This window comes from Roseomonas sp. OT10 (genome assembly GCF_020991085.1).
Lineage (GTDB): Bacteria > Pseudomonadota > Alphaproteobacteria > Acetobacterales > Acetobacteraceae > Roseomonas > Roseomonas cutis.
Genome location: NZ_CP087719.1, coordinates 1064889 through 1121187, shown reverse-complemented (window position 1 = coordinate 1121187; position 56299 = coordinate 1064889). Strand labels below are relative to the sequence as shown.

Here is a 56299-nt window from a genome sequence, read left to right as displayed (position 1 = left end):
AGGCCCTGCGGCTGGACAGCCTCTCCCACGGCAGCCCGCTGCGCGACGGACACAGCGACGATGCGCGCGAGCTGTCCGTGGCGGTCGGCGAGGTGACCTTCGTCTACGCGGCCTGACCCGGCACCGCCCGGACCGCCGCCTGCCGCTTCGCCTCGCGCGCGGCGACGTAGAGGGCGAGGCGCTTCGCCGCGACCGGCGGGATGCCGTGCTCCGTCACCGGGGGGACGGCAGGCAACTGCTCCGCGAGGTGGCAGGCGGCGAGATGGCTGCCCCCGCCCGGCATCGGGCGCAGCGGCGGGTCCTGTTCCCGGCAGATCGCCACGGCATTCGGGCAGCGGGTGTGGAAGCGGCAGCCGGGCGGCGGGTTCAGCGGGCTGGGCAGGTCGCCGCCCAGCGGGGTGACGGTGCCGCGCAGGGTCGGGTCCGGGCGCGGGATCGCGGCGAGCAGGGCGCGCGTATAGGGGTGGCGGGGCGCCGTGAAGAGGGTGCGCTTGTCCGCGACCTCCACGATGCGGCCGAGGTACATCACCGCGATCCGGTCGGCGACGTGCTTCACCACGGCCAGGTCGTGGGCGATGAACAGGTAGGACAGGCCGAAGCGCTGCTGAAGATCCTTCAGCAGGTTCACCACCTGCGCCTGGATCGAGACGTCCAGCGCGCTGACCGGCTCGTCGCAGACCAGCAGGTCGGGGCGGACGGAAAGGGCGCGCGCGATGCCGATGCGCTGCCGCTGCCCGCCGGAGAACTCGTGCGGGTAGCGCCCCGCATGGAAGGGCTGGAGGCCCACGAGGCGCAGCAGCTCCTGCACCCGGGCGCGCTGGGCGCGGCCGTCGCCCATGCCGTGCACCGCCATGGGCTCGGCGATCGCCTCGCCCACCGTCAGGCGCGGGTTGAGGCTGGCATAGGGGTCCTGGAAGACGATCTGCATGCGCCGCCGCAGCATGCGCAGGGTGGCGCCGCCGGAGCGGCTGACATCCTGCCCGTCGAAGCGCAGCGTGCCGGCGCTGGGCTCGATCAGCCGCATCACCAGGCGCGCGGTGGTGGACTTGCCGCAGCCGGATTCCCCGACCAGCGCCAGGGTCTCGCCCTTGTCCAGCGAGAAGCTGACGCCATCCACCGCCCGCACCGTGCCGCCGCGCGAGAACAGGCCGGCGCCGCGCGCGGGGTAGTGCTTGGCGAGGTCCTCCACCTCCAGCAGCGCGCTCATGCGGACAGCTCCCCCAGGGAGGCTTCGACGGGCGCCCGGAGACAGGCGGCGCGGTGGCCGGGCGCGATCTCCGTCAGCACGGGGTCGGTGCTGCGGCAGGCGCCGATCTCGAAGGGGCAGCGGGGGTGGAAGTGGCAGCCGGGCGGCAGGGCGAAGGGCGGCGGCACGGAGCCGTCGATGGAGAGCAGCCGGTCGCGCTCCTCGTCCAGCCGCGGGATGCTGCCGAGCAGCCCGATCGCGTAGGGGTGCTGCGGATCGGCGAAGAGCGCGGCGGCCGTCGTCTGCTCCACGACGCGGCCGGCATACATCACCGCGACGGTGTCGGCCATCTCCGCGATCACGCCGAGGTCGTGGGTGATGAGGATGACGGACATCCCCGTCTCCGCCTGCAACTCCCGCAGCAGGTCCAGGATCTGCGCCTGCACCGTCACGTCCAGCGCCGTGGTCGGCTCGTCCGCGATCAGCAGCCGCGGCTTGCAGGCCAGCGCCATGGCGATCATCACCCGCTGGCGCATGCCGCCGGAGAGCTGGTGCGGGAACTCGTCGAAGCGCCGCTCCGGCGCGGGGATGCGGACGCGCTTCAGCGCGGCGATGGCCTCGGCCCGCATCGCGCGCTCGGACGCCGTGCGGTCATGCGCCCGCATCGCCTCGACGATCTGGGCGCCCACCGTGTGGACGGGGTTCAGCGAGGTCATCGGCTCCTGGAAGATCATCGCGATCTCGCCGCCGCGTACCTTGCGCATCTCCGCGTCGGAGAGGGCCACGAGGTCGCGCCCGTCCAGCAGCACCCGCCCGGCGGCGATGCGCCCGGGATGCGGGACGAGGCGCATGATCGAGAGCGAGAGCATCGACTTGCCGCAGCCGCTCTCCCCCACGATGCCCAGGGTGCCGCCGCGCGGCACCGCCAGCTCCACCCCGTCCACCGCCGGCAGGTCGCCGGCGGAGGTGCGGAAGACCGTGCGCAGCCCCTCGATCCGGAGCAGCTCGGGCGAGGCGCTCACGACCAGCGGAAGGTCGGCGGCGAGATGCGCTCGGCCGGGCGGTGCGCCCAGTCGCGTTCGGGCACGCCGGGGACCATGCGCTTCTGCGCCTCGTCCAGCGCGGCCGCGGCGGCGCGGAAGTCCATGGTCAGCACCTCGCCATCCTGGACCACCTTCTGCCCATCCACGTAGACCGCCTTCACCGCACGATCCCCGGCGGAATAGATCAGGCTGCGCACGGGGTCGTAGGAGGGCTTCATGCGCGGATGGTCGGCATCGACCAGCACCAGGTCGGCGCGGCAGCCGGGAGCGAGGCGGCCGATATCGTCACGGCCCAGGGCACGGGCGCCGCCGATGGTCGCGGCCTCGAACAGCTCGTTCGTCGTGACGCTGCGCGGATCGGTCGCCTGGGTGCGGGCGAGGTAGGCGGCGAGGCGCATCTCGTCGAGCATGTTGTGCGGGTAGGTGTCCGTGCCCAGGCCCATGTTCACCCCGCGCCGCTTGTAGCGCCCGAAGGTCTTCATGGTGATGCCGCGCCGGGCGAAGACGGTGGGGCAGTGGGCGACGGTGGTGCCCGTCTCCGCCAGGCGTCCGAGGTCGGTGTCGGTGTGCCAGCGGGTGGAGGGGTGGTCGTCGAGGAAGATGCCGTGGCCGATGATGGCGCGGTCGTTCAGCAGGCCGAGGCTGTCCAGCCAGCCGATGGGCGTCAGCCCGTGGCGGCGGGTGATCTCGTGGAATTCGGTGACCGACTGCGCCGCGTGGATCTGCCAGGACAGGCCGCGCGCCTTCGCCTCCTGCGAGGATTCCTTCAGCAGGCCGGCGGAGCAGGTGTCGATCTGCGCCGGCACGACCATGCCGAACAGCCGGCCGCATTCGTGCTGCTGCGCCCGCTCGACCAGGCGCAGCGCCTCCTCCATCGCCTTCTCGCCGGCGCCCTCGTCCCACTCGTACTCCACCACATGGCCGTTCTTCGTGTACCAGCGGGCGGAGCGGAACATGGGCGCGAGGCAGACTCGCATGCCGCTCTCGGCCAGCAGGTCCAGCCAGCCGGGATGCGCCATGGAGAGGTCGGCAACGGTGGTGACGCCGGAAAGCAGCAGCTCGCTCAGCGCCACGCGCACGCAGTGCGACGCCGCCTCGCCCTCAGCGCGGAAGATCGGCAGGTATTCGTAGAGGGAGGAGTTGTAGAAGCCGGGGGAGCCGATCTCGTCGATCAGCCCCTTGTTCATCGGCTCGCTGGAGGGGTGGGAGTGGATGTTGACGAGGCCGGGCATGACCAGCAGCCCACGCCCGTCGATCTCCTCCTCCGCCGGGCCGGCGTAGTTGCGGCCGACGAAGGTGAGGGTGCCGCCGTCATAGGCCAAATCCCCGCCGGTCAGGTAGGTGTGCTGCTTCTCCGACGTGTCCCAGGCGACGACGACGTCGGCGTTGCGGATGACGGTGGCCATGCTCCCCTCCCCCTGCTGCTTCAGCGCGTCAGCCGGATGTCGAGCATCTTGTAGAGCCCGACCCCGTAGATGCCATGCGCCCGCGCGCCCTCCACCCGCTGCGCGGAGGCGATCCAGAGCTGCTCGCGCGAGAGGGGCGTCCAGACGTTCGCCTCGGTCAGCCGGCGTTGCAGCTCGCCGATGGCCTTGTTGCGGGTCGCCTCGTCCAGCGCCGACTTGGCCTCGCGCAGCAGCCGGTCCGTGTCGGGATCGACCCAGTTCATGCGGTTCGGCGTCGGGCGGTTGTTGCTGTCGAAGTAGAGGGCGAGCGCATCGGTGGCCGAGACATAGGGGTAGGACATGAAGAAGGCGTCGAACTCCTGCGTCGCCAGCTTGCCCCAGACCGCCGTGGCGTCCCAGAGCTGCACGCGCATCTCGATCCCGACGCGGCGGAGGTCCGCCTGGATCGCCTCCGCCTGCACGCGGTTGACCTGGCCCTGGGTGCCGTAGAGCAGGAAGGTCGCGCGCTGGCCGTCCTTCACCCGGATGCCGTCAGGCCCCGGCTTCCAGCCGGCCGCGTCCAGCACGCGGCGCGCCTCCTCCGGGTTGAAGCCCGGCATCTCCCGCGCCGCCTCGGCGCTGTAGCCGGAGGTATTGGGGTTGACGATGGCATTCGCCGGGTCCGCCACGCCGAAGAAGGCCGCCTTGGTCACCGCGTCGCGGTTGATCGCGAGGTTCATCGCCCGGCGCACCTCCGGGTCGTTCATCACGGGCTTGTCCACCTTGAAGCCCATGAAGTAGTCCCAGAAGTAGTTCTCCTGCTGGCTCATCTTCACCGTGGGCACGTTGCGCATCTGCTGCACGGCGAAGTACGGGAGGTACTGGGTGATGTCCGCCTGCCCGGTCTGGATCGCGGCCATGCGGGTGTTCTGCTCCGGCATGATGCGCCAGACGACGCGCTCCACCTGCGGCGCCGGGTTGCGGTAGATCGGCGGGCCCCAATTGTAGCCCTCGTGCCGCGTCACGGTGAATTCCTGGCGCGGCTTCCACTCGCCCCAGCAATAGGGGCCGGTGCCGTTGAAGCCCTGGACGCCGAAATTCGCGCCCAGCCGCTCCACCGTCGCCTGATCCACGATCGAGGCCATGAACAGGGTGAGCTGGTAGAGCAGCTCGCCATAGGGCTGCGTCAGCTCGTACTCGACCGTGAAGTCGTCGACCGCGCGGACCTCCTTCACCGGGCCGGCGCGCCAGCGCACGGGGGAGCGGGTGGCGGGGTCGAGCCAGCGGTTGATGCTGTAGACGACGTCCTTCGCCGTGAAGGGCTTGCCGTCGCAGAAGCTGACGCCGCGCTTCAGCTTGAAGGTGTAGAGCTTGCCGTCCTCGCTGACCGTCCAGCTCTCGGCGAGGCCCGGGCGCACCGTCTTGCCGTCCCAGTCCAGCGAGACCAGCGTGTCGGCCAGCATGTAGACCAGCTCACCCGCCGCGCGCGACGTCGTGCGGGGCGGGTCGTAATGGTCGGAATCGATCTCCCGCACCACGACCAGGGTGTTGCGCGGCGCGGGCTGGGCCAGCGCCCCGGCGGCCGGCAGCAGGGTGGCGAGGCCCAGCAGGCCGGTGGCGAGCGTCTTCTTCACGGATGCTTCTCCTGCTTCAACGGGTCAGCCGGATGTCGAGGCCCTTGTAGAAGGCCACGCCGTAGATGCCGTGCGGCCGGGCGCCCTCCACCCGCTGCGCGGCCACGCTCCAGAGCTGCTGGCGCACCAGCGGCAGCCAGACGTTGTTCTCCGCGATCCGGCGCTGGAGCTGGCCGATCATCGTGGCGCGCTGGGCCGGGTCCACCGCCGTGCGCGCGCCCACCAGCCACTGGTCCGTCTGCGGGTCGTTCCAGTTCATCCGGTTCGGCGTCGGCCGGTTGGCGGAATGGAAGTAGAGCGAGAAGGCGTCGGTGGCCGACATGTAGGGGTAGGACATGACGAAGGCGTCGAATTCCTGCGTCGCCAGCTTGCCCCAGGCCACGGTCGCGTCCCAGAGCTGCACCTTCATCTCGATGCCGATGCGGCGCAGGTCCGCCTGCACCGCCTGCATCATGCCGTTGTTGATCTGGGTCTGGATGCCGTAGACGGTGAAGGCGGCGCGCTGCCCGTCCTTCACCCGCACGCCGTCCGGCCCGGCGACCCAGCCCGCCGCGTCCAACTCCTTGCGCGCCTCGGCGGGGTCGAAGCCCGGCGTCTCCTTCGCCGCCTGGGCGTCGTAGTCCAGCACGTTGGGGTTGAGGTAGGCATTGGCCGGATCGCCGGCGCCGAAGAACACGGCCTTGGTGATGGCGGCGCGGTCCACGGCGAGGTTGACGGCGCGGCGGATGGCAGGATCGCTCACCACGGGCTTGTCCACCTTGAAGCCCATGAAGTGGTCGAAGAAATGCACCTCCTGCCGCGCCAGCTTCAGGGTCGGGGTGCGGCGCAGCCCGTCCAGCGCGTACCAGGGAATCCATTGCGTCAGGTCGCCCTGCCCCGCCTGCATCGCCGCGAGGCGCGTGTTCGCCTCGGGGATCACGCGCAGGACGATGCGCTCCACCTGCGGCGAGGGGTTCTGGTACAGCGGCGGGCCCCAGTTGTAGGTGGGATGCTTCGTCAGCACCATCTCCTGGCGCGGGTTCCAGCTCGCCCAGCAATAGGGGCCGGTGCCGTTGAAGCCCTGCGACCCGAAGTTGGTGCCCAGCCGCTCCACCGTCGCCTGGTCCACGACGCTGCCGAAATACATGGTGAGCTGCGCCAGCAGGTCGCCGAAGGGCTCCTTCAGCCGGTACTCCAGCGTGTGGTCGTCGAGGGCCTTGACCTCCTCGATCGGCCCGGCGCGCCAGCGCGACGGCGAGCGCGTCGCGGGATCGGCCCAGCGGTTGATGCTGTAGGCGACGTCCTTCGCGGTCAGCGGCTTGCCGTCGCAGAAGGTGACGCCCCGGCGGATCTTGAAGGTGTAGGTCCGGCCGTCCTCGCTGACGGTCCAGCTTTCGGCGAGGCCGGGGCGGATGGTGCGCTGGTCCCAGTCCATTGAGACCAGCGTGTCGCTCATCAGGTAGATCGCCTCGCCCGCGGCCAGCGCCGTGGTGCGCGCGGGGTCGTAGGTGTCGGCGTCGATCTCGCGCAGGATCGTCAGCGTGTTGCGCGGCGTCGCCTGGGCCAGCGCCTCCGCCGCCGGCATGGCGGCGCCCACGGCCAGCAACGCGGCCCCGAACAGCTTTCGCATCCCCATTCTCCCGGTCACACGCGCAGCCGGGGATCGAGCGCGTCGCGCAGCGCATCCCCGAGGATGTTGAAGGCCAGCACGATCACGAAGATCGCGATAGACGGAATGATGGCGATGTGCGGCGCGAAGAACAGGAAGTTGCGCCCCTCGCTCGCCATCGCGCCCAGTTCCGCCTCCGGCGGCTGCGCGCCCAGGCCGAGGAAGGAGAGCGCGGAGCCGAGCAGGATCACCTGCCCGAAGCGCAGCGTCGCGAAGACGAAGATGGAGGAGAGGCAGTTCGGCGCCAGGTGCCGCAGGATCAGCCGCGCGTCGGACATGCCCGTGGCGCGCGCGGCCTCGATGTAGTCCTGTCCCATCACCACCAGCGCGGCGCCGCGGGCGATGCGCGCCATCAGCGGCACGGTGGCGACCGACAGCGCCAGGATCACCGCCATGGTGCCGGGACCGAAGATGGCGGCCAGCGCGAGGCCGAACAGGATGGCGGGGAAGGACAGCATCACGTCCATCAGCCGCATCAGCAGCCCGTCCAGCCGTGGCCAGAAGGCGGCGGCGAAGCCGATCAGGACGCCCAGCCCCCCGCCCAGCAGCAGCGCGGCGCCGCCCATCAGCAGGCTGGTGCGCGTGCCGTAGAGCAGGCGGGTGATCATGTTGCGTCCCTGGCTGTCCGCCCCGAGCAGCAGCCCGGGCTCGCCCGGCGCCCGGAGCGCCATCGACAGGTCGTTGTCGTAGGGATCGGTCGGCGCCAGCCACGGCGCCAGCGCGGCGCCGCCGATCATCAGCACCACCGCCAGCAGGGCGAGCGCCGCCGCCGGGTCGCGCAACAGCCGCTTCAGCGTGCCGGGGCGCTGCGGCGGGGTGGGCGCGACCACCTCCTCCGGCGTCGGGATGGCGTCCGCCTGGGCGGCGCTCATCGGGCGCGCATCCGCGGGTCGAGGGCCGAGTACAGCACGTCCACCGCCAGGTTGATGAGGATGAAGCCCAGGCTCAGCACCAGGATGGTGCCCTGCGCCATGGGGAAGTCCGAGGACAGGATCGCCCCCACCGCGAGGCGCCCGACGCCGGGCCAGGAAAAGACCGTCTCCGTCACCACAGCGCCGCCGAGCAGGAAGCCGATCTGCAACCCGATCAGCGTCACCACGGGGATCAGCGCGTTGCGCAGCGCGTGGTGCAGCACGACGGAGAACTCGCCCAGACCCTTCGCCCGCGCGGTCCGCACATGGTCGGCGCCGAGGACGTCCAGCACGGCGGTGCGGGTCATGCGCGCCACCGGCCCGATGAAGGTGCCGCCCAGCGCGATGGCCGGCAGGGTGATGGCCATGATGCCGTCCCAGCTCCAGAGCGGCCCGCCGCGCCCGGTAAAGGGGAAGATCTGGTAGGTGAAGCCCAGCAGCCAGATCAGCATCAGCGCCAGGAAGAACACCGGCATGGTCGCGGCCGCCACCGCCACCGCCATCACCGCCCGGTCGAACAGCGAGCCGCGCCAGTAGGCCGCCGCGGTGCCGAGCAGGATGCCCAGCGGGATCGACCAGAACAGGCTGGCGACCATCAGCTCCAGCGTCGGGCCGATGGTCGCCGCCAGCTCCTGCGTCACGGGGACGTTGTTGATCAGCGACACGCCCAGGTCGCCTTGCAGCAACCGCAGCAGGTACAGGCCGAACTGCTTCCACAGCGGCTCGTCCAGCCCCATGTCGGCGCGGATCGCGGCGATCACGTCCGGCGTGGCGTTGGCCCCGGCGCGCACCGTCGCCGGGTCGGTCGGCACCACCTGCAACAGCAGGAAGCCCACCAGCAGCACGCCGAGCAGGACCGGGATCGTGAGAAGCAGTCGCTGCAAGGCATGCCGGGCCATGTCAGCCGCCGCCCCCCTCGCCGTTCCGGTCGAAGATCACGGCGCCGCCGCGCAGCGTCAGGTCGCAGCGCGTCTCCAGCAGCGCCTCGGGCGGGCCGTCGAAGATGTCGCGCGACAGCACGGCGACGTCGCCCAGCATCCCCGGCTCCAGCGTGCCGCGCCGGTTCTCCGCGAACTGGCTGAAGGCGCCGCACCAGGTGTAGCAGTGGACGGCCTGCTCGACGGTGATGGCCTCCTCCGGCCCGATCTCCGTCCCCTTCACCGTCTTCCGCGTGACCATGGTGTAGAGGTTCACGAAGGGATCGGGCGTGCAGACCGGCGCGTCGGAGCTGGCGGAGGGGTGGTGCCCCTCCGCCAGCCAGGTGCGCATGGGGTAGGAGGCGGCGCTGCGCTCGTAGCCCAGGTTGCGGATGTAGACGTCGCCGAACTCGTAGATGAAGGTCGGCTGCGGCACCGGCAGGATGCCGTGCGCCAGCATCCGCCGCCGCTGGTCGCGGTTGAGAAAGCCGCAGTGCTCGATGCGGTGCCGGCGGCCGTCGATCCCGTGCTCCGGCGAATCCGCGGCTTCCATCCCCGACAGCACCTGCTCGATCGCCGCGTCGCCGATGGCGTGGATGTCGAGCTGCCAGCCCTGCTTGTGGTACTGCAGCAGCAGCGCATGCATCGTCGCGTCGGGGAAGCAGAAGAGGCCCGTGCCGCCGCCCGCCTCCTCGCGGTAGGGCTCGAACATCGCCGCCGTCAGCCCGCCGGCCGAGCCGTCGCCGAAGACCTTCACCGCGCCCCAGGTCAGGATCTCCGGCTTCGTGCCGTCCTGCTCCGCCGCCTTGCGCGGGGCGCGGTCGCCCACCGCCATCCAGTCGCCGGGGCGCATGCCCTCGTCCCAGGCGGCGTTCGCGATGCCCTCGGGATTGCCGGCCAGCACCTGCCACATCCGCAGCGGCAGGCGCCCTTCGGCGACCGCGCGGTGATAGGCGGCGACCTCCTTCAGCCCCGCCGTCATGCCCACGTTCATGTCGCTCGCGGCCGCGAAGCCCAGCGAGGCGAGGTGGCGCGCCCCGGCCTCGATCGCCGCGACCATGGCATCCTCGCCCGGCTCCGGCACCACGTCGCGGATCAGCCGCTGCGCCTGCTCGGCCAGCAGGCCGGTCAGCTCGCCGTTGCGGCGCCCGATGGCCCCGCCCTCCGGGTCGGGCGTGTTGTGCCCGATCCCCGCCAGCGCCAGCGCCGCGCGGTTGCCCACGCCCAGATGGCCGCAGGTGCGGACGATGTAGACGGGGTGCTCCGGCGCCACCCGGCTCAGCTCGTCCGCCGTGGGATGGCGGCCGACATCGAGGATGCCGTGGTCGTAGCCGCGGCCGATCACCCATTCGCCCTTCGGCGTCTCCTTCGCCGCCGCGGCGATCCGGCCGAGCAACGCGTCGAGCGTCTTCACCCCGTCATCGGGGCGCAGGTTCACCTGCCGCAGGCCGAGGCCATAGGGCAGCAGGTGCATGTGCGCCTCGTTGAAGGCGGGGATGGCCACCCGGCCGGCGAGGTCGATGCGCCGCGCCTCCGGCCCGGCGGCGGCCTCCACCTCCGCCGCCGTGCCGACGGCGGCGACGCGGCCGTCACGGACCAGCAGGGCCTCGGCGAAGCCACCGGACAGGCCGCGGAAGACGCGCCCGCCGGCCAGGAGCCATTCCGTGCTCATGCGCGCCAATCGTCTCCCTTGCCCTCGATCTGGCGCAGCGCCGACTGCCAGGCCATCTCGAAGTGCACGAGCTTCTGCTCGGGGTTGCCGCCGTTGAACTGCGCCGCCGTCTTGAGGCGCACCTCCTCGGGCGGGAAGACCAGCTCGGCCCCGCCCGACATGGCCGCGACCTGCGCCTGGCAGGCGCGCTCCAGGTAGTAGAGCTGGTGGAAGGCCTCGGGGATGGTGCGGCCGCAGGTCAGCAGCCCATGGTTGCGCAGGATCATCGCCTTGTGGGTGCCGAGGTCGGCGACCAGCCGCTCGCGCTCGTCCAGGTCCAGCGCGATGCCCTCGTAGCCGTGATAGGCGAGGTGGCCGTAGAACTTCAGCGCGTGCTGGCTGATCGGCAGCAGCCCGTCCTTCTGGGCGGAGACGGCGATGCCCGCGGAGGTGTGCGTGTGGATCACGCACATCGCGTCGTCGCGGTTCATGTGCACGGCGGAATGGATGGTGAAGCCCGCCGCGTTCACCGGGTTGGACTGCGCGTCGCCATCCACCACGTTGCCGTCCAGGTCGATCTTGACCAGGTCGGACGCCTTCATCTCGTCGAACAGCACGCCGTAGCGGTTGATGAGGAAGTGGTGCTCCTTCCCCGGCAGGCGCGCGCTGATGTGGGTGTAGATCCAGTCGGTCCAGCGGTGATGCGCGACGAGGCGGTAGAGGGCGGCGAGGTCGCAGCGGATGCGCCACTCCTCCTCGGAGATGCCGCGCAGCGCGGCGGGCGAGGTTGCGAGGTTCATGGGGGCGGCTTCCCATCTGCTCCAGGTGGCGGTCGGTGGACGATCCGCCCCCCTTCCCGACCCGTCAACCCGATACCGGGCCGGCAGGGCCGCCGCCTCCAAGCAGGCGCCGTGCCACGGGCCCCGCCGCCGCCCGCTGGACGCTCCGCCCCCCCTCGCCACCCCGCCCGGGGGCTCGCGTTGCGCGGCCCGGAAGGGCGCGGCATAGTCGCCCGGCATGGATGACGGCGAAGCCTGGGATCTGCTGCTGCGCGCCAGGCGCGGCGGCACCGTGCCGGACCATCCGCTGGGCCGGTTGTTCGGCCCCATCCTCATGCCCCCGAACGGTCCCGACGGCTGCGTGGTGCTCGGCCGGCTGGCCCAGAGCCTCGACGGGCGCATCGCCACCGAGTGCGGGGCCAGCCAATGGATCGGCGGGCGCGGCGACATCCTGCACACCCACCGGCTGCGCGCGCTGTGCGACGTGGTGCTGGTCGGCGCCGGCACCGTGGCGGCCGACGATCCCCGCCTGACCACGCGGGAGGCACCGGGGCCCGATCCGGTGCGCGTGGTGCTGGACCCCCACCGCCGCCTGCCTGCCACCCACCGCGTCTTCGCCGGCGGGCCGCCCACCCTGCTCGCCTGCCGGGAGGGCGCGCCGGGCGAGCCGCGCCACGGGGAGGCGGAGGTGCTGCGCCTTCCCCCCGGGGAGGAAGGCGTCGCCCTGCCCGCCTTGCTGCAGGCCCTGGCGGCGCGCGGGCTGCGGCGGATCTTCGTGGAGGGGGGTGGCATCACCGTCTCCCGCTTCCTCGCCGCCGGGCTGCTGGACCGGCTGCACGTCACGGTGGCGCCGCTGATCCTGGGGTCCGGCCGCGCCGCCTTCAGCCTGCCCACCGCGACCCGGATCGCGGACGGGCTGCGCTTCGCCTGGACGGTGCATCCGCTGGGCCAGGACGTGCTCTTCGACATCCCGCTCGACCGCGCAAGGCCAGGGGCGTGCCGCTGACCGCACGGGCCCTCTGGACCGTCGCCCCCGGCCATGCCGAGCTGCGCGAGGAGATCCTGCCCGAGCCGGGGCCGGACCAGGCGCTGGTCCGCATGCTGGCCAGCGGCGTGTCGCGCGGGACGGAGCGGCTGGTGCTGCACGGCCGGGTGCCGCGCAGCCAGTGGGCGACGATGGGCGCCCCCCTGATGGAAGGCGCGCTCCCCTTCCCGGTGAAGTACGGCTACGCCGCCGTCGGGCTGGTCGAGGCCGGGCCGGAGCCGCTGATGGGCCGGCGGGTCTTCTGCCTGCATCCGCACCAGGACCGCTTCCTGGCCCCTGCCGCGATGTGCATCCCCGTCCCCGATGCCGTGCCCGACACCCGCGCCGTGCTGGCGGCGAACATGGAAACGGCGCTCAACATCGTCTGGGATGCGCGGCCGCTGCCGGGGGAGCGGGCGCTGGTGATCGGGGCGGGGGTGGTGGGCCTGCTCACGGCCTGGCTGCTCTCCCGCATCCCGGCGCTGGACCTCGCGCTGGTGGACGTCGATCCACGCCGGCGGGAGGTCGCCGCCCGGCTGGGCCTGCGCCTCGTCGCGCCGGGGGAGGCACCGGAGGAGCGGGAACTGATCGTCCATGCCAGCGCCAGCGCCGAGGGGCTGCAGCTCGCCCTGCGCTGCGCCGCGATGGAGGGGCGCATCCTGGAGGCGTCCTGGTTCGGCGACCGTGCCGTGCCGCTGCCGCTCGGCGAGGCCTTCCACGCGCGGCGGCTCTCCCTGCTCTCGACCCAGGTCGGGCAGGTGGCGCCCGCCATGCGGGGCCGGCGGAGCCATGTGGAGCGCCTCGCCCTGGCCCTGTCGCTGCTGCGCGAACCGGCGCTGGACGCGCTGTGCGGGCCCCTGGTCGCCTTCCCGAAGCTGGCGGACTCCCTCCCCGGGCTGCTCGACGCGCCGGCGGGAGGCGCCGCGCCGCTCTGCCCGGTGGTGCTGTACTAACGCCCGGCCGCGGCCCGTCGCGACGGATCATGCCTTGGCGTTCCGCGCATCGCCGCCATAAAGAGCGACATCCGCGTGCAGAGGGGTCGCCCCGCGTGTTCAGCCTGACCGTCGCAGACCACATCATGATCGCCCATTCCTTCCGCGGGGAGGAGTTCGGCCCCGCGCAGCGCGTGCACGGCGCGACCTTCGTGGTGGAGGCGGAGTTCCGCGCGCCGCGCCTGGATCCGGCGAACCTGCTGGTGGATATCGGCGCCGCCCGGGTGGAGCTGCGCCGGGTGCTGGACGCGCTGGACTACCGCAACCTGGATGACGTGCCGGGCTTCGCCGGGCAGAACACCACCACGGAGTTCCTCTGCTTCCATATCCATGGCGCGCTGTGCGACGCGCTGCGGGAGGGGCGGCTCGGCGAGGGCGGGAAGCAGGTGCGCGGGCTGAAGGTGCTGCTGCGCGAGAGCCCGCTCGCCTGGGCGGCCTACGAGGCGCTGGTCGAGGCCGCGCCGGGCCCGGCGGTGCGCTCGGCGTGAGGATCGCCTTCATCGTCCCCACGCCCTTCGACGCGGTCAGCGGCGGCTATGGCTACGACCGCCGCCTCGTCGCCGGGCTGCGCGCGCTGGGGCATGCGGTGCGGGTGGTGGAGCAGGCGGGGCGGCACCCGCTGCCGGACGACGCCGCGCTGGCGGATGCGCGCGCGGTGCTGGATGCCGCCGCGCCGGACGAGGTGCTGGTGATCGACGGGCTGGGCCTGCCGGCCTTCCACCCGCTGGTGGAGAGGCTGGAGCGTCGCCGCGCCGTGGCGCTGATCCATCACCCGACCGCCATCGAGCCCGGCGTGCCGGAGCAGGCCAAGGCGGCGCTGAAGGAGCACGAGCGGCTGCTCTTCCCGCGCATGGCGCGCCTCGTGACCACCTCCCGCCTCACCGCCGCGCGGCTGCCGGAGGAGTTCGGCACCGATCCCGCGCGCACCGGCGTGGTGGAACCCGGCACCGATCCCGCCCCGCGCGCGGCGGGTTCGGGCGCGGGCCCCTGTGCCATCCTGTCGGTCGGCGTGATCTCGCCGCGCAAGGGGCACGACGTGCTGCTGCGCGCGGTCGGGCGGCTGACCGACCTGGAATGGCACCTGACCATCGCCGGCGGCACGCGCGACGCGCTGCACCGGCGGAGCCTGGACGCGCTGGTGGAGGAGCTGGGCCTGGCCCAGCGCGTCACCTTCGCCGGCGAGGTGACGGGCGAGGCGCTGGAGGCGCTCTGGGGGCGCAGCGACATCTTCGCCCTCGCCTCCTGGTGGGAAGGCTATGGCATGGCCGCGGCCGAGGCGATGGCGCGCGGCCTGCCGCTTGCCCTGTGCAAGGGGGGCGCGCTGGCGGAGCTGATGCCGGCTGCCGCCGGCGTCGCCTCGCCGCCGGGCGATTCCGACAGCCTGTCCAAGGCGCTGCGCCGGGTGATCTACGACCTGCCGCTGCGCCGGAGCATGGCCGAGGCCTCCTGGCAGGCCGGGCAGCGCCTGCCCCGCTGGGAGGACCGGGCGACGGCCTTCGCCGCCGAGCTGGAGCGCGCCGCCGGTGGCTGAGGCCTTCGCGGCCGACTGGCTCGACCTGCGCGAGCCGGCCGATGCCGTCTCGCGCGATGCCGCGCTGGCCGAGGCGCTGGTGGCGGTGCTGCCGCAGCGTCCGACCCTGGTGGATCTCGGCGCCGGCACCGGCAGCCTGTTCCGCTGGCTCGCCCCGCGCATCGGCGGGCCGCAGGCCTGGCTGCTGGTGGATGCCGATGCCGCGCTGGTGGAGCGCGCCTTCGACACCATCGCCGGCCGCGCCGTGCAGGTCGGACTGAAGGTCACCGCGCCGAACAAGCGCGTGCTGCTGGTGCACACGCCGCTGGGCGCCTGGCGGGTGGAGGGGCGCATCGCCGACCTCGCCGACACGCCCGACCGCCTGCCGCTGGAGCGCGCGGATGCGGTGGTGTGCAGCGCGCTGCTCGATCTCGTCTCCCGCCCCTGGCTGGAGGACCTGGCCGACGTGCTGGAGGTGCCCTTCTACGCCGCGCTGAACGTGGACGGGCGCGACCGCTTCCTGCCGCCGCACCCGGCGGACGGGATCGTCGCCCGCGGCTTCCGGCGCGACCAGGCGCGCGACAAGGGCTTCGACGGCACCGCGCTGGGGGCGGAGGCGACGCGCTTCGCCGCCGCGGCCTTCCGCGACCGCGGCTTCGCCGTGGCCACCGCGCCCTCCCCCTGGCAGCTCGGCCCGGGGCAGGCGGCGCTGGTCGCGGCGCTTGCGGCGGGCCATGCGGCCGCGGCAGGCCAGCGGCTGCCCGGCCGCCGCGCGGCGATCCGTGCCTGGCACCGCGCGCGGGCCCTGCAGGCGGCGCAAGGGCGGCTGCGCGCGACGATCGGCCATCGCGACCTGCTGGCCTTGCCGCCGGGCTGAGCGCCGATCAGACTCCGCCGAACCGTGAGGGAGGAGGATCACCATGCCGCTGCTCGGCTGCGTCGCCGATGATTTCACGGGGGCGACCGACCTCGCCTCCATGCTGGTCCGCAACGGGATGCGGACGGTGCAGGTGATCGGCGTCCCCGAGGGGCCGCTGCCCGAGGCCGATGCCGTCATCGTCGCGCTGAAGTCGCGCACCGCGCCCGTGGGCGAGGCGGTGGCGCAGTCGCTGGCGGCGCTGGACGCGCTGCTCGCGGCGGGCGCGAAGCAGGCCCTGTTCAAGATCTGCTCCACCTTCGACAGCACCGATGCGGGGAATATCGGCCCCGTGGCGGATGCGCTGCTGCACCGGCTGCAGGCCGGCTTCGCCCTGGCCTGCCCCGCCTTCCCGGCCAATGCCCGCAGCGTCTACCAGGGCCATCTCTTCGTCGGCAGCGCGCTGCTGAACGAGAGCGGGATGGAGAACCATCCCCTGACCCCCATGCGCGATCCCAACCTGGTGCGGGTGCTGTCGCGGCAGACGGACGGCACGGTGGGGCTGGTCCCCTTCGCGGTGGTGGAGCGCGGCGCGGCGGCGATCCGTGGCGAGATGACGCGGCTGGCGGAGTCGGGCCGGCGCTACGCCATCGTGGACGCGGTGACGGACGCGCATCTGATGGCGATCGGCGAGGCGGCGGCGGCGCATCCGCTGATCGTCGGCGGCTCCGGCATCGCCATGGGGCTACCGGCGAACTTCCGCGCCGCCGGACTGCTGCCGGAACGCGGCGATGCCGGCGTGCTGCCCGCGCCCTCCGGCACCTGCGCCGTCATCGCCGGCTCCTGCTCCCGCGCGACGCTGGGGCAGATCGGCGTGGCACGCGAGCATGTGCCGGTGCTGGAGCTGGACCCGCTCGCCCTGCCGGATGCGTCGGCGCTGGCCGACGCCGCGCTGTCCTGGGTGGACGGCAAGCTCTCCGCGGAACGGCCAGTGGTCATCGCCGCTTCCGCCGCGCCGGAGAAGGTTGCGACGTTGCAGCAGCGGCTGGGGCGCGACGCGGCCGGCAGCCTGGTGGAACACGCGCTGGCGGAGATCGCGGCGGGGCTCGTCGCCCGCGGCGTGGGACGCCTGGTGGTGGCCGGCGGCGAGACCTCCGGCGCCGTGGTCCAGCGCCTGGGCATCCGCGCCCTGCGCATCGGGCCCGAGATCGCGCCGGGCGTGCCCTGGACGGTCGCGGAGGGCAGCGGCACGCGGGACACGCTGCACCTCGCCCTGAAGTCGGGAAACTTCGGCGGGCGCGACATGTTCGTCACCGCCTTCTCGCCGCAGGGCTGAGCGGCGCGGCCGAGGCCGCCGCGGATCAACGGGCCGCCACGAAAAAGGGCGCCGCGGTGACGCGGCGCCCTTTCCGTGCCGTCGCGGCCGATCCCGGCCGCGACGCGACGACTCAGCTCTCGCTGTCGGTCCCGCCGGTCATCGGCATGTCGGCGGCCGGCATGTCGGCGGAGCTGGCGGCGGCCGCCTCGGCCTTGCGGCGGGCGCGCGTGGCGGCCGCCTTCTTCGCCGCCTCGGAACGCGAGGAGGAGGCGGCGGTGCCGCGCGTGCTGGTGCTGCGCTTCGCCGTGGCGGTCGCCGGCTTGCGGGCGGTCGCCGTCTTGCGCGTGGTGGCGGCGCGGGCGGCGGGCTTGCGGGCGGTGGTCGCCGTCGCCCGGGTCGCCGACTTGCGGGCGGTGGTGGCGCGCTTCGCCGCCGGCTTGGCCGCCGCGCGGGTGGAGGTGCGCGCCGCCGTCTTGCGCGCGGTGGTGGCGCGCTTCGCCGCCGGCTTGGCTGCCGCGCGGGTGGAGGTGCGCGCCGCCGTCTTGCGCGCGGCAGGCTTGCGCGCCGCGGTGCTGCGGGCCGCCGGCTTCTTGGCAGCGGTGGCGCGGCTGGCGGGCTTGCGCGCGGCGGTGCTGCGGGCCGCCGGCTTCTTGGCGGCGGTCGCGCGGCTGGCGGTGGCCTTCTTCGCCGCCGGCTTCTTGGCGGCGGGCTTCTTCGCCGCCGTGCTGCGCGCCGCGGGCTTGGCCGCCGCCTTGCGCCCGGCCGTGCTGGCCTTGCGCGTGCCGCTGCCGCTGCTGCGCCGCGTCGTGCTCATGGCCATCGCCATGGCCTGCGGGGTCTTCGTCTCTTCGCTCATGCTCAGGATCTCCTGGTCAGGTCTTGCTCGGGTGCAGGGACGCCCGTCGGGGGAGCGCAACGCGGCAACGCGCGTCTCCCCGGCAGGGCTTCACAGCGCTCGGTACGGCACCATGCATTCCGCCGCGCGTGGCGGCGGCGACGCGCCGGACGGGAACTTGCTTCGCTGCCGTGCCGCTCCGCCGCGCCAGGGGCGCGGCCGGTGAGGCGACGAAGCCGGTCGTCCTGTCCAACCGCCAGCGGTCCATGGACCGTTCCTCTGCACTGCAACGCTTCGTGTCCCTCGCTCCTCGCGTCGGGCCTCCCTGCAGGAGGCCTTGCCGTGTCGGGCCTTCGCGAATCGCGCGGACGATGGCGCGCACGGAACGCTATCGGGACGCGCTCTGTGCTTGTCAATGAAAACGCCCGTCGCACACGCGCATTTTTCCGACGCGCATGACGAGCTGCAGGAGCACGCGCGTTGCCCGGTGGCGTTGCCGGACGCCGGACGGCGGCGGCGCATCGCGCGGGATGCAGACGCCTTGCGGGAAGACGCCGGCGTGCCGGCTGCGCGCGACGGTGCGGGAGAGGCAACGTGGATCGCGCGCCGTGCCATTCCCGCGCCTCCGTTCGCGGCGGCGCGCGACGCGACGCGCCCCGGAATGCGGCGCCGATGTGGCGCCCTCCTGTCGGCGTGACGCGTGTCGCCGGCGGGGATAGCCTCTGCCGCATCGCCGCTGCCCGCCGTACGGCGGCCCAGGCGGATGGAGAGGACGCACCGAACGTGACCGAGCAACCGCAGCCCTTCGACCTCGTCGTGCAAGGCACGCTGGTGTTCAGCGACCACCTGCTGCCGGATGGCTGGGTCGCGGTGCGTGGCGGCGCCATCGCCGGAACCGGCCAGGGCGCGCCGCCACCGGCCCGGCAGGTCGCCGACCACCGCGGCCGCCTGGTGCTGCCGGGGCTGGTGGACGGGCACATGCACACCGGCAGCGCCGTCGGCTTCCCCGGCATCGAGGGCGCCACCTCCTCCGCCGCGGCGGGTGGCGTCACCACCTGCGTCGACATGCCCTACGACGTGCCGCAGGCGGTGACGGACGCGACGATCTTCCGCGAGAAGGTCGGCTGGGTGGAGCGGCTGGCGCATGTCGACGTCGCCCTCTACGGCACCATCCGCAAGACCGGCGGGGTTGATGCCATCGCCGGGCTGGCGGAGGCCGGTGCCTGCTCCTTCAAGCTCTCGACCTATGAGTACGATGCCAACCGCTTCCCGCGCATCGACCACCCGACCATGGTCGCGGCCTTCCGCGAGATCGCGAAGACGGGCCGCATGGTCTCCGTCCACAACGAGGACCAGGAGCTGGTGGAGCAGCTGACGGCGGCGGCGAGGGCGGAGGGGCGGACGGACCCGATCATGCATTGCCGCACCCGCCCGCCGCTGGCGGAGAGCATGGCCGACCTGGAGATCTTCGAGATGGGGCTGGAGACGGGGGCGCATGTCCACATGGCGCATTCCTCCCTCTCCCGTGGCTTCGACATCGCCGCGGATTTCCGCGCGCGGGGCGGCCGGGCGACGGGCGAGACCTGCCTGCAGTACCTGTGCATGACGGAGGACGACCTGATCCGGTTGGAGGGCTTCGGCAAGTGCAACCCGCCCTTCCGCACCGCGGCGGAGGTGGAGCGGGTCTGGGACTCGCTGCTGTCGGGCCGCGTCGCCTATGTCTCGACCGACCACGCGCCCTGGCCACGGGAGAGGAAGATCTACCGTGGCGACATCTTCGCCGTGGGCGCGGGGCTGACCGGCATGCAGTCCTTCGCGCCGGTGCTGTTCACGCTGCTGGCGGAGCGGGGGCTGCCGCCCTCCCTGATGGCGCTCTACGCCGCCGAGCGGCCGGCCCGCTTCCACGGCCTCTTCCCGAAGAAGGGTGCGCTCGCGCCCGGCGCCGATGCCGATCTCTGCGTGCTGGAGGAAGGCGACTTCACCTTCGACGCCGCCGACATCCGGGACCGCGAGGATGCGCGCTGGTCCCCCTTCGACGGCCGCAGGCTCCGCGCGCGCGTGGCCGCCACCTATCTGCGCGGCGCCTGCGTCTGGGATGGCGGGAGCGTCCTCGCCAGGCCAGGGACGGGGCGCTTCGTGCCGCGCCAGCACGCGCACACATATATAGATGCGGGCTGACGCATCCGCCGGCTTCGGGCCGCGTCCCCGGGGGACGGATGCAGCCCGTCGTGCGATGGGCTAGAAGGCAGGGCGGAGCCCCAGGGGAGAAGCAGCGCGCATGGCGTCGGACCGGATCCTGATCGGCAAGGGCGCGGAGCCCCAGTCGCTTTACCTGCCGCTCGCCAACCGGCACGGGCTGGTGGCGGGCGCCACCGGCACGGGCAAGACCATCACCTTGCAGACGCTGGTCGAGGGCTTTTCGCGCAACGGCGTCCCCGTCTTCGTCGCCGACATCAAGGGCGACCTCGCCGGGCTCAGCCAGCCGGGGAAGGACAACCCGAAGATCGCGCAGCGCGCCGCGAGCCTGGGTGCCACCGACTTCGCGTACCAGGCCACGCCCGTCGTTTTCTGGGACGTGTTCGGCGAGCAGGGCCATCCGGTGCGCGCCACGGTGGCGGAGATGGGGCCGCTGCTGCTCGGCCGCCTGCTCGACCTGAACGACACGCAGGAGGGCGTGCTCTCCGTCGCCTTCGCCCTGGCCGACGACGAGGGGCTGCTGCTGCTCGACCTGAAGGACCTGCGCGCCCTGCTGGCGCATGTGGCCGAGCGCGCGGGCGAGCTGGGGGTGCAGTACGGCAACGTCAGCAAGGCGAGCGTCGGGACCATCCAGCGCAAGCTCCTCGCCCTGGAGCAGCAGGGGGCGGAGCACTTCTTCGGCGAGCCGGCGCTGGAGCTGACCGACCTGATGCTGCTGACGCCCGACGGGCGCGGCTCGGTCAACGTGCTCGCCGCCGACAAGCTGGCGGGCAGCCCGCGCCTCTACGCCACCTTCCTGCTCTGGCTGCTCTCAGAGCTGTTCGAGGAGCTGCCGGAGGTGGGCGACCTGGACAAGCCGAAGCTCGCCTTCGTCTTCGACGAGGCGCACCTGCTGTTCAAGGACGTGCCCAAGGCGCTGCTGGAGAAGATCGAGCAGGTGGTGCGGCTGATCCGCTCCAAGGGGGTGGGCGTCTACTTCGTCACCCAGAACCCGCTGGACCTGCCCAACACGGTGCTGGGGCAGCTCGGCAACCGGGTGCAGCACGCGCTGCGCGCCTTCACCCCCGCCGACCAGAAGGCGGTGCGCGCGGCGGCGGACACCTTCCGCCCCAACCCCGCCTTCCGCACCGATACGGCCATCACCGAGCTGGCGGTGGGCGAGGCGCTGGTCTCCACCCTCCAGCCCGGCGGGCAGCCGGGGATGGTGGACCGCACGAAGATCCTCCCGCCCCGCTCGCGCATGGGTGCGATCACGGCCGAGGAGCGCGCGGCGGTGATGGGACACAGCCCGATCGGCGCGAAGTACGACACGCCGCTCGACCGCGACTCCGCCTACGAGCATCTCACCGGCCGTGCCACCACCGTCGCCGAGGACCCGGCGCCGCAGCCGGCAGGGTGGGGCGGCGGCAATGCCTCGGACGGCTCCTGGGGTGGCGCGGGCGGCGGCGCAGCACCGCGCGGCCCCTGGGGCGGCCCCTGGGGCGGCCCCGCACCCGGGCCGGCGGGTGTGCCGCCCCCCGCGGCGGGCGGCGACGTCTGGGGCCGTGGCACCACCGTACCCGGCACGCGCCGCATCCCCGTGCCCGCGCCGGCCTCGCGCGGCGGCCAGCGCGGCAGCGTGCCGGAATCCGGCGGAGGCTGGGGCGGCGTGCTCTCGGACGTGCTGACGGGCGGCGGCGGGCGGCGCCAGGGCGCGGTGGAGGCGATGGCGAAATCCGCCATGCGCAGCGTCGGCTCGCAGGTCGGCCGCGCCCTCGTGCGCGGCGTGCTCGGCTCGCTGCTCAAGCGATAGGAAGCACGGGGATGAGTGTGACCTTCCGCGAGGCGCGGCGCGAGGACCTGCCCGCCATCGTCGCCATGCTGGCCGACGACATGCTGGGGGCGAAGCGCGAGCGCGCCACCGACCCATTGCCCGAGGGCTATGGCCGTGCCTTCGACGCCATCGCCGCCATGCCCGGCGCCGCGGTCATCGTGGCGGAGGCGGCGGACGGGTCGGTGGTCGGCTGCCTGCAACTCGCGGTGCTGCCCAACCTCTCCTACCAGGGCACCAGCCGCGCGCTGATCGAGGGCGTGCGCGTCGCCGCCTCCCATCGCAACCGGGGGCTGGGCGCGGCCCTGATCCGCGATGCGGTGGAACGCGCGCGGCAGGCCGGCTGCGGGATGGTGCAGCTTTCCACCAACGCGGCGCGCAAGGACGCGCAGCGCTTCTACGAACGCCTGGGCTTCGTGGCGAGCCATGTCGGCATGAAGCTCGACCTGCCGCGCTGAGACGGCCCGCCGCAGCGGCGCGTCCTCTCCGGCCTCCGGGCCCCCGCCCCTGGCGGCCCGGCATCCGTCACGCGGCGGAGGGGCCGCGCGGGTCGGGGCCAGGCTGGCCGGGGCCAGGCTGGCCGGCGCGGCGCCGATGCCGCGGGCTGGCCCGGGGCTTGCCTGCGCCGAGGCCAGGCCATTCGCCGCGCCCCCGGGGCGCGGCCCACAAGGAAGCCAGACGCCATGAGCCGACGCATCGTCCTCGCCGCCGCCCAGATGGGCCCAATCCAGCGCGCCGAGGGGCGCGACGAGGTGATGGGCCGGATGCTCCGCCTGATGGAGACCGCGCACCGGCGCGGCGCCGAGGCGGTGGTCTTCCCCGAGCTGGCGCTGACCACCTTCTTCCCGCGCTGGTACGAGGAGGACATCGCGGCGGCCGACCACTGGTACGAGACGGCGATGCCCTCCAACGCCACCGCCCCGCTCTTCGAGGCGGCACGGCGGTACGGCATCGGCTTCCACCTGGGCTATGCCGAGAAGACGCCGGACGGGCAGCGCTTCAACACCGCCATCTATGTCCACCCGACCGGCGAGATCGTGCTGAAGTACCGCAAGGTCCACCTGCCCGGGCACAAGGAATACGACCCCCAGCGCAAGGTGCAGCACCTGGAGAAGCGCTACTTCGAGGTGGGCGACCTTGGCTTCCCCGTGGTGCGCGCGCCGGTCGGGGAGAGCGAGGTCAACATCGGCATGATGATCTGCAACGACCGCCGCTGGCCGGAGGCCTGGCGCGTGCTGGGGTTGCAGCAGGTCGAGCTGGTGATGCTGGGCTACAACACGCCCAGCCTGAACAGCGAGGGGCGCGGCTTCGAGGCGCACCACCTGCGCGTCTTCCACAGCCACCTCTCGATCCAGGCGGGCTGCTACCAGAACGCCTGCTTCGCCGCCGGCGTCGCCAAGGCGGGCACGGAGGACGGGCACGAGCTGTTCGGCCATTCCATCATCGTCAACCCGCAGGGCGAGATCATGGCGCAGGCCACCTCCTGGGACGACGAGCTGATCGTGGCGGAGTGCGACCTGGAGATGTGCCGCCTCGGGCGCACCACCATCTTCAACTTCGCCGCGCACCGCCGCACCGAGGCCTATGGCCGCATCGTAGAGCAGACCGGCTCCGTCGCGCCGCCCGCCTGGCAGCCGGGGCGGCGCGCGGCGGGGTAGGAGCCGGCGCCGCGCCGGGGATGCAGGGTCCCGGAACGATCGGCGCGGCGGAGCGTTGAGGGGTGAACCGGAACGGAGCCCCTCGACCATGCGCTCGCTCGTCCTCGCCCTGCTTCTTACCACCGCCCCCGTGATCGCCTCGGCCGAGACGGCGGCGGACCGCGCCCGGCGCGAGCTGGACCGCGGCATCCAGCAGGACCGCTTCCACGACGCCGCGCGTGACGCGCGCGGCGACCAGCGCGCGGCCATGCCCAGCCGCACGGAGGGGCTGGAGGCCGATCGCGCCGCCAGCACCACCTCCACCATGCCCTCTCCCGCTCCGGCCCTGGAGGGGACGGGCGCAGCCGAGACCGTGGCCCCCGGCATGGGAAGCAACATCCAGCGCTGACGGGGTGGCGCGCGGCGGGCCGCCGGCCGCAGCGGCACCGCCATCCCCCCCGGCCCGGGCCCCGGACAGGGCCGAGGCCGTCCTTGAAATGGCCACCGCATCGCCGTGCCATCGCCGGATGCGGCACGGATATCTCCCGTCGCCACGGCGGTCGGGCGCTGGTCTGGAAACGGTCCCGGCGCCGGCACGTTCCACAGGCAAATGCCGGAGGATCCCATGCCTGCCCCGTCCCCCCTTGCCCGCCGGAGCCTGCTTCTGGGCCTCGCCGCCGCCGGGCTGACGCTGCCTGCCGCCGCGCAGGATCTCAACGGCATCGTCGGGCAGGTGCTCCAGGGCCTTCAGCAAGGCGGCGGTGACCAGCAGCGCTGGGACGACGACCGCCGGCGCGAGGCGCAGGAGCGGGACCGTTGGGAACAGGAGCGCCAGCGTGAAGCCCGCGAGCGGGACCGCGAAGCCCGGGAGCGCCGGCGCGAGGCCTGGGACCATGACCGCGCCCGGAGGGACGAGCAGCGCGCCCGGCAGGAAAGCGAACGCCACCGTTGGGAAGACTCCCGTCGTGCCGCCGAGGACCGCGACCGCCAGTTGCAGGACCGCCAACGTCGCCTGGACGAGGAGCAGCGCCGCCTTGCCGAGGACCGCCGCCGTCTGGACCAGGAGCGCTGGCGCCGCTGACCGGCGCCGCAAACTGGCGCCGAAACCCGACGGCCGCGGGGCCGTTCCGGAGCATGAAGCCGGAGCAGAACCCCATGCGCGCCTTGCTGGCCCTGCCGATCCTCGGATTGGCGACCCTCGCCTCCCCTGCCCAGGCCGGGGCGTTGGACAGCCTCTACGACAGCACGATCGGGCGGCTTCCCTTCTTTGCCCCGCGCGATACTGCCGAGGCTCCCCGGCCCCGCGTCAACGAGGCGACAGAGCGCGAGCAGGAAGCGCGCAACCTGCGCCGCGACTACTGGCTGCGCGAAAAGGCCCGCCTGGAGCAGGACCGGCTTGCCCGGGCTCGTGGCCCGGCGTCGGCCGGTCCCGTATCGGGCACCGTGACCGAGGTCGCATCCGTGGCGCCGCGCTGAGCGGGATCAGAGCCCCGTCGCCTCCAGCCCGGCAATCGCGCGGGCCAGGGCCTGGGCGCGCGGTACCAGGCTGTCCACCTCCAGATACTCCTCCGGGCTGTGCGCGCGGCCGCCGACCGGGCCGACCGCACAAAGGGTCGGCGCGCCCATCGCGGCGGTGAAGCCAGAATCCGCGCAGCCGCCGGTGAACTCCCCGTCGACCGACAGGCCGGTCGCCGCGGCCGCCTGCCGGTAGCCCTCGAAGAGCCGCGCCGAGGCGTCATCCTGCGTCAGCGCCTTGAATTCGCCCCGGATGGCGAGGGTGGCGCGCGTTCCCGGGACGAAGGCGCGGGCGATGATCGCCTCGATCTTCCCCATGGTCTCGTCACGGTCGGCGGGGTGCACGTAGCGCAGGTCGATCTGCCCCTCGGCCAGCGGGGCCACGGTGTTGACGCTCTGCCCGCCGCTGACCAGCCCGACATTGAGGGTGATCCCGCGCGACAGGTCGGTCAGCGCGTGGATCGCCTGCACCTTGCGCGCCAGTTCCTCGATGGCGCTGATGCCCGCCTCGAAGTTGCCGCCGGAATGCGCCGCCTTGCCCTCGATGGTGAAGGCCATGAAGACCCCGCCCTTTCGCCCGGTGACGACATTGCCGGAAGGACGGCCTGGCTCGCTGTTGAAGACCGCCCTTGCCTGCCGCGCCTCCGCCTCGATCACCGGCCGGCCCTCCGGCGAGCCGATCTCCTCGTCGCCCGTGAACAACCCCACCAGCGGTCCCGGCGCACCGCCGAACTTCGCGAAGCCGGCCAGGACGAACAGGTTCATCACCAGCCCCGCCTTCATGTCGGCGACGCCGGGGCCATAGGCGCGGCCGCCCTCGATATGGAAGGGCCGGCGCTGCGGCTCGCCCTTCGGGAAGACGGTGTCGCGATGGCCCATCACCAGGATGTTCCGCCGGGCATTGCCGCCGGACATCCCCCCCTCGCCGCCCGCCACCGTGGCGCGCAGGCAGTCGCCGAAGCGCTCGCCCGGGATGGTCTCCACGGGAATGCCATGCGATTCGCAGAAGCGCGAGACCAGCGCCCCCACGGCATCGACGCCGGCCTTGTCGTAGGAGCCGCCGTCCGTGTCGACCATCGCGCGCAGCAGCTCGAGCATCGCCTCGCGCTGCGTGGCGAGCCAGTCGGTGATGGCGGGGTTCATGTCGGTCATGCCGGGCTCCTGGCAGGGTGGGGTCGGTCCCCGTTGAAGATCAGATCGGGGTGCCCCCGCAATGCTTGGCAGCGGGCCGCAACACGCCGCAGCGCAACAGCGTCAGATGACAGGGCGTTCATCTTGTATCCATCAAAGACCGGGACATATGCCATGGCCGCCCGACGCGCCCTTCTCTCCGCCGCCCTGCTCGGCACCGCCGCCCTCGCCGCACGCCCGGCCGCCGCGCAGACCACGCCCGGCTCCACCGGGCCCGCAGGCGCCCTCCCGGCCAATACGCCCGGCCAGGGCGGCCGCTGGCGCCCGGCGCAGCGGCTCGGCCTGGGGGGCCAGCCGCTGAGCAACGGCTTCGGCAAGGTCGTCTCGGATGCCGATGCCGTCGCCACGGTCGATGCCGCCTGGGAGTCGGGCATCCGGCTGTTCGACACCTCGCCCTGGTACGGGCTGGGCCGCGGCGAGCGGCGCATCGGCACCGTGCTCAGCAGCAAGCCGCGCGACGAGTTCACCCTGTCCACCAAGATCGGCCGGGTGCTGGAACCGGATGCGGCGCTGGCGCTGCGCCGCGTCGCGAACTGGGCGAACGCCCCTGCCTTCCGCTACCGCTACGACTATTCCGCCGACGGGACCCGGCGCTCGATCGAGGACAGCCTGCAACGCCTCGGCCTGTCGCGCCTCGACATCGTCTTCGTCCACGACCTTTCGCCCGGCAACGAGCGCGACCTCGGCCGCCCCTGGCAGGAGGCCTTCGAGGAGGCCCGCAAGGGCGCCTTCCCCACGCTGCAGCGCCTGAAGGAGGAGGGGGTCATCAAGGCCTGGGGCATGGGCGTGAACGAGCCGGAGCCGATCCTGGCGGCCCTGGAGGTGACCGAGCCCGACATCTTCCTCGCCGCCACCCAGTATTCCCTGGCGGAGCACGCGAAGGCCCTGGACGGCATCATCCCCGCGGTGCGGGCCAAGGGGGCCTCCATCATGGTCGGCGCGCCGCTGAACGGCGGCTTCCTGGCGGGGAAGGAGCGCTTCAACTACGGCAGCGGCATCCCGGACGCGATGCTGCGCAAGCGCGAGCAGATGCGGGCGGTGGCGCGGGAGCACGAGGTGGATCTGCGCGTCGCGGCGCTGCACTTCCTCAACGCGCAGCCGGCGGTGTCCTGCTTCGTTCCCGGCGCCAGCCACCCGGACCAGCCACGCCAGAACGCGGCCGCCTTCCGCCAGGCCATCCCCGCCGCCTTCTGGGCGCAGATGCGGGAGGCCGGGCTGATCGACCGCCGCGCCCCCAACCCTGCGGCGTAGGTCCGGGCCGCCGCTCCGCGGCGGCCGGCGGAGGGTGCCGCCACCCCCGGCCGGCCCGCGTCAGCCCTGGGCCGCGGCGCGCAACGCCTTCTGCGCCAGCCCGGGGTCGGCCAGCGGGAAGTTCGCCGCGCGCTCGATGACCCGCGCGGCGCGGAAGCAGAGGTCGTCGCGCCCCTGCGCCGCCGCGACCTGCACGGCGCGCGGCATGCCCTCCGCATCCAGCCCGGCCGGCACGCTGATCGCCGGCTGGCGCGTCAGGTTGAAGGCGGCGGTCCAGGGCGCCCAGTCGCGCCACAGCGCCGTGGCCGGGTTCACCGTGGGATCGTCCGCCGCGAAGGCCGCGGTCGGCGTGCAGGCGGTGAGCACCAGGTCGTAGCGCAGGTGGAAGCGTGCCATGCGGTGCGCCACCTCCGCCCGCAGCGCCTCGGCGCCGAGGAACTCGACGGCGCTCATGCCGCCCTCGCGCCGCGCCACCTCCACCAGGCCGGGATCGAGCTGCTCGCGCCGCTCCTCCGGCGTGGTGGCGACCAGCCGCGCCAGCGCGGCGCCCCAGACGCGGGCGAAGACGGCCCGGGTGTCGGGCAGGTCCGGATCGGCCTCCTCCACCACTGCCCCGGCCTCCTGCAGCCAGTGCAGCGCCCGATGCAGCGCCGCCTCGCCCTCGGCATCCAGCGGCGCATCGAAACCCAGGCGGCGCACCAGGGCGATCCGCATCCGGCGCACCCCGTCCTCGATCCCGTCGCGCCAGTCGCGGGGGTCGTCCGGAAGGCAGTACGGGTCGCGGATGTCCGCCCGCCCGATCGCGCCCAGCAGCAGCGCCGCGTCGCGCACCCCGCGCGTCATCGGCCCCGCCACGGACACGCTGCCGAAGGCGCTCTGCGGCCATTGCGGCACGCGGCCATAGCTCGGCTTCACGCCCACCAGGCCGCAGAAGGCCGCCGGGATGCGGATGGAGCCGCCGGCATCGGTGCCGACATGCAGCGGCCCGAAGCACGCCGCCCCCGCCGCCCCGGCGCCGGAGGAGGAGCCACCGGTGGTGCGCCTCGGGTTCCAGGGGTTGCGGGTGATGCCGTGCAGCGGGCAGTCGCCCGGCGTCTTCCAGCCGTATTCCGTGGTGGTGGTCTTGCCCAGCAGCACGGCGCCGGACGCCTTCAGCCCCAGCACCGCCGGCGCGTCCTCGGCGGCCGGGGCCGGGTCGCTGACGCGGCTGCCGCGCCGGGTGGGGAAGCCCGCGACGTTCAGCAGGTCCTTCACCGTCACCGGCACGCCGTCCAGGGGCCCGAGCGGGCGCCCGGCCATCCAGCGCGCCTCGCTCTCCCCCGCCTGGGCCAGGGCGCGCGGGTTCAGCGCGGCGAAGGCGTTGACCCAGGGGTTGTAGCGGGCGATCCGCTCGGTGACGGCCTTCAGCGCCTCAATGGGGGACAGGGCACGGCGGGCATAGAGGGACAGCAGCGCCTCGGCGCCCATCAGCGCCGGATCGGTGGGAAGCTCGCTCATCAGGCGGCGGAGAATGCGCCGGGCGCCCTGCCCGGGGAAGCGTGCCCGGCCGCATGCCGGCCAGGACGGCGACGCCAGGATGGGGGCGCCAGGATGGGGACGCCGGGATGGGGACGCCAGCATGGGCGTGGCGCCGGATGGCATGGGCCGGGGTGGCTTCCCTCCCCCGCCCAGCCGGCCCAGGATCGCCACCCCCCGGTGCCCCCCAACACCATGAAGGAGTCTCCCCGCCATGCCCGATGCCGATGCGCCGAAGCCCCCTGCGCCGAAGCCCTGGGAATGGCCCGAGGAAACCTGGCGGAAGATCACCGGCCGGGCACGGGCCGGGCGGTCGATGCGCCCCGCGCTGTGGCCGGACGGGGCGCGCTGCTGCGTCACCCTCTCCTTCGACGCGGACCACGACACCATCCCGCTGCGCGACGCGGACGAGAGCCCGATGCGGATCAGCCAGGGCCAGTACGGCAACCGCCAGGGCATTCCGCGAATCCGCGCGCTGCTCGACCGGCACGGGGTAAAGGCGAGCTTCTTCTACCCGGCGGTCTCCGCCCTGCTCTATCCGGACGAGGTCCGCGCCGTGGCGGAGGAAGGCCACGAGATCGGCATCCATTCCTGGATCCACGAGGCCAATACCAGCCTGCCGCCGGGGGTGGAGCGCGACCTCACCTTCCGCGCCGCGGACACGCTGGAGAAGGTTTCCGGCCGCCGCCCGGTCGGCATCCGCACCGCCTCCTGGGACTTCTCGGTGGACACGATGTCCATCATCCGGGAGCTGGGGCTGCTCTACGATTCCAGCCTGATGGCGGATGACGATCCGTACGAGCTGGTCGCGGACGGCGAGCCCACCGGCATCGTCGAGCTGCCGCCGGAATGGATCCGCGACGACGCGCCCTACTTCAACTTCGTCCGCTTCTCCGCCCTGCGCCCCTACACCGCCCCCTCGGCGGTGGAGGAGATCTTCCGTGCCGAGTTCGACGGCGCCTATGCCGAGGGCGGGCTGTTCCTGCTGACCATGCACCCGCACGTCATCGGCCACCGCTCCCGCATCGCGCTGCTGGACCGGCTCGTGACCTACATCCGCGGCCATGGCGACGTCTGCTTCATGACCCACGAGGAGGTCGCGCGCTACTGCAAGGCGCAGGCGGCGGGCTGACGGAGGGTCGCGCCCGGCGGGACGGGGCCCGCCCCGCCGGGCCGCCGCCTCACTGCGGCGACAGCATCTTCAGCCCGGCGATCCCGCCGACGATGAGGGCGATGCAGCCGAGGCGCAGGGCATCGGCCGGCTCGCCGAACAGCGCCATGCCGACCAGCACGGTGCCGACCGTGCCGATCCCCGTCCAGACGGCATAGGCGGTGCCCAGCGGCAGGCTGCGCAGGGCCAGGCCCAGCAGGACGACGCTGGCGACCATCGCGGCCAGGGTCAGCACGGTGGGGATGGGGCGGGTGAAGCCGTCCGTCTGCTTGAGCCCCACGGCCCAGCCGACCTCCAGCAATCCGGCGACGAAGAGAATGATCCAGGCCATCATGGCCTCCGGCGAAGGCGGCGGGCCGTCCCGCCTCGCTCCCCCGCCGGAACCGGGGCGGCCGCCGGAGAGGCAACCGGGCGGGGTCGTCCCCGCGGAAGCCACGCAGAGATACGCCTCCCGCCGGTGGAGCCAAGGGGTCCGGCCCGGCGCCCCCGCCATGGCCGGTCTGCGCGGCGGCGATCAACCAGGCGTGGCTTGCCCGTGCCGGCGGGCCCCTGGAGGATCGGGCGATGGACCCTGCCACCCTTCCCTATTGCGGCGCGCCGCCCCTGCCCGGCGCGGCGGGTTGGAACCTGGACCCGGTGCTGCTCGCCGCGCTGCTCCTGGCCCTGCCGGTGCTGTGGCGCGGGGCACGGCCGGGCGGGCGAGGCCTCGTCCTGGGCGGCTGGGCGGTGCTGGCCCTGGCGCTGGTCTCGCCGCTGTGCAGCCTGTCGGTCGCGCTGTTCTCGGCACGGGTGGCGCAGCACCTGCTGATCGTGCTGGTCGCGGCGCCGCTGCTCGCCGCCGGCTGGCGCGACGCCGTCCGCCCGCCCGGGGCCGCGGGGCTGCTGGGGTCGGCCGGCGCCTTCGCCCTGGCGCTCTGGACCTGGCACCTGCCGCTGCCCTATGCGGCGACCTTCGCCAGCACCCCGGCCTACTGGGCCATGCACCTGACCCTCCTGGCCAGTGCCGCCTGGCTCTGGCGCGGGCTGTGGCAGGGTGCGTCGTCGCGGCCTGAACTGGCCTTCGCCGCCGGGATCGGCACGGCCGCGCAATCCGGGCTGCTCGGCGCCATGCTGACCCTGGCGCCGCGGCCGCTCTTCGCGCCGCATGCCGGCACCACCCTGCCCTGGGGCCTGACGCCGCTGGAGGACCAGCAGCTCGGCGGGCTGCTGATGTGGGTGCCGGGCGGGCTGGCCTTCGCCGTGCTGGCCGTCGCCGCCGCCGCCGCGCTGCTGCGTCCGATCGCACACGATCCCGTGGGTCGCGCCCCGCGGCCTTGAGCCCCCCCCGCAGCATCGGATACCGCGGACCGGTCGGGAAGCCGGGGGCAGGAACCCATCGAATCTGGCCAGCAAGGCGCGCCGCCGCGCCGGTCCATGCGCCGTGACCGCACGCCGCCGTGCGTGGCGATCATGCTCGCCCTGGCGCCGGCCGGCTGCGCCGGCCCGCAATCCGTGCTCGACACGCGCGGCCCCGGCGCGGCCTGGATCGCCGAACTGACGCATGTGCTCTTCGCCGGCGGCAGCGTCATCCTGGCGCTGACCATGGTGGCGACCTGGCTGGCCCTGTCGCCGAACCCGGCGATCCGGCGCGCCATGGGCCGGGCGCGCTTCGTGGTGCTGGCGGGGGTGGTCTTCCCCCTGGTCACGCTGTCGCTGCTGCTGGTCTACGTGCTGCGCGTCTCGCACGCGCTGACCGGGCCGGGCGCGCCCGACGCGCTGGTGGTCGAGATGGTCGGGCGGCAGTTCTGGTGGGAGATCCGCTATCCCGGCGCGACGGAGGCGGAGGGCTTCGCCACCGCCAACGAGCTGCGCATCCCCGTGGGCCGCGAGGTGGAGCTGAAGCTGACGGCGGGCGACGTCATCCACAGCGTCTGGATTCCCAACCTGCACGGCAAGGTGGACATGATCCCCGGCCGCACCAACACGCTGCGAATCCGGATGGACGCGCCCGGCGTGCTGCGCGGGCAGTGCACGGAGTTCTGCGGCATCCAGCACGGGCTGATGGCCTTCTCCGTGGTGGCGGAGCCGCCGGAGGCGTTCGCCGCCTGGCTGGCACGCCAGCGGGACGCCGTGCCGGAGCCCGCCACGCCGCAGCTCGCGCGCGGGCGGGCGGTGTTCGGCGAGGCGGGCTGCGGCGCCTGCCACGCCGTGCGCGGCACGGAATGGGCGGGGGTGCTCGGGCCGGACCTGTCGCGCGTCGGCGGGCGGCTGACGCTGGGCGCGGGGGCGCTGGAGAACCATCGCGGCACCATGGCCGGCTGGATCGCCGGGGCGCAGGACATCAAGCCCGGCAACCTGATGCCCGCCTATGGGCAGGCGATGTCCGGCCCCGACCTGATCGCCGTCTCCGACTGGTTGGAGAGCCTGCGCTGATGGCGCCCGACGCAAACCGGCCCCTGGCCGATGACGGGCTGCCGAACCCGCTGCCGCGCCCGGCGAACGAGCTGCCGCGGCTGGAGCAGGTGTGGCGGCGGCCGAGGGGCTGGCGCTTCCTGGGCGAGATCAACAACAACTACATCGGCCTCGCCTATATCGCGACGGCGCTGCTGTTCTTCCTGCTGGCCGGCATCCTTGGCCTGCTGATCCGCTTCCAGCTCGTCGTGCCGGGCAATCCGCTGTTGCCGCCGGGGACCTACAACCAGGTCTTCACCATGCACGGCACGGTGATGCTGTTCCTCTTCGCCGTGCCGGCGGTGGAGGCGATGGGCGTCACCCTGCTGCCCGGCCTGCTGGGGGCGCGGGACATGCCCTTCCCGCGCCTCTCCGCCTATGCCTACTGGGCCTACCTGATCGGCGGGCTGTGCTTCTTCGCCTCGATCTTCTTCGGCACCGCGCCGGATGGCGGCTGGTTCATGTACCCGCCGCTGACCTCCCTCGCCTATTCGCCCGGCATCAACGCGGACATGTGGCTGCTGGGGATCGGCTTCATCGAGATCTCCGCCATCGCCGGCGCCATCGAGCTGATCGTGGGGATTCTCCGCACCCGCGCGCCGGGGATGACGCTGGCGCGGATGCCCATCTTCGCCTGGGCGATGCTGGTGATGGCGGGAATGATCGTCTTCGGCTTCCCGCCGGTGATCCTGGCGACGACGCTGCTGGAGCTGGAGCGGGCCTTCGACTTCCCCTTCTTCATCGCGGCGCGCGGCGGCGACCCGCTGCTGTGGCAGCACCTGTTCTGGTTCTTCGGGCATCCGGAGGTCTACATCATCTTCCTCCCCGCCGCGGGGATGGTGTCGATGATGGTGCCGGCCCTGGCCGGCGCGCCGCTGGTGGCGCCGGGGCTGGTGGTGGCGGCGCTGCTGGCGACGGGGTTCCTCAGCTTCGGGCTCTGGGTGCACCACATGTTCGCCACGGGCATCCCCGCGCTGTCGCTGGGCTACTTCTCGGCAGCGAGCTTCGCGGTGGCGATACCCTCCGGCATCCAGGTCTTCGCCTGGATCGCCACCATCGCCAGCGGGAAGATCAAGTGGGAGGTGCCGACGCTCTACGTGCTCGGCTTCCTGTTCATCTTCACCCTGGGCGGGCTGACCGGGGTGATGGTGGCGGCCGTGCCCTTCGACTGGCAGGCGCACGACAGCTACTTCATCGTGGCCCACCTGCACTACGTGCTGATCGGCGGCATGGTCTTCCCGCTGCTCGGCGCCTTCTACTACTGGGCGCCCACCTTCACCGGCGCGAAGCTGTCCGACCGGCTGGGCAAATGGGGCTTCTGGCTGCTCTTCCTCGGCACCAACCTGACCTTCTTCCCGATGCACGTCTCCGGGCTGATGGGACTGCCGCGGCGGGTCTACACCTACCCGGCGGGGATGGGGCTGGAGCTGTGGAACGTCCTGTCCACGGCGGGCGCCGTGGTCAGCGCGGCGGGGGTCGCGGTCTTCCTGCTCGACGTGGCGCTGAACTTCCGCATCGGGCGCGGGCGCAACGCCAACCCCTGGGGCGCCGGCACGCTGGAATGGGCGCCGACCGAGGTTTACGGCCTGCGCTCCATCCCCTGGATCGGCTCGCGCGAGCCGCTCTGGGACCGGCCGGGCCTGCCGCGCGAGATCGAGGCGGGGCGCCACCTCCTCCCCGGCACCGTCACCGGAAACCGCGAATCCATCGTCACCAGCCCGGTGGACGCCATCCCGCAATACGTCGCCATCCTACCGGGGCCGGGCTTCGCGCATGTGCTGGCGGCGGTGGGGACGGCGGCCTTCTTCCTGCTGCTGGTGTTCAAGGCGATCCTGCCGGCGATGCTGGGCTTCGCGCTGGGGCTGGGCGGCATCCTGTGGTGGCTCTGGACCGCGACCGACAAGGGCCCGGTCGTCGAGCGCGCGGAGGTCGGCGGCGGGCTGGTCCTGCCGGTCTATGCGACGGGCTCCACCTCCACCGCGTGGTGGGCGCTGGTGGTGCTGATCCTGGTGGACGCCACCGGCTTCCTGGCGCTGTGCGGCAGCGACCTCTACCTCTGGCTGATCCATGGCGCCGCCGGCTGGCCGCCGGAGGGCTTCGCCCTGCCGGAGGCGCGCTGGCCGCTGCTGGCGGCGGGCGGGCTGGTCCTGTCCGGGGCGCTGGTGCTGCTCGCCTCCCGCCTGCTCGATCGCGTGCCGCGCGGCGGGGCGGGGTCCTGGGCGGTGTCGCTCGCTCTGCTGCTGGCGCTCGCGCTGACGGCCGGCGCCTGGGCGGCCGATACCTGGGGCCATTGGTCCACGGGAATCCGCGGGACCACCAACGGCCATGGCGCGGCGGTCTTCGCCAGCGCGGCGTGGCAGGGCTTCCACCTCTTCGTCGTGCTGGTGATGGCGCTCTATGCCATCGCCCGCGCGCTGGCCGGGAAACTCGATGGCGTGCGTCGCGTCACCTTCGACGTGGTCATGCTGTTCTGGCTCTACACGGTGGCGCAGGGGTCGGTCGGCCTCCTCACCTTCCACCTCTTCCCGCGCCTGGTGGGCTGAGGTGGCGCGCGGCATCGGCCCCGCGATCGGCGCCCTGTCCGGGCTGATCGTCTGGGCGCTGCATTTCACCGCGATCTATGCCGCGACCGCCACCGCCTGCGACCGTGGGGGGGAGGCGGCGCGCTGGCTGGGGATGCCGCTGATCCCGGCGCTCGCCGCCGCCATCACCGCCACCGCCCTGGCGGCCCTGGCGCTCGTGACCTGGCTGGCGCTGCGGCAGACCCAGCCGGGCGGCCTGCTCGGCCCCTCGCGCCTCGCCGATCCGGGCTTCCTGGCCTGGGTGGCGCTGGCCACCAGCGGGCTCGCGGCGGTGGGGATCGTCTTCGAGGCACTGCCGGCCTTCGTCGTGTACCCCTGCTTCCGGGGCGCGGGCTGAGGTGGCGCAGCTCTTCAGCCGCGACGTCGGCCGGCGGTTCCGCCTCGGCCTGTTCCTGGGCGCGGCCGCACTGGCCGGGCTCGGGGCGCTGGGCTGGAACGCGGTGATGGGCGACCGCGCCTGGGGCATCGGCCTGCCGGCGCCGCAGCCGATCGGCTTCAGCCACGCGCTGCATGCCGGGCAGATCGGGCTCGACTGCCGCTACTGCCACGCCACCGTGGAGCGCGCGGCCAGCGCGGGCATGCCGGCGGCGGAGACCTGCCTCGGCTGCCACAACCAGGTCTGGAACGTCGCCGCCACCTTCGCGCCGCTGCGCACGGCGCTGGCCTTCGGCGCCCCGGTCGAATGGCGCTCCGTCCACCGCCTGCCGGAGCACGCCCGCTTCCACCATGCGGCGCATTTGGCCAAGGGCGTCGGCTGCGCCACCTGCCACGGGCCGGTGGAGACGATGGAGCGCACGGTGAAGGTCCGCAGCCTCTCCATGGGCTGGTGCCTGGACTGCCACCGCAACCCCGGGCCGGAGCTGCGCACCGAGGCGACGCTGTGGGACCGCGCCCCGCCGCCGCCCGCCCCGGATGGTGGCAAGGCGCTGGTGGCGCATTACGGCATCCCGCTGCACCGCCTCGACGACTGCTCGACCTGTCACCGATGAGCGGCTTCCGCGAGCCCCCACTGTGGCGCAGCCCCGACCCGGCCGAGCCGGTGCCGCCGGAGCCCTCGGCGCTGCCGCTGCCCGACCGGCGCGGCGTGCTGCGGCTGACCGCCGCCTCGCTGGCCCTGGCCGCGGCGGCCGGCTGCGACGAGGCGGAGCAGCCGGGCGACCCGCTGCACGCCCCCGCCCGCGCCGCACCGCCCGCCGGCGACGGACTGGTGGCGACGGCGCTGGAGCTGGAGGGGCTGGCGCGCGGGGTGCTGGTGCGGCTGGTGGGCGGGCGGCCGGTGAAGGTGCTGGGCAACCCCGCGCATCCGGCCAGCCTGGGCGCCACCGACGTCTTCGCCGAGGCCGCGGTGCTGACGGCGCACGACCCGAACCGCTCCCTCCAACCGCGCCGCGAGGGCCGGCCCGCCCGCGCCTTTCCCGGACTGCGCGAGGCGCTGGGGCTGCGTGACGGCGACGGCGCGGGGCTGCGCATCCTCACCGGGCCGAGCGCCTCGCCCACGCTGCGGCGGCTGGCGGAGGCGGCGGTGGCGGCCTGGCCCGGCGCGCGCTGGCACGTCCACGACCCGCTGCGCGACGCGGGCGCGGCGGAGGGGATGCGTCTCGCCTTCGGGCAGGGGGCGGTGCCGCTCTATGACCTGGCCCGGGCGCGCTGCGTGCTGAGCCTCGGCGCCGATGTGCTGGGCGAGGGCCCGGCCCAGATCCGCCACGCGCGCGACTGGTCCCGCGCCCGCGCCGAGGGCCGCGCGGCGGGCCGGCTGCCCACGCTGATCGCGGTGGAATCCACTCCCGGCCTGACGGGTGCCAAGGCGGATCGCCGCCTCGCCCTGCGCCCGGCCGAGGTGGAGCCCTTCGCCCGCGCCGTCGCGGCGTCCCTGGGGGTGACGCTTGCGGCCCCACCGCCTGCGCACCCGGAGGCCGCTGCCATCGCCGCCGCGCTGCGCCGTGCCGGGCCGGAGGCGCTGGTCGCCGCCGGGCGCGGCCAGCCGGCGGTGGTGCATGCGCTGGCGGCGGCGATGAACGCGGCGCTGGGGTCGCAGGCGGTGCGGTACGTGGCGCCGATCCTGCCGGAGGCGCCGGGAATCGCGCCGCTGCTGGAGGAGATGGCGGCGGGCGAGGTGCGGCACCTGCTGCTGGTCGGGGTGAACCCCGCCTACGACACGCCCGGCTTCGCCGCCGCCCTGGCGCGGGTGCCGGCCAGCCTGCACGCGGGTCTCTACGTGGACGAGACGGCGCTGCTCGCCGCCTGGCACCTGCCGCTGGCGCATGCGCTGGAAGCCTGGGGCGACGCGCGCGCCTTCGACGGCACCGCCGCGATCCGCCAGCCCGCCACCCTGCCGATGCGCCCGGAGATGCGGTCGGCGGAGGCGATCCTGGCCGATCTTGCGGGGCTGCCGGGGGATGGCCGCGCGACAGTGCAGGAGACATGGCGCGCCGCCTGGGGCGAGGCGGGCTTCGAGGAACGCTGGAACGCAGCGCTGGAAGCCGGGGTGATCGAGGGCACCGCCGCACCCGCGCTGGAGGTCGCGCCGCGCCCCGGCTGGGACCCCGGCCCCTCCCCCGCCCCGCCGCCCGGGATGGCGGCGGTCTTCGTGCCGGACCCCGGCGCCGGGGACGGCAGCGGCGCGGACAATGCCTGGCTCCAGGAGCTGCCGCGCCCGCTGACCAAGCTGGCCTGGGGGAATGCCGCGCTGCTCTCCCCCGCCACGGCCGAGGCGCTGGGGCTGCGCGCGGGGGACGAGGTGGAGATCGCGCTCGACGGCCGCAGCGTGACCGCGCCCGTCTGGCCCACGCCCGGCCATGCGCCGGACACGGTGACGCTGCCGCTTGGCCAGGGCCGCCCCACCGCGCCGGGGGCGGAGGCGGGAACCGGCTTCGACGCCTATCGCCTGCGCGGGCCGACACCCCGCTGGGTGGCGCATGGCGTGACCCTGCGCCCGACCGGTGAGCGGCGGCGCGTCATCGCCACCCAGTCGCACCACACGCTGGACCATCCCGGCGCGGTCCGCACCGTCAATCCCGGCGGCACGGTGCCGGCGCCGCCCGAGGCGCCGTCGCTCTACCCGGGATGGGAGTACCGCGAGACCGCCTGGGGCATGGCGATCGACCTCGATTCCTGCATCGGCTGCAACGCCTGCGTCCTCGCCTGCCAGGCGGAGAACAACATCCCCGTGGTCGGGCCGGAGGAGGTGGCGCGGGGCCGCGAGATGCACTGGCTGCGCATCGACCGCTACCACGCCGGCCCCGCCGAGGCGCCGGAGACTCATTTCCAGCCCGTCCCCTGCATGCATTGCGAGAAGGCGCCCTGCGAGCCGGCCTGCCCGGTCAACGCCACCGTCCACGACAGCGACGGGCTGAACGTCATGGTCTATGCGCGCTGCATCGGCACGCGCACCTGCTCGAACAACTGTCCCTACAAGGTGCGGCGCTTCAACTGGGTGGAGTATGCCCGCCAGCCCGGCGCCGCCCCGGTGCGCGCGCCCGACGTGCCCCGCCGCGTGCGCGGGGTGATGGAGAAGTGCACCTATTGCAGCCACCGCATCGCGAACGCCCGCGGCGCCGCGAGCGCGGAGGGCCGCCCGCTGCGCGGCGAGGAGGTGACGACCGCCTGCCAGCAGGCCTGCCCGACCCAGGCCATCGCCTTCGGCGACCTGAACGACCCCGGCAGCGCCGTGGCCCGCGCGCGGCGCGAGGGGCGGCACTACGCCATGCTCGACCAGCTCGCGCTGCGGCCGCGCACCACCTACCTCGCCCGCGTCATGCCGCCGGAGGACGGCGCATGAGCGGCGCCCCGCGCGACACCCGCCCCCTCGATACCCGCCCCGTCGCCGACATCCCGCTGCACCCGGATTTCGGCTGGCGCTGGCGGGCCTCCGTCGCGACCGCGGTGCTGGCGACGCTGCTGCTGGCCTATGCGACGGCGCAGCTCGTGCTGGTCGGCGTCGGCGTCTGGGGGACCAACATCCCCTATGTCTGGGGCTTCGACCTCATCAACTACGTCTGGTGGATCGGCATCGCCAATGCCGCCAGCCTGGTCGCGGCCGTGCTGGTGCTGCGCAACCACGGCCTGCGCACCGCCGCCAACCGCTTCGCCGAGGCCGCGGCGCTGGGCGCCGTGCTCTGCGCCGCCCTGTACCCCATCCTGCACATCGGCCGCCCCTGGCTGTTCTACTGGGTCTTCCCCTACCCCGCCGCGACCCAGGTCTGGCCGCAGTTCCGCTCGCCGCTGATCTGGGATCTGTGGGGCATCATGTCGCACGTCGTGGTGACGTCGCTATTCTGGTACATCGGGCTGATCCCCGACCTCGCCACGCTGCGCGACCGCGCGCGCCGGCTGTGGGTCGCGCGCTTCTACGGCACGGTCGCGCTCGGCTGGCGCAACTCCGTGCGGCACTGGGCGCGGCACCAGTCGGCCTATCGCCTCGCCGCCGGGCTGGTGCTGCCGCTGCTGGTGATCGCGCAGAGCGCCGTGGCGCTGGAATTCGCGACCCTGATCGTCCCGGCCTGGCACGAGGCGCGGATGACGCTGCACCTCCTCGTCACCGGCCTGCCCTCCGGCATGGGGACCGTGCTGGCGCTGGCCGTGCTGCTGCGCTGGTCGCTGCGGCTGGAGCGCTTCATCGACGCGGCGGACATGCGGCTGCTCTGCGGCCTGCTCGCCGCGGCCGGGGTGGCGGCCGGCATGATCTACCTCGATGGCGCCCTGTTCCTCCTGCAACAGGAGGAGACGACGCGCGCCGCCATCCTCACCCGCATGACCGGCGCCTATGCCCCCGCCTACTGGGGTGCCGTCGCGCTGACCGCGCTGCTGCCGCAGCTCCTGTGGTGGCGGGCGGTGCAGGGGCGGGAATGGGCGGTGCTGGCGATCGGCCTGGGCGCCTCGGCGGGGGTCTGGCTCGACCGCGTCTCCATCGTCGTCGGCGGGCTGCAGCGCGACTTCCTCGACCTCGGCCGCCCGCTCTACGCCCCCACCGGCCAGGAATGGGTCCTGCTGCTCGGCACGCTCGGCCTCTTCGCCCTGGTGCTGCTGGTCTTCGCCCGCACCGTGCCCGTCGTGTCCCTGTACGAGACCCGTCACGAGGAGAGCGAGGCCGAGCGCGAGGAGGCGATGCGGTGAGCGCCGCCCCGCCCGGCCCGGCGGGCCTGGTCGCGGAGTTCACCGCGCCCGGCCCGATGCTGGAGGCGCTGCGCGAGGCGCGCGCCGCGGGCTGGACGCATCTCGACGCCTATGCCCCCTACCCCGTGCCGGAGGCCGCCGAGCTGCTGGGCGTTCGCGGCCATCCGATCGGCTGGATCGCGCTGGCCAACGGCGTGCTGGGCTTCGCCGCCACCTACGCGATCCAGTTCTGGCTCTCGGCCGTGGACTACCCGATCAACGTCGGCGGGCGGCCGCTGCATGCCTGGCCGGCCTTCCTCGTCACCGCGCTGACCATCGGCATCCTCTGGGCCGCGGTGGCGACGCTGGTGGGCATGCTGGTCCTCAACCGCCTGCCGCGGCTGCACCATCCGATCTTCGGCGTGCCCGGCTTCGAGCGCGCGGGCCAGGACCGCTTCCTGCTCTGCCTCTTCGCCGAGGATCCGCTCTTCCGGGGCGATGCCGCCGAGCGCCTGCTGCGCCGCCACGCGCCGCGGCTGCTGCTTCCGGTGCCCGCGGCATGACCCACCGCCACCCGCTTGCCGGCGCGCTGCTCCTGCTGCTGGCGGGCTGCGACGGCTGGACGCCGGACGACCCGCCCCCGCCCCCGCGCCCCCTGCCGGAGGGCATCCGCCTTCAGGGCAGCACGGCGCAGCTCGCCGCCCTCGCCCCGCCCGGCCCGCCGGACGACGCCGCGCTGCGCGCACGCGGGGCGGAGCGCTACGCGATCTACTGCACCCCCTGCCACGGCGTCTCCGGCACCGGCGACGGGCCCGCGGTGGCGCGCGGCTTCCCCCGCCCGCCGGACATCCGCGGCGCGGCGGCGGAGCGCAGCATGGCGGCGGTGGCGGAGAACCGCGGCACCGCCCACCCCCTCGCCGACCGCCTGCCGCCGCGCGACCGCTGGGCGGTGGCGCGCTTCGTCGCCGCCCTGCCGGGCGCGGCGCCGTGAAATGGGCCTCGCTCCTCGCCGTCGCCGGGCTATCGGCCGGCGTCGCCGGGCTGGGCAGCCCGGCGCTGCTGGAATCCTGGCTCTTCGGCGTGCTGTTCTGGTTCGACCTGGCGGTCGGGGCGCTCGGCGTGCTGGCCGTCGGCCACCTGCTGGGCGAGACCTATCTGCGCCCCGTGCGCGCCGAGATGGAGGCGGCGACCCGCACCCTGCCGCTGGTGCTGCTGCTGGCCGCGCCGGTCCTGCTGCGTCTCGACTGGCTCTACCCCTGGGCCATGCAGGATCTGCCGCTGCCCGAGGGGCGGGCGCTCTGGCTGCAGCCCGGCTTCTTCTGCCTGCGGGCCGCCGCCTTCGCCGCGACCTGGCTGCTGCTCGCCCGGGCCCTGGCGCGGCCTGGGCGGCACCGGGTGCTGGGCGGCGTGGCGCTGGTGCTGCTGGCCTTCTCCGTCGGCATGGCCGTGCAGGACTGGGTGCAGTCGCGCGCCCCCTTCTGGCTGGGCGAGCTGCAGGGCTTCACCGGCTGGATCGACCAGATGCTCGGCGCCCTGGCCGCCGCCGTCCTGGTCGGGCTGTGGCGCAGCCGGACGGAGGAAGCCGACCTCGTCAGCCAGGGCCGCGCGCTGATGGCCCTTGCCCTGGGGTCGCTCTGGCTGCGCTTCCTGGAGTTCCTGACGGTCTGGGCGGCCGACCTGCCGGCCGAAGCCGCATGGTACCGCGCGCGGGATACGTGGCTCTGGCTGAACCCCGGGCTGGTGCTGCCCGCGCTGCTCCTCGCCGTGGCCCTGCTCCTCCGACCCACCGGGGCCTGGCTGCGCCCACGGCTGGGCCTCGCCGCCGGACTGCTGCTGCTCCAGCACGCCGGCTACCTCATCTGGCTGCTGCGCCCCGATGCCCCTGGCCCGGCCTGGCCGCCCCGCGCCGATGCGGCGGTGCTGCTGCTGCTCACCGCGGTGCTGTACGGCTGGTGGCGCGCGATGTTGGGCACACGCCGCGCGCCGGGCTGATCCGTACGGCGGGATGATCTGACCTGTCGTGCTGTGGTGTTCCAGCGTCGGACCGGGAGGGGACGCCGTCCCCTCCCAGACCCTCCCCTGCCGGGGCCACAAGCGGGCCCCGGTCCCCGCTGGGAGTCTGGTGCTTCCGGTAGACGTCAGCCTCCGGACTGAACCCTGACAGAGCGCGGACAGGCGGGACTCTGAAGAAGCTCAGAAGGCGTCAGTGCGGGCTGCGGCCGGTCCCGCCGAGGAGCCAAGCTCCTCGGCGCTGTGACCCCGTGTCAGGCTGTCCCGCGGCAGCGCTGATCGGGTCCAGGGCCCGCAGGGTCCTGGCGGAGTGGGGGTACGGGGGCGAGGCAGAGCCTTGCCCCCGGGCCACGGGCACCACGCCGGCACGGATCAAGGCATCCCGCCGCGCGCATGAGCCCATTATCCATCCAGCACCTCGCGCAGCTTCACCGCGAGTTGCTCGATGTCGAACGGCTTGGGCAGGAGGTTGCCGCCCGGCCCGGCCCCGGGGGCTGATCCGGCCGGGCCGCCCGCATAGCCGGTGGTGAACAGCACCTTCAGCCCCGGACGCAGACGCAGCGCCTGCTCGGCCAGCGCGCGGCCGTTCATTTCCGGCATCACCATATCCGTGAAGAGCAGTGTCACCGGCGCATCCGTCTCCAGCAGCCGCAGGGCCTCGGCGCCACCGGAGGCGGAGACGACGCCGTAGCCCAGCTCCCGCACCGCCTCGACGGAATGGGCGCGCACGCGATCCTCGTCCTCCACCACCAGCACCACCTCGGAGGCGGAGCCGGGCCGCAGCGGCAGGGCGGGCTGGTGCCGGGGCAGCGGCACGGCCTCGGCCTGGCTGGACGGCAGGTAGATGCGCACCGCCGTCCCCTGTCCCGGCTCCGAGGCGATCTGGACCTGCCCGCCCGACTGGCGCACGAAGCCGAACACCTGGCTCAGCCCCAGCCCGGTGCCCTTGCCCACGCCCTTGGTGGTGAAGAAGGGATCGAAGGCCTTGGCCAGCACCTCGGGCGGCATGCCGGTCCCGGTATCCTGCACGCAGAGCAGAACGTACTCGCCCGGCGGCACGATGCCGTCCTCGCCGGGCGCCAGAGTCAGGTTGGCGGTCGCGATGGTCAGCCGGCCGCCCTGCGCCATGGCATCGCGCGCATTCACCGACAGGTTGAGGATGGCATTCTCCAGCTGCACCGGATCGACCCGCACGGGGCGCAGGTCGCCCGCCAGGCGCGTCTCCACCCGGATCGCCTCGCCCAGGCTGCGGCGCAGCAGCTCCGTCATGCCGCGGACCAGCGCGTTGACGTCGATCACCTCGGGCGCCAGCGGCTGCTGCCGCGAGAAGGCCAGCAGCCGCTGCGTCAGCGCCGCCGCGCGGGTCGCGCCTTCCATCGCCGCATCGACGTAGCGGCCGACCTGCGTGTCGCCGCGCTCCAGCCGCCGGCGCAGCAGGTTCAGCCCGCCGATCACCACGGCCAGCATGTTGTTGAAGTCGTGCGCGATGCCGCCGGTGAGCTGGCCCAGAGCCTCCATCTTCTGTGACTGGCGCAGCGCCGCCTCGGCCCGGTCGCGCTCCGCCTCCGCGCGCAGCCGGCCGGACACGTCGATGACCGAGGCCATGGTGCGCACTGGCCGTCCCTCCGCGTCGCGGCCGAGCCGGGTGGAGACGAGCACGTCCGCCACCTCGCCCGACTTCCTGACGTAGCGATAGGGCAGGTCGTCCAGCGCGTCCTCGCGCAGCAGCCGCGCCCAATCCTCGGGGAAGCGGGCATCGCTCTCCGGGGTGAGGAAGTCGGAGAGCGGGCGTCCCAGCACCTCGTGCCGCGCCGCATAGCCCATGAAGGACAGCCAGCGGTCCGAGACACTGATCAGCCGGCGCTCCCGGTCGAGCGAGTGCAGCGCGACGGGGGTGCGGGCATAGAGCTCGGCCAGCTCCGCGGTGCGCTGCCCCACTTGCCGCTCCAGCTCCTCGCGGGAGCGCGCCAGCACCTCCCGCGCATCGACGATCTCCTGGATGTCGGTGCAGGTGCCGAACCAGCGCTGGACCGTCCCCGATTCGTCGCGCACCGGCTGTGCCCGGCCCAGGACCCAGCGGTATTGCCCGGAGCAATGGCGCAGCCGGTACTCGATGCGATAGGGCTCGCCCGTGGCCAGGGAGCGGCGCCACACCCGCCGCGCGCGGTCGCGGTCCTCGGGGTGGAACATGCCGTTCCAGGCTTCGCCGTCGGTCGAGCCGCGCGGCACGCCGGTGTATTCGTACCAACGCTCGTTGTAGTAGTCGTGGTAGCCGTCCGGCCGGGTGGACCACACCATCTGGTCGATGGAGTTGGCGATGCCGCGGAAGCGCGCCTCGTTCCGGCGCAGCGTCTCCTGCGCCTCGGCGCGCAGCACGGCGTCCCAGGTGAGCTGCGCCGCCTCCTCCAGCAGCGACACCTCCTCCTCCGTCCAGCGGCGCGGCGCGGCCTGGTGCACGGCCAGACCCGCCTCCCAGCGCCCGCCCCGGCGCAGCGGCAGGTCCACCGCGGCCAGGACGGCCTGGGCCGGCAGGCACGATCCTGCCGCCGCCGGGTCGTCGCGCAGGTCGGCGATCACCACGGGAAGGCCAGCCTGCGCCCGCGCCTCGGCCAGCGCGCCCAGCGCCCCGCCGGGCAGGCGCGACGGGAAGGCCGGCAGCGGCCCGAAGGCCCAGCCGGGGCCGAAGCTGGCCTCGCCGCCCGGGTCACGCCGGTAGAAGCCCAGGCGGTCCGCCGCCAGCCGCTCGCCCAGCGCTTCCGCCGTCAGGCGCAGTATGGCCACCGGCTCCTCCACCCCGCGCTGTCGCTCGGCCAGGGCGAAGAGGAAGCTGCGCTCCTCGTTGGCGCGGCGCAGCGCCTCCTCCGCGCCGCGGCGGCGGGAGATGTCGAGGCTGATGCCGGAGAGCCGCAGCGGCGTGCCGTCGGCCGCCAGGGTGCAGCGGCCCTGGGCCACCACCCAGCGCACGCCGCCGTCCGGCGGCACCAGCCGGTACTCCTCGGACAGCAGGCCGCCCGTCCAGAGCGCCTCGGCAATGGCGGCGCGCAGCCGGTCGATGTCGCCGGGATGGACGTTGCGAAAGAAGGCCTCCAGCGGCGCACCGGCGGCCGCCAGCTCGGGATCGACGCCGTAGAGCCGGGCGAAGCGGATATCGGCCACCACCCGGTTGCGCGGCACGTCCCAGTCCCAGCTGCCGATGCTGCCCGCGGCGGTGAGGGCGAGCTGCAGTCGCTCCTCGCTTTCGCGCTGCGCCTGCCCGGCGCGCACCTGCTCGTCCACATCCTCGGTGGCGCCGTACCAGCGCAGCACCTTGCCGCCGACGGGATCGCGCCACGGCGCCGCGCGGGAGCGCATCCAGGCGTAGCGCCCGTCGGACAGGCGGATGCGGTGCTCGACGTCATAGGGCTCGCCGCTGGCCAGGGAGACGGTCCAGCCCCGCAGGACGGTCTCCCGGTCCTCCGGGTGCACCACCCGGCTCCAGCCCTCGCCCAGTGCCTCCTCCTGGCTCAACCCGGTCCAGGCCAGCCAGCGCGGCGAGATGCTGGTGACGCGCCCGCCGGGATCGGCGGTCCAGGGGACCTGCGGCGTCAGCTCCAGGGTGCGGCGCAGTTCCGCCTCGCTCTCGCGCAGCGCCCGCTCGGCCAGAAGCTGGCGGGTGGTTTCGCGCGTGACGCAGAGCATCCCGGCGACGCGGCCCGATTCATCGTACACGGCGGAGTAGGAGAAGCTCCACCAGCTCTCCTGCGCCGGGCCGCGATGGTCCATGGTCAGCGGCAGGTTGTGGAAGGATTGCGGCTGCCCGGCCAGAGCCGCCTCGGCGAAGGGGCCGATCGTCTCCCACAGGTCGGACCAGATCTCCGGGAAGGGGGTGCCCAGCGCGCGGTCCGCCCGCGCCCCGAAGATCGGGCGATAGGCATCGTTGTAGAAGCTGACGAGCTGCGGCCCCCAGGCCAGGTACATCGGCGTGGGGCAGGCCAGCATCATCGACAGCAGCGCGCGCAGCGAGGTCGGCCAGCCCTCGATCGGGCCGAGCGGGCTGGCCGACCAGTCGTGGCCCAGGATCTCCTGCCCGGCGAGGCTGCCGGCGGCGAGGAAGCGCAGCTCGGAGGGCAGGGATTCAGCGTCCATCGCCCGTCCTCCGTGGCGGCATCCCTTCGCCGCACGGGATGTCTGTCCGGACAGGTCCAGGGCACGGTCCGGAATGGGGCAGCACACCGTTGCGCCTCCTCTCGCCTGCGAGACCTTTGCCTGTCCGGGCTGTTCAGGGAAGGGTGGTCGGCCCCCCCCCGCGCGCCGTGGCCGCCGGCCCCTCCGCGGCGCTGGAGCCGAAGCGCACGGGCAGCGGCCCCGGCGCCGACAGCCCGCGCGCCCCGAGCGTGTAGAGATAGGCCGCCATGTCGCGTGCCGCCGCCTCGCCCACGCCCAGGTCGGGCATGGCATTGCCGGGAGAGACAGCCTGCGGCGCGCGGATCCAGCGCACCAGCGCCTCCGGCCGGTTGGGCAGCAGCCCGGCGATGTAGCCGCGCCGCGCATAGGCGGTCAGCGGCGGGCCGACCCAGCTCGTCGCCCCCGCCACGCCGGGGATTACATGGCAGGCGCCGCAACCATGGCTCGCCAGCGCCTGCCGTCCGCGCGCCGGGTCGCCGCCGGCGACGCGCAGGTGCGGCGGCGGCTCGTCCTCCCCGCCACAGGCGGCGAGGCCGAGCAGGGCGCCGAGGACGGCCAGTTTGCGCAGGGTGGGCATCGCCTATCCTGACGCCGCAGGCGGCGCTTCGTTGCCCGCCGCTGCAGGCGGCACGTCGTTGCCTGCTGCCGCAGGCGGCCCATCGTTGCCGGACGCCCGGCGCAGGCGAAGGGCCAGGAGCGCCGCGGTCGCGAGCAGGGCGACGGCGGTGGAGAGCCACAGCGCCCCGGCCCCCGCGGATTCGAGCGCCAGCCCGAAGAGCAGCGGCGCCAGCGCCTGCACGAGGCGCGCGGGCGCCGCCAGCCAGCCCTGGCGCGCCCCGTACCCCGCCGGCCCGAACAGCGCGAGCGGCAGGGTGCCGCGCGTGACCGTCAGCAGCCCGTTCCCCGCCCCGTGCAGCAGCGCGAAGCCCGCGGCCGCCCCGAAGCCGGCCAGCAGCGCCGCGCCCAGCGGATGCAGCAGGATCGCGGCGCAGCCCGTGGCGAGCGGCGAGAGGCGGCGCAGCAGCGTCAGCTCCGCCAGCCGCCCCGCGACCTGGGCGGGGCCGAGCAGCGAGGCGGCAAGCAGCGCCTCGCCCGGGCCGGCGCCGGCGGCGGCCAGCAGCCCGGGCAGATGGGTGCCGATCGCGCTGCCGTTGAAGGCGATGGCGGCGAAGGCCACGGCCAGGAGGATCATGGCGGCACGGGGCGGCGGGGCGCCCGGCGGCACCGCTGCCACGGCGGTGGGCGACCGCCCTCCCGCCCCGGTCGGCAAGGCCAGGAGATGGGCCGGCAGCGAGACCAGCAGGTTCAGCCCGGCCCAGCCCAGGCAGGCCCCGCGCCAGCCCCATTCCGCCGCCATCAGCGTCGTCAGCGGCCAGCCCAGCGTGCTGGCGAAGCCCGCGATCAGCGTGACGCCGGCGATCGCCCCGCGTGCCTCCGTCCCGTGCAGCGCGGCCAGGGCGGCGAAGGCCGTCTCGTAGAAGCCCAGCGCCATGCCCAGGCCCAGCACCATCCAGGCGCCGACGAGCAGCACCGGCCCCTGCGCCAGGGCGAGCAGCGCCAGCCCCGCCGCCAGCGCCAGGCTGGAGGCCGCCAGCACGCCGCGCCCGCCGCGCCGGTCCACCAGGCGCCCGGCCCAGGGCCCGAGCAGCGCCGTCACCAGCAGCCCGCCGGAGAAGGCGGCGTAGACATCGCCCGACGCCAGGTCCAGCTCGCGCGCCATCGGCGCGGCCAGCACGGCGGGCAGGTAGAAGGAGCAGGCGAAGGCGATCGTCTGGCCGATTCCCAGACCGGCGATGCGGCCGGCGATGCGGCCGGCGGCGAGGCGTGCCGTCACGCGCCGGGCGGGGCCGCGTCGCCGGGGCCGAGGGCGCGCTGCATCAGCACCGTGTCCAGCCAGCGCCCGTGCTTCCAGCCGACCGAGCGCAGGATGCCGATGTCGTCGAAGCCCGCCGCCGCGTGCAGTCGGCGCGAGGCGTGGTTCGCGGAATCGCCGATCACCGCGACCATCTGCCGGAAACCGCGCCGCCCCGCCTCCGCCACCAGCGCGTCCAGCAGCAGCCGGCCGATCCCCTGGCCCTGGGCGACGGGGTCGACGTAGACGGAATTCTCCACCGTGCCGCGATAGGCCGGCCGGGCGCGGTAGGTGCCCGCATAGGCATAGCCCAGGACCAGCCCGTCCCGCTCCGCGACCAGGTAGGGGTGCCCACCGTCCCGTAGCGTGGCGAGGCGGCGCCCCATCTCCGCCTCGTCCGGCGGCTCCAGCTCGAAGGAGGCGGTGCCCCGCTCCACCGCCACGCGGTAGATCGCGGCGATCGCCGCCATGTCCTCCGCCCGCGCCTCGCGCAGCGTCACCGAACCGTCCGCCCGCATCCCGCCCTTCCCCTGGCTGACCGCTCTCTCCTTGCGCGGCGCGCGTCCAGAAGGGAAGCTTATTCACTTTATGCGGAGCATAAGCCGATCTTCGGTGCGAAGGGCCCCAGCCTCGACCAGCTCGCGGCGTTCATCGAGGTGGTGGAGCGTGGCAGCTTCACCGCCGCGGCGGTGCGGCGCGGCGTGACGCAGCCGGCCGTCAGCCTGCTGATCCGCCAGCTCGAACGGCAGCTCGGCCTGCGTCTGCTGGAGCGGGTCGGGCGCCGGGTGCGGCCCACCCCCGCCGGCCAGGACCTGCTGCCGCATGCCTTGCGGGTACGGGAGGCCATGGAGGCGGCGGTCGCGACGGTCGCGCCGCACCGGGCGGGACAGGTGGGGCGCGTGCGGCTGGGCACCGGCGGGACGGCCTGCATCCACTGGCTGCCCCCCATCCTGCGCGGCCTGCGCGAGCGGCTGCCGGGGCTGGAGATCGCGGTGCGGACGGGCAACACGCCGGACATGCTGCGCCTGCTGGAGGAGAATGCCCTGGACCTCGCCCTGGTGACCCTGCCGGCGCCAGGGCGGGCCTTCGCCGTGACGCCCCTGTGCGACGACCCGCTGCTCGCGGCCTTCCCGCCCGGGGAGGCGCCGCCGCCGGGCGGCATCGATGCGGCGGCGCTCGGCGCCCTGCCCCTCGTGCTCTACGAGACGGGCGGGCAGACCCGCCGGCTGATCGACGACTGGTTCCTGCGATCGGGCATCGCCACCCGGCCGGTGATGGCCCTGGGCAGCGTGGAGGCGATCAAGGAGCTGGTCGGGGCCGGGCTGGGCTGCGCCGTGCTGCCCGGCATGGCGCTGCGGACCGGCACGCAGGCGGGGGGGCCGCCCCTGGCGACGCGGCCGCTCGCCCCGCCGCTGCACCGCTCGCTCGGCCTGGTGATGCGGCGCGACAAGCGGCTGGACCGCGGGCTGCGGGAGGTGGTGGCGGCGCTGGCCGCCGCGGGTCGCGCCGCCGGCGGAACAGACATTCCGCCGGAGTGACTTAGCGGCTTCATCGTCCCGTCATCGTCGTGTAGCCTGACTGAAATGCGGCGTGGCTATGCCCCGCGCCGCCACGTCCCTGGGGAGGCACATCATGCTGCGTCGTCGTTCCGTCACCGCCGGCGCCGTCGCGCTGGCCGGGCTCTCGGGGGCCTCCCTGGGCCGCCCGGCCCTCGCCCAGCAGAAGATCGATCTGCAGTTCTGGCACGGCCTGACCCAGCCGCTGGGCGGGATGCTGGAGCAGCGCGCGGCCGACTTCAACGCCACCCAGAACAAGTACCAGGTCACCGCGACCTTCCGCGGCGCCTATCCGGAGACGATGGTGGCCGCCATCGCCGCTTTCCGCGCCGGCACCGCCCCGCACATCGTGCAGATGTTCGAGGTCGGCACGGGCACCATGATCGCCGCCGGCCGCGCCATCGTGCCGGTGCACGCGCTCGCGGAGCAGACGGGGGTGAACATCGGCCTCGACGACTACCTGCCGGCGATCAAGGGCTACTACAGCCTGCCGGACGGACGGCTGATGAGCCTGCCCTTCAACAGCTCCACCGCCATCGCCTACTGGAACAAGGACGCCTTCGCCAAGGCGGGCCTCGACCCGGACAAGTTCCCCGAGACCTGGCCGGCACTGGCCGAGGCCGCGCGCAAGCTGAAGGCCGCCGGCATCGCCATGCCGATGAGCACCTCCTGGCCGACCTGGGTGCATGTCGAGCAGCTCTCGGCGATCCACAACATCCCGCTCGCCACGCTCGCCAACGGCTTCGAGGGGCTGGGCGCGGAGCTGCGGATCAACAACCCGCTGGTGGTGCGCCACATCGCCAACCTGGTGGAGTGGCAGAAGGAGGGGCTGTTCCGCTACGGCGGGCGCGATTCCGCCGGCGACGGCGTCTTCCCCTCCGGCGACGCGGCCATCTCCTTCGCCTCCTCCGGCACCCGCGCGCGCATCGTGAAGGAGGCGCGCTTCGCCTGGGGTGCGGCGATGCTGCCCTACTACCCGGACGTGCAGGGCGCGCCGATCAACAGCATCATCGGCGGCGCCAGCCTGTGGGTGATGCAGGGCGGGCCGAACAAGCAGCGCTCGGCGGACGAGCTGCGCGGGGTGGCGGAGTTCTTCCGCTACATGTCCCAGCCCGAGGTGGCGGCGAAGTGGCACCAGGAGACGGGCTACCTCCCCGTCTCGCAGGGCGCCTACCAGGCGACGCGGGCCTCCGGCTTCTACGCCCAGAACCCCTATTCCGAGGTCGCGGTGCAGCAGATGCTGCGCGGCGGCGGCAACACCACCGAGAACAGCAAGGGCATCCGCCTGGGCGGCTTCGCCGAGATCCGCAACATCATGCAGGAGGAGCTGGAGCGGGCGCTGCAGGGCCAGCAGACGGCGGAGCAGGCCATGGCGAACAGCCAGACCCGCGGCAACGTGGTGCTGCGCAACTTCGAGCGCGCGAACCGCGGCTGATCCGATGGAGAGGAAGGCCGTCTTCAAGGGCTGGGCGCTGCCGCTGGCGCTGCTGCTGCCCCAGCTCGCGATCACGGCGGTCTTCTTCTACTGGCCGGCCTTCCAGGCCATCTGGCAGTCGACCCTGCGGGAGGATGCCTTCGGCTTCTCCCGCGAGTTCGTCGGCATCCAGAACTTCGTGGACGTGCTGTCGGAGCCGCGCTGGCGGAACGCCGCCTGGAACACGGCCGTCTTCTCCACCTCCGTCGCCGTGCTGGCGCTGTCCGTGTCGCTGTTCCTGGCGGTGCAGGCGGACAAGAAGCTGCGCGGCTCCGGCGTCTTCCGCACCCTGCTGATCTGGCCCTATGCCGTGGCACCCGCCGTCGCCGCAGTGCTGTGGCTGTTCATCTTCCACCCGCAGATCGGGCTGGTGGGCAGGGCGCTGAACCAGGCGGGGCTGCACTGGGACTACCGGCTCGACGGGACCCAGGCGATGATCCTGGTGGTGATCGCCTCCGCCTGGAAGCAGGTGGCCTACAACTTCATCTTCTTCCTCGCCGGCCTGCAATCCATCCCGCAATCGGTGCTGGAGGCGGCCGCCATCGACGGCGCCCGGCCGGTGCGGCGCTTCTGGACCGTCGTGCTCCCCCTGCTCTCCCCCACCGCCTTCTTCCTGCTGGTGGTGAACCTGACCTACGCCTTCTTCGAGACCTTCGGCGTGATCCACGCCCTGACCCAGGGCGGCCCGGGGAACGCGACGGAGACGCTGATCTACCTCGCCTGGTCGGACGGGGTGCAGAACCTGAACCTCGGCACCTCCTCGGCGCAGAGCGTGATCCTGATGGTGCTGGTGATCGGCCTGACCGCCATCCAGTTCCGCTACGTCGACCGCAAGGTCCACTACTGATGGCCAACCCCCAGGTGAGCCCCGCCGCGCTCCAGGACGCGCGCGGCGGCGTGCCCGTGCCGGCGGAGGCGCCGGACCTCCTCCTCGCCGCCACCCGCCGGCGGCAGTGGCGCCAGAAGGCCTTCGCCTACACGGTGCTGGTGCTGGGCGCGCTGCTCTTCGCCTTCCCGATCTGGATCGCCCTCGTCGGCTCCACCCACGATGTCGGCACGCTGGGGCGCGGCGACGTGCCGCTGCTGCCCGGCTCCCATGCCGCGGAGAACTTCCGCACCGCCTGGGGCGAGGGCAGCGGGCGCAACCGCATCACCCCCGCCTGGATCATGCTGTGGAACAGCGCGGTGATGGCGACGCTGATCGCCGTGGGCAAGATCGCCATCTCCATCCTCTCCGCCTATGCGGTGGTGTTCTTCCGCTTCCCGTTCCGCATGGCCGCCTTCTGGACGATCTTCATCACCCTGATGCTGCCGGTGGAGGTCCGCCTGATCCCCACCTTCCAGGTCATGGTGAACATGCGCCTGACGGACACCATGACGGGGCTGGTGCTGCCGCTGATCGCCTCGGCCACCGCGACGCTGCTGTTCCGCCAGTTCTTCCTGACCATCCCGGACGAGCTGGCCGAGGCCGCGAAGCTGGACGGCGCCGGGCCGCTGCGCTTCCTGCGCGACGTGGTGCTGCCGCTGTCGCGCAACTCCATCGCGGCGCTCTTCGTCATCCTGTTCATCTACGGCTGGAACCAGTACCTCTGGCCGCTGCTGATCGTCACCGACCGCTCGCTCGACACCATCGTGGTCGGCCTGTCCAAGTCGATCGGCACGGGCGATTCCCAGAACGAGTGGAACACCATCATGGCGCTGGCCGTGCTGGCCCTGCTGCCGCCGGTCGCGGTGGTGGTGGCGATGCAGCGCTGGTTCGTGCGCGGCCTGACCGAGACGGAGAAGTAGACCCTTGGCCACGCTCAGGCTGGAGACCATCCGCAAGGCCTTCGGCCAGACCCAGGTGCTGCACGGCATCGAGCTGGAGGTGGCGGACGGGGAGATGGTGGTGCTCGTCGGCGCCTCGGGCTGCGGCAAGTCCACCCTGCTGCGCATCGTGGCGGGGCTGGAGACGCCGACCAGCGGCCGGGTGCTGATCGACGGCCGGGACGTGACCGGGCTGGAGCCGGCCGATCGCGACATCGCCATGGTGTTCCAGAACTACGCCCTCTACCCGCACATGACGGTGCGGCAGAACATGGCCTACGGCCTCAAGATCCGCGGCCTGCCGCGGGCCGAGATCGAGAAGCGGGTGCAGGACGCCGCCGCCATCCTGGGGCTGGAGGCGCTGCTGGACCGCCGCCCGCGCCAGCTCTCCGGCGGGCAGCGGCAGCGCGTCGCCATGGGCCGCGCCATCGTGCGCGAGCCGGCGCTGTTCCTGTTCGACGAGCCGCTCTCCAACCTCGACGCGCGGCTGCGGGTGCAGATGCGGGCCGAGATTCGGCGGCTGCAGAAGCGGCTCGGCGTCACCTCCATCTTCGTCACCCACGACCAGGTGGAGGCGATGACGCTGGGCGACCGCCTGGTGGTGATGCACCAGGGCCGCGCGGCGCAGGTCGCCTCGCCCATGGAGGTCTGGTCGCGCCCGGCCGACACCTATGTCGCGAGCTTCATCGGCAGCCCGGCGATGAACTTCCTCCCCGCCACGCTGGAGCCGGGCGGGGCGGCCGCGCGGCTGGAGACGGGCGCGGTGGTGCCCTTCGCCGACGGGCCGCGCCCGGGGGCGGCGGGGTCGAAGCTGACGCTGGGCATGCGCCCGGAGCACTTCCTGCCCGGCGACGGCCCCGGCGCCCTGCCGCTGGCGGTGGAGCTGATCGAGCCGCTGGGATCGGAAACCGTGGTGCACGGCCGCCTGCCGACGGGCGAGGCGATGGTGGTGCGGGTGAACGGGCCGTTCAGCGGCGCCGCCCTGCCGGTCCGGCTGGACCCAGGCGAGCTGCATGTCTTCGACGGCGAGGGGCGGCGGCTGGAGGCGGCCTGAGGCCGGGATCCCGCGCCTGGGGGTGTCGCCGGGCGCGCAGGCCCGGCGACGCCCCCGACGCGGCTCAGCCGGGACAGCGGTCCGCCCGCGTCCAGTGGCGCGGAATCTTCGGGCCGCTGAAGCCGGGGCGGCCATCGGCGATGCGCTGGAGCAGGTCCCGGACCTCCGAGGCGATCAGCAGCGCGCTGCGCGGCGTGGAATTGCCGGAATGGCCCGCGATGTCGTCGAGATCGACGATCTTCGCGTCCGGCGCATGGGCGGCCACCTCCATCACCCCGCTTTCGCCGGGCGAGAGGAGCTGGTCGAAGCAGTTGGGCATCAGCAGCAGCCGCGCGCGGATGGAGCGGGCCGCCGCCCGGAGGTCGCCGTTGAACGGGGGCGTCCTGGCGATGTCGTGCTCCACGATGGCCAGGGTGCGGTAGTACCAGTCGCGCGCCTCCGTCGTCGCCCCGAGTTGCTCGGTGGTGGAGGCGTAGAAGCGGTCCACCTCCGCCCGGTCGCGGAACATCTCCCCGAAGGACTCGGCCGAGAAGCCGAAGGCGTTCTGGATGTTGATGCCGATGCCCGTCCCGCGCCGCGGCGGGTCGTCCGCCGGGTAGTTCCCGTCCCGCCACTTGGGGTCGAGCGCGATGGCCTGCCGCGCCGCCTCCCAGATGAAGGCGGTCTGCCGGGTGGCATGGGCCTGCGGCACCACCGGGATCACCGCATCCATGAAGTCCGGGAAGCTGACCGCCCATTGCAGCGAGCCGATGCCGCCCATCGAGATGCCCGTCACCGCGACCAGGTGCCGGATGCCGAGGCATTCCGTGATCAGGCGGTGCTCCGCCTTCACCATGTCGCGGATGGTGAAACGCGGGAAGTTCATGTTCATCCCCGACCGCGTGGGCGAGGTGGTGGCGTTCGGATCGGTGGAGGCGACGCCCAGCGTATCGGGCTGGATGACGAAGTAGCGGTCGGTGTCCAGCGCCTTGCCCGGCCCGGCCAGGAAGCTCTGGCTGGTCCGGTTCCCGCGCAGCCCGTGGATCGAGAGGATGGCATTGCTGCGCTCGGCGTTGAGCGTGCCATGGGTGATGTAGGTCATCCGCACGTTCGGGATCGTCGCGCCGCTCTCCAGCGCCAGATCGCCGAGCTGGCAGGTCTGGACCTGGGAGGTCTGGGCGGCCGCGGGAAGCGCCGCGAGCACCCCGCACACCAGCCCTGCCAGGCCCGACAGCCGCGCGGCGGCCCTGGCACGCCCCGGCCGCCGCAGGATCGCGTGCCGGGGCGGCGGCTGGCGCCCGCGCCAGGCCCTCGCAGTCCATCTGACCATGTTCCTGGACTCCCTCGTTTCTGTTGAGCTTGTTGAGCGTCGGCACGGCCGGCGCCGATCACTGTCTAGTCGACCTTCCACGCGGCGGGGAGGGCCGCGCCCGCCGCACCGAGGACGACGTGGCATCGGCGCAGGCGTCCCGGATCGGGGAGCCGGGCGGGCGCCGGCCGGGTGGCCCCGCGCCCCCAGCCCTGCGCGATCCGCGGCTCCGCCCGGGCCCCGCTTCTGCTAGCCTCCCGTCCGGAACGGGTTTTCCATGGGTTTCCGAGGTCCCATCTGGAAAGGCGAACCGTTCCACCCCTCCCGCGTTCACCGGCTGCCGCCTGGCAACACGGTCCCGGCCGGGGTTCCACCGCCTCCCCGACCCAGCGCCGGCCCCAGCGGCCCGCGCGGAGACCCGACACTGGACTCGATCACCCCCGTTTCCGACCCCGCCGAGGCCGCGATCCTGGCCTCCGGCCTGACCGTCGAAACCCGCGAGATGCCGCAGCTGCGGCGCCTCGTCGCCCGTCGCATGCCCGCCGATGCCGCCACCGTCGCCGCGGCCCTGTGCGAGGTCCGCCGGCGCGGCTGGGCCGCCCGGCTGAACGACATGGCCAGCCGGGCCGGCCAGGCCTGGGTGCAGCCGGACGACACCCGCGCCGCCGCCGCCGCGATCGCCACGCCCGAGCCGGACGAGGCCGCCCTGGCCACGGCGCTGTCCGGCGTGCTGGACCGTCGCCTGCGCGCCGCCGGCGACACGCCGCAGGCCGCGCTGGAGGCCCTCGCCGCCGAGATCGCCGACGGCCAGGGCGGCGCCCTGTCGCCCGACCGGCATGCCGAGCTGGCCGGCGCCGTCGCCCGCGCCTTCGGCCTCACCCCGGACCGGGCCGAGGATTTCGTCGAGGCGGCCGAGCGCGCCGAATCCCGCCGCCGGCAGGAGCAGCGCGCCGCCGAGAAGGTCGCCCGCGCCCGCAAGCGCGAGGAGGTGGCCCGGCTGCGCGCCTGGGAACGCTC

General features: G+C 73.7%; 50 protein-coding genes (2 of these 50 only partly in view). 32 read left to right on the top strand and 18 right to left on the bottom strand.

The features are described 5' to 3' along the window. On the top strand, positions 1-116 hold the 3' end of the coding sequence (locus LPC08_RS05125; RefSeq protein ID WP_230451656.1) for a hypothetical protein. 1144 nt of this gene lie to the left of the window's left edge; only the last 116 of its 1260 coding nucleotides appear in the window; its start codon lies off the left edge, out of view; the stop codon is at positions 114-116. Here the strand turns inward: LPC08_RS05125 and LPC08_RS05120 are convergent. The 9 genes from LPC08_RS05120 to LPC08_RS05080 are packed head-to-tail and all read right to left on the bottom strand — an operon-like array spanning position 104 to position 11175. Further along, entirely contained in the window at positions 104-1207 is a 1104-nt protein-coding gene (locus LPC08_RS05120) for an ABC transporter ATP-binding protein (RefSeq protein ID WP_230451655.1), read from the bottom strand. The two genes, LPC08_RS05125 and LPC08_RS05120, sit on opposite strands and share 13 nt — an antisense overlap. After that, complete coding sequence (locus LPC08_RS05115) at positions 1204-2208, bottom strand: ABC transporter ATP-binding protein (RefSeq protein ID WP_230451654.1); 1005 nt, start codon at positions 2206-2208, stop codon at positions 1204-1206. Before LPC08_RS05115 ends, LPC08_RS05120 begins: the two co-directional genes overlap by 4 nt. Next, positions 2205-3635: an amidohydrolase family protein gene (locus tag LPC08_RS05110; RefSeq protein WP_230451653.1), complete on the bottom strand. Its 1431-nt coding sequence runs from the start codon at positions 3633-3635 to the stop codon at positions 2205-2207. Before LPC08_RS05110 ends, LPC08_RS05115 begins: the two co-directional genes overlap by 4 nt. Positions 3636-3655: 20 nt before the next feature. Next, a complete protein-coding gene (locus LPC08_RS05105; RefSeq protein ID WP_230451652.1) occupies positions 3656-5248 on the bottom strand; it encodes an ABC transporter substrate-binding protein in 1593 nt (530 codons plus the stop codon). Positions 5249-5264: 16 nt separating this feature from the next. Next, positions 5265-6857 (bottom strand): ABC transporter substrate-binding protein, encoded by a 1593-nt coding sequence (locus tag LPC08_RS05100; RefSeq protein WP_230451651.1) that lies wholly within the window; start codon positions 6855-6857, stop codon positions 5265-5267. A 14-nt stretch (positions 6858-6871) separates the two neighbouring features. Then, complete coding sequence (locus tag LPC08_RS05095) at positions 6872-7768, bottom strand: ABC transporter permease (protein WP_230451650.1); 897 nt, start codon at positions 7766-7768, stop codon at positions 6872-6874. Continuing rightward, positions 7765-8706 carry an ABC transporter permease gene (locus tag LPC08_RS05090; RefSeq protein ID WP_230451649.1) on the bottom strand — a complete coding sequence of 314 codons (942 nt, stop codon included), beginning with the start codon at positions 8704-8706 and terminating at the stop codon, positions 7765-7767. The genes LPC08_RS05095 and LPC08_RS05090 overlap by 4 nt, the downstream gene beginning before the upstream one ends. Position 8707: 1 nt before the next feature. Next, entirely contained in the window at positions 8708-10396 is a 1689-nt protein-coding gene (locus LPC08_RS05085) for an amidohydrolase (RefSeq protein ID WP_230451648.1), read from the bottom strand. Then, complete coding sequence (locus LPC08_RS05080; protein ID WP_230451647.1) at positions 10393-11175, bottom strand: class II aldolase/adducin family protein; 783 nt, start codon at positions 11173-11175, stop codon at positions 10393-10395. The genes LPC08_RS05085 and LPC08_RS05080 overlap by 4 nt, the downstream gene beginning before the upstream one ends. Before the next feature lie 217 nt (positions 11176-11392). On the opposite strand from LPC08_RS05080, the gene LPC08_RS05075 reads away from it, so the two are divergent. The 6 genes from LPC08_RS05075 to otnK all read left to right on the top strand — a co-directional run bounded on the left by LPC08_RS05075 (position 11393) and on the right by otnK (position 16872). Next, positions 11393-12160, top strand: a complete 768-nt coding sequence (locus LPC08_RS05075; protein ID WP_230451646.1) for a RibD family protein — start codon at positions 11393-11395, stop codon at positions 12158-12160. After that, a complete protein-coding gene (locus tag LPC08_RS05070) occupies positions 12151-13131 on the top strand; it encodes a zinc-dependent alcohol dehydrogenase (RefSeq protein ID WP_370643301.1) in 981 nt (326 codons plus the stop codon). The genes LPC08_RS05075 and LPC08_RS05070 overlap by 10 nt, the downstream gene beginning before the upstream one ends. Positions 13132-13226: 95 nt before the next feature. Then, positions 13227-13658: a 6-pyruvoyl trahydropterin synthase family protein gene (locus LPC08_RS05065; protein ID WP_230451645.1), complete on the top strand. Its 432-nt coding sequence runs from the start codon at positions 13227-13229 to the stop codon at positions 13656-13658. Further along, on the top strand, positions 13655-14701 hold the full coding sequence (locus LPC08_RS05060; protein ID WP_230451644.1) for a glycosyltransferase family 4 protein: 1047 nt from the start codon (positions 13655-13657) through the stop codon (positions 14699-14701). Before LPC08_RS05065 ends, LPC08_RS05060 begins: the two co-directional genes overlap by 4 nt. After that, complete coding sequence (locus LPC08_RS05055) at positions 14694-15557, top strand: class I SAM-dependent methyltransferase (protein WP_230451643.1); 864 nt, start codon at positions 14694-14696, stop codon at positions 15555-15557. Before LPC08_RS05060 ends, LPC08_RS05055 begins: the two co-directional genes overlap by 8 nt. A 43-nt stretch (positions 15558-15600) precedes the next feature. Beyond that, the gene (gene otnK / locus LPC08_RS05050; RefSeq protein WP_230451642.1) at positions 15601-16872 is read left to right on the top strand and encodes a 3-oxo-tetronate kinase; all 1272 of its coding nucleotides are present in this window, start codon (positions 15601-15603) and stop codon (positions 16870-16872) included. Between the two features lie 112 nt (positions 16873-16984). Here the strand turns inward: otnK and LPC08_RS05045 are convergent, their stop codons facing one another. Continuing rightward, positions 16985-17710, bottom strand: a complete 726-nt coding sequence (locus LPC08_RS05045; RefSeq protein ID WP_230451641.1) for a hypothetical protein — start codon at positions 17708-17710, stop codon at positions 16985-16987. A gap of 762 nt (positions 17711-18472) precedes the next feature. Between LPC08_RS05045 and LPC08_RS05040 the strand changes: the two genes are divergently transcribed. The 7 genes from LPC08_RS05040 to LPC08_RS05010 all read left to right on the top strand — a co-directional run bounded on the left by LPC08_RS05040 (position 18473) and on the right by LPC08_RS05010 (position 24808). Continuing rightward, positions 18473-19867, top strand: coding sequence for a dihydroorotase (locus tag LPC08_RS05040; RefSeq protein WP_230451640.1), 1395 nt, complete (start codon positions 18473-18475; stop codon positions 19865-19867). Positions 19868-19967: 100 nt separating this feature from the next. Further along, positions 19968-21677: a helicase HerA-like domain-containing protein gene (locus tag LPC08_RS05035; RefSeq protein WP_230451639.1), complete on the top strand. Its 1710-nt coding sequence runs from the start codon at positions 19968-19970 to the stop codon at positions 21675-21677. A gap of 11 nt (positions 21678-21688) precedes the next feature. Then, complete coding sequence (locus LPC08_RS05030; RefSeq protein ID WP_230451638.1) at positions 21689-22153, top strand: GNAT family N-acetyltransferase; 465 nt, start codon at positions 21689-21691, stop codon at positions 22151-22153. Between the two features lie 225 nt (positions 22154-22378). Continuing rightward, positions 22379-23353 carry an N-carbamoyl-D-amino-acid hydrolase gene (locus tag LPC08_RS05025; RefSeq protein ID WP_230451637.1) on the top strand — a complete coding sequence of 325 codons (975 nt, stop codon included), beginning with the start codon at positions 22379-22381 and terminating at the stop codon, positions 23351-23353. Positions 23354-23441: 88 nt separating this feature from the next. Beyond that, the gene (locus LPC08_RS05020) at positions 23442-23741 is read left to right on the top strand and encodes a hypothetical protein (protein ID WP_230451636.1); all 300 of its coding nucleotides are present in this window, start codon (positions 23442-23444) and stop codon (positions 23739-23741) included. A 216-nt stretch (positions 23742-23957) separates the two neighbouring features. Then, positions 23958-24413: a hypothetical protein gene (locus LPC08_RS05015; protein ID WP_230451635.1), complete on the top strand. Its 456-nt coding sequence runs from the start codon at positions 23958-23960 to the stop codon at positions 24411-24413. Positions 24414-24487: 74 nt separating this feature from the next. Then, on the top strand, positions 24488-24808 hold the full coding sequence (locus tag LPC08_RS05010) for a hypothetical protein (protein ID WP_230451634.1): 321 nt from the start codon (positions 24488-24490) through the stop codon (positions 24806-24808). 6 nt (positions 24809-24814) lie between these two features. Here LPC08_RS05010 and LPC08_RS05005 read toward each other — a convergent pair whose 3' ends face one another. Continuing rightward, positions 24815-25999, bottom strand: coding sequence for a M20 family metallopeptidase (locus LPC08_RS05005; protein ID WP_230451633.1), 1185 nt, complete (start codon positions 25997-25999; stop codon positions 24815-24817). Between the two features lie 153 nt (positions 26000-26152). Here LPC08_RS05005 and LPC08_RS05000 point away from each other — a divergent pair, with 153 nt between their 5' ends. Next, complete coding sequence (locus tag LPC08_RS05000; protein ID WP_230451632.1) at positions 26153-27289, top strand: aldo/keto reductase; 1137 nt, start codon at positions 26153-26155, stop codon at positions 27287-27289. A gap of 60 nt (positions 27290-27349) precedes the next feature. On the opposite strand, the gene LPC08_RS04995 is transcribed toward LPC08_RS05000, so the two are convergent. Next, positions 27350-28786 (bottom strand): amidase, encoded by a 1437-nt coding sequence (locus tag LPC08_RS04995; protein WP_230451631.1) that lies wholly within the window; start codon positions 28784-28786, stop codon positions 27350-27352. Positions 28787-29018: 232 nt separating this feature from the next. Here LPC08_RS04995 and LPC08_RS04990 point away from each other — a divergent pair, with 232 nt between their 5' ends. Beyond that, entirely contained in the window at positions 29019-29936 is a 918-nt protein-coding gene (locus LPC08_RS04990) for a polysaccharide deacetylase family protein (RefSeq protein ID WP_230451630.1), read from the top strand. A 49-nt stretch (positions 29937-29985) separates the two neighbouring features. Here LPC08_RS04990 and sugE read toward each other — a convergent pair whose 3' ends face one another. After that, positions 29986-30309 carry a quaternary ammonium compound efflux SMR transporter SugE gene (sugE, locus tag LPC08_RS04985; RefSeq protein ID WP_441295830.1) on the bottom strand — a complete coding sequence of 108 codons (324 nt, stop codon included), beginning with the start codon at positions 30307-30309 and terminating at the stop codon, positions 29986-29988. Between the two features lie 230 nt (positions 30310-30539). Here sugE and LPC08_RS04980 point away from each other — a divergent pair, with 230 nt between their 5' ends. From LPC08_RS04980 to LPC08_RS04935, 10 genes are all read left to right on the top strand, one after another. After that, positions 30540-31292, top strand: a complete 753-nt coding sequence (locus tag LPC08_RS04980) for a cytochrome c oxidase assembly protein (RefSeq protein ID WP_230451629.1) — start codon at positions 30540-30542, stop codon at positions 31290-31292. Positions 31293-31424: 132 nt separating this feature from the next. Next, positions 31425-32387 (top strand): cytochrome c oxidase subunit II, encoded by a 963-nt coding sequence (locus LPC08_RS04975; protein ID WP_230452989.1) that lies wholly within the window; start codon positions 31425-31427, stop codon positions 32385-32387. Then, positions 32387-34948 (top strand): cbb3-type cytochrome c oxidase subunit I, encoded by a 2562-nt coding sequence (locus tag LPC08_RS04970; RefSeq protein ID WP_230451628.1) that lies wholly within the window; start codon positions 32387-32389, stop codon positions 34946-34948. Before LPC08_RS04975 ends, LPC08_RS04970 begins: the two co-directional genes overlap by 1 nt. Before the next feature lies 1 nt (position 34949). Continuing rightward, entirely contained in the window at positions 34950-35324 is a 375-nt protein-coding gene (locus LPC08_RS04965) for a hypothetical protein (protein ID WP_230451627.1), read from the top strand. Between the two features lies 1 nt (position 35325). Continuing rightward, positions 35326-35976, top strand: a complete 651-nt coding sequence (locus tag LPC08_RS04960) for a cytochrome c3 family protein (RefSeq protein WP_230451626.1) — start codon at positions 35326-35328, stop codon at positions 35974-35976. After that, complete coding sequence (locus LPC08_RS04955; RefSeq protein WP_230451625.1) at positions 35973-38765, top strand: 4Fe-4S dicluster domain-containing protein; 2793 nt, start codon at positions 35973-35975, stop codon at positions 38763-38765. Before LPC08_RS04960 ends, LPC08_RS04955 begins: the two co-directional genes overlap by 4 nt. Continuing rightward, complete coding sequence (locus tag LPC08_RS04950) at positions 38762-40099, top strand: hydrogenase (RefSeq protein ID WP_230451624.1); 1338 nt, start codon at positions 38762-38764, stop codon at positions 40097-40099. The genes LPC08_RS04955 and LPC08_RS04950 overlap by 4 nt, the downstream gene beginning before the upstream one ends. Beyond that, positions 40096-40641 carry a DUF3341 domain-containing protein gene (locus tag LPC08_RS04945; RefSeq protein ID WP_230451623.1) on the top strand — a complete coding sequence of 182 codons (546 nt, stop codon included), beginning with the start codon at positions 40096-40098 and terminating at the stop codon, positions 40639-40641. The genes LPC08_RS04950 and LPC08_RS04945 overlap by 4 nt, the downstream gene beginning before the upstream one ends. After that, positions 40638-41069 (top strand): c-type cytochrome, encoded by a 432-nt coding sequence (locus LPC08_RS04940; RefSeq protein ID WP_230451622.1) that lies wholly within the window; start codon positions 40638-40640, stop codon positions 41067-41069. The genes LPC08_RS04945 and LPC08_RS04940 overlap by 4 nt, the downstream gene beginning before the upstream one ends. Next, on the top strand, positions 41066-42070 hold the full coding sequence (locus LPC08_RS04935; RefSeq protein WP_230451621.1) for a hypothetical protein: 1005 nt from the start codon (positions 41066-41068) through the stop codon (positions 42068-42070). The genes LPC08_RS04940 and LPC08_RS04935 overlap by 4 nt, the downstream gene beginning before the upstream one ends. A 420-nt stretch (positions 42071-42490) precedes the next feature. Here LPC08_RS04935 and LPC08_RS04930 read toward each other — a convergent pair whose 3' ends face one another. The 4 genes from LPC08_RS04930 to LPC08_RS04915 all read right to left on the bottom strand — a co-directional run bounded on the left by LPC08_RS04930 (position 42491) and on the right by LPC08_RS04915 (position 48622). After that, positions 42491-46213 carry a PAS domain-containing protein gene (locus tag LPC08_RS04930; RefSeq protein ID WP_230451620.1) on the bottom strand — a complete coding sequence of 1241 codons (3723 nt, stop codon included), beginning with the start codon at positions 46211-46213 and terminating at the stop codon, positions 42491-42493. A 133-nt stretch (positions 46214-46346) separates the two neighbouring features. Next, complete coding sequence (locus LPC08_RS04925) at positions 46347-46829, bottom strand: c-type cytochrome (RefSeq protein WP_230451619.1); 483 nt, start codon at positions 46827-46829, stop codon at positions 46347-46349. A 3-nt stretch (positions 46830-46832) separates the two neighbouring features. Then, complete coding sequence (locus LPC08_RS04920; protein WP_230451618.1) at positions 46833-48086, bottom strand: MFS transporter; 1254 nt, start codon at positions 48084-48086, stop codon at positions 46833-46835. Next, a complete protein-coding gene (locus LPC08_RS04915; RefSeq protein ID WP_230451617.1) occupies positions 48083-48622 on the bottom strand; it encodes a GNAT family N-acetyltransferase in 540 nt (179 codons plus the stop codon). The genes LPC08_RS04920 and LPC08_RS04915 overlap by 4 nt, the downstream gene beginning before the upstream one ends. An 87-nt stretch (positions 48623-48709) precedes the next feature. On the opposite strand from LPC08_RS04915, the gene LPC08_RS04910 reads away from it, so the two are divergent. The 5 genes from LPC08_RS04910 (at position 48710) to ugpC (ending at position 53994) form a co-directional block, all read left to right on the top strand. Beyond that, positions 48710-49642: a LysR family transcriptional regulator gene (locus LPC08_RS04910; protein ID WP_255702332.1), complete on the top strand. Its 933-nt coding sequence runs from the start codon at positions 48710-48712 to the stop codon at positions 49640-49642. 94 nt (positions 49643-49736) lie between these two features. After that, the gene (gene ugpB, locus LPC08_RS04905) at positions 49737-51095 is read left to right on the top strand and encodes a sn-glycerol-3-phosphate ABC transporter substrate-binding protein UgpB (protein ID WP_230451615.1); all 1359 of its coding nucleotides are present in this window, start codon (positions 49737-49739) and stop codon (positions 51093-51095) included. A gap of 4 nt (positions 51096-51099) precedes the next feature. Beyond that, positions 51100-51981 carry a sn-glycerol-3-phosphate ABC transporter permease UgpA gene (gene ugpA / locus LPC08_RS04900; protein ID WP_230451614.1) on the top strand — a complete coding sequence of 294 codons (882 nt, stop codon included), beginning with the start codon at positions 51100-51102 and terminating at the stop codon, positions 51979-51981. Further along, positions 51981-52922, top strand: coding sequence for a sn-glycerol-3-phosphate ABC transporter permease UgpE (gene ugpE / locus LPC08_RS04895; protein WP_230451613.1), 942 nt, complete (start codon positions 51981-51983; stop codon positions 52920-52922). The genes ugpA and ugpE overlap by 1 nt, the downstream gene beginning before the upstream one ends. 4 nt (positions 52923-52926) lie before the next feature. Beyond that, a complete protein-coding gene (gene ugpC / locus LPC08_RS04890; RefSeq protein ID WP_230451612.1) occupies positions 52927-53994 on the top strand; it encodes a sn-glycerol-3-phosphate ABC transporter ATP-binding protein UgpC in 1068 nt (355 codons plus the stop codon). A gap of 64 nt (positions 53995-54058) precedes the next feature. Here the strand turns inward: ugpC and LPC08_RS04885 are convergent, their stop codons facing one another. Next, positions 54059-55303 carry an alpha/beta fold hydrolase gene (locus tag LPC08_RS04885; protein WP_230451611.1) on the bottom strand — a complete coding sequence of 415 codons (1245 nt, stop codon included), beginning with the start codon at positions 55301-55303 and terminating at the stop codon, positions 54059-54061. 481 nt (positions 55304-55784) lie between these two features. Between LPC08_RS04885 and LPC08_RS04880 the strand changes: the two genes are divergently transcribed. Beyond that, on the top strand, positions 55785-56299 hold the 5' end (the start) of the coding sequence (locus tag LPC08_RS04880; RefSeq protein WP_230451610.1) for a helicase-related protein. 1780 nt of this gene lie beyond the right edge of the window; 515 of the gene's 2295 nt are visible here — the first part of the coding sequence; the start codon lies at positions 55785-55787; the stop codon falls past the right edge of the window.

What these genes read in the sequence shown, in the direction of transcription:
- LPC08_RS05120 (WP_230451655.1), bottom strand. Translation starts at nt 1,207, where the DNA reads ATGAGCGCGCTGCTGGAGGTGGAGGACCTCGCCAAGCACTACCCCGCG.
- LPC08_RS05110 (WP_230451653.1), bottom strand. Translation starts at nt 3,635, where the DNA reads ATGGCCACCGTCATCCGCAACGCCGACGTCGTCGTCGCCTGGGACACG.
- LPC08_RS05100 (WP_230451651.1), bottom strand. Translation starts at nt 6,857, where the DNA reads ATGCGAAAGCTGTTCGGGGCCGCGTTGCTGGCCGTGGGCGCCGCCATG.
- LPC08_RS05095 (WP_230451650.1), bottom strand. Translation starts at nt 7,768, where the DNA reads ATGAGCGCCGCCCAGGCGGACGCCATCCCGACGCCGGAGGAGGTGGTC.
- LPC08_RS05090 (WP_230451649.1), bottom strand. Translation starts at nt 8,706, where the DNA reads ATGGCCCGGCATGCCTTGCAGCGACTGCTTCTCACGATCCCGGTCCTG.
- LPC08_RS05085 (WP_230451648.1), bottom strand. Translation starts at nt 10,396, where the DNA reads ATGAGCACGGAATGGCTCCTGGCCGGCGGGCGCGTCTTCCGCGGCCTG.
- LPC08_RS05080 (WP_230451647.1), bottom strand. Translation starts at nt 11,175, where the DNA reads ATGAACCTCGCAACCTCGCCCGCCGCGCTGCGCGGCATCTCCGAGGAG.
- LPC08_RS05075 (WP_230451646.1), top strand. Translation starts at nt 11,393, where the DNA reads ATGGATGACGGCGAAGCCTGGGATCTGCTGCTGCGCGCCAGGCGCGGC.
- otnK (WP_230451642.1), top strand. Translation starts at nt 15,601, where the DNA reads ATGCCGCTGCTCGGCTGCGTCGCCGATGATTTCACGGGGGCGACCGAC.
- LPC08_RS05045 (WP_230451641.1), bottom strand. Translation starts at nt 17,710, where the DNA reads ATGAGCGAAGAGACGAAGACCCCGCAGGCCATGGCGATGGCCATGAGC.
- LPC08_RS05035 (WP_230451639.1), top strand. Translation starts at nt 19,968, where the DNA reads ATGGCGTCGGACCGGATCCTGATCGGCAAGGGCGCGGAGCCCCAGTCG.
- LPC08_RS05030 (WP_230451638.1), top strand. Translation starts at nt 21,689, where the DNA reads ATGAGTGTGACCTTCCGCGAGGCGCGGCGCGAGGACCTGCCCGCCATC.
- LPC08_RS05025 (WP_230451637.1), top strand. Translation starts at nt 22,379, where the DNA reads ATGAGCCGACGCATCGTCCTCGCCGCCGCCCAGATGGGCCCAATCCAG.
- LPC08_RS05020 (WP_230451636.1), top strand. Translation starts at nt 23,442, where the DNA reads ATGCGCTCGCTCGTCCTCGCCCTGCTTCTTACCACCGCCCCCGTGATC.
- LPC08_RS05015 (WP_230451635.1), top strand. Translation starts at nt 23,958, where the DNA reads ATGCCTGCCCCGTCCCCCCTTGCCCGCCGGAGCCTGCTTCTGGGCCTC.
- LPC08_RS05010 (WP_230451634.1), top strand. Translation starts at nt 24,488, where the DNA reads ATGCGCGCCTTGCTGGCCCTGCCGATCCTCGGATTGGCGACCCTCGCC.
- LPC08_RS05005 (WP_230451633.1), bottom strand. Translation starts at nt 25,999, where the DNA reads ATGACCGACATGAACCCCGCCATCACCGACTGGCTCGCCACGCAGCGC.
- LPC08_RS05000 (WP_230451632.1), top strand. Translation starts at nt 26,153, where the DNA reads ATGGCCGCCCGACGCGCCCTTCTCTCCGCCGCCCTGCTCGGCACCGCC.
- LPC08_RS04995 (WP_230451631.1), bottom strand. Translation starts at nt 28,786, where the DNA reads ATGAGCGAGCTTCCCACCGATCCGGCGCTGATGGGCGCCGAGGCGCTG.
- LPC08_RS04990 (WP_230451630.1), top strand. Translation starts at nt 29,019, where the DNA reads ATGCCCGATGCCGATGCGCCGAAGCCCCCTGCGCCGAAGCCCTGGGAA.
- sugE (WP_441295830.1), bottom strand. Translation starts at nt 30,309, where the DNA reads ATGATGGCCTGGATCATTCTCTTCGTCGCCGGATTGCTGGAGGTCGGC.
- LPC08_RS04980 (WP_230451629.1), top strand. Translation starts at nt 30,540, where the DNA reads ATGGACCCTGCCACCCTTCCCTATTGCGGCGCGCCGCCCCTGCCCGGC.
- LPC08_RS04975 (WP_230452989.1), top strand. Translation starts at nt 31,425, where the DNA reads ATGCTCGCCCTGGCGCCGGCCGGCTGCGCCGGCCCGCAATCCGTGCTC.
- LPC08_RS04970 (WP_230451628.1), top strand. Translation starts at nt 32,387, where the DNA reads ATGGCGCCCGACGCAAACCGGCCCCTGGCCGATGACGGGCTGCCGAAC.
- LPC08_RS04955 (WP_230451625.1), top strand. Translation starts at nt 35,973, where the DNA reads ATGAGCGGCTTCCGCGAGCCCCCACTGTGGCGCAGCCCCGACCCGGCC.
- LPC08_RS04950 (WP_230451624.1), top strand. Translation starts at nt 38,762, where the DNA reads ATGAGCGGCGCCCCGCGCGACACCCGCCCCCTCGATACCCGCCCCGTC.
- LPC08_RS04940 (WP_230451622.1), top strand. Translation starts at nt 40,638, where the DNA reads ATGACCCACCGCCACCCGCTTGCCGGCGCGCTGCTCCTGCTGCTGGCG.
- LPC08_RS04930 (WP_230451620.1), bottom strand. Translation starts at nt 46,213, where the DNA reads ATGGACGCTGAATCCCTGCCCTCCGAGCTGCGCTTCCTCGCCGCCGGC.
- LPC08_RS04925 (WP_230451619.1), bottom strand. Translation starts at nt 46,829, where the DNA reads ATGCCCACCCTGCGCAAACTGGCCGTCCTCGGCGCCCTGCTCGGCCTC.
- LPC08_RS04915 (WP_230451617.1), bottom strand. Translation starts at nt 48,622, where the DNA reads ATGCGGGCGGACGGTTCGGTGACGCTGCGCGAGGCGCGGGCGGAGGAC.
- ugpB (WP_230451615.1), top strand. Translation starts at nt 49,737, where the DNA reads ATGCTGCGTCGTCGTTCCGTCACCGCCGGCGCCGTCGCGCTGGCCGGG.
- ugpA (WP_230451614.1), top strand. Translation starts at nt 51,100, where the DNA reads ATGGAGAGGAAGGCCGTCTTCAAGGGCTGGGCGCTGCCGCTGGCGCTG.
- ugpE (WP_230451613.1), top strand. Translation starts at nt 51,981, where the DNA reads ATGGCCAACCCCCAGGTGAGCCCCGCCGCGCTCCAGGACGCGCGCGGC.
- LPC08_RS04885 (WP_230451611.1), bottom strand. Translation starts at nt 55,303, where the DNA reads ATGGTCAGATGGACTGCGAGGGCCTGGCGCGGGCGCCAGCCGCCGCCC.